The organism is Pseudomonas sp. (assembly GCF_050739775.1).
GTDB lineage: Bacteria > Pseudomonadota > Gammaproteobacteria > Pseudomonadales > Pseudomonadaceae > Aquipseudomonas.
The window spans coordinates 1-55,919 of record NZ_JBOICA010000006.1; the positions used below are offsets into that span (position 1 = coordinate 1).

At 61.4% G+C, this 55,919-nt stretch carries 59 protein-coding genes; 25 read left to right on the plus strand and 34 right to left on the minus strand.

The genetic code is table 11. The features are described from left to right. Positions 1-817: 817 nt before the first annotated feature. A complete protein-coding gene (gene uraH, locus ACRESH_RS04795; protein ID WP_431740882.1) occupies positions 818-1,171 on the minus strand; it encodes a hydroxyisourate hydrolase in 354 nt (117 codons plus the stop codon). Positions 1,172-1,555: 384 nt separating this feature from the next. Between uraH and puuE the strand changes: the two genes are divergently transcribed. The 7 genes from puuE to ACRESH_RS04830 all read left to right on the plus strand — a co-directional run bounded on the left by puuE (position 1,556) and on the right by ACRESH_RS04830 (position 8,470). Further along, positions 1,556-2,485 (plus strand): allantoinase PuuE, encoded by a 930-nt coding sequence (gene puuE, locus ACRESH_RS04800; protein ID WP_431740883.1) that lies wholly within the window; start codon positions 1,556-1,558, stop codon positions 2,483-2,485. Continuing rightward, positions 2,482-2,997 (plus strand): 2-oxo-4-hydroxy-4-carboxy-5-ureidoimidazoline decarboxylase, encoded by a 516-nt coding sequence (gene uraD, locus ACRESH_RS04805; RefSeq protein ID WP_431740884.1) that lies wholly within the window; start codon positions 2,482-2,484, stop codon positions 2,995-2,997. Before puuE ends, uraD begins: the two co-directional genes overlap by 4 nt. 49 nt (positions 2,998-3,046) lie before the next feature. Further along, the gene (locus tag ACRESH_RS04810) at positions 3,047-3,550 is read left to right on the plus strand and encodes an ureidoglycolate lyase (RefSeq protein ID WP_191832671.1); all 504 of its coding nucleotides are present in this window, start codon (positions 3,047-3,049) and stop codon (positions 3,548-3,550) included. Positions 3,551-3,600: 50 nt separating this feature from the next. Continuing rightward, on the plus strand, positions 3,601-4,926 hold the full coding sequence (locus tag ACRESH_RS04815) for a urate hydroxylase PuuD (RefSeq protein WP_431740885.1): 1,326 nt from the start codon (positions 3,601-3,603) through the stop codon (positions 4,924-4,926). Between the two features lie 120 nt (positions 4,927-5,046). Next, on the plus strand, positions 5,047-6,402 hold the full coding sequence (locus ACRESH_RS04820; protein WP_431740886.1) for a nucleobase:cation symporter-2 family protein: 1,356 nt from the start codon (positions 5,047-5,049) through the stop codon (positions 6,400-6,402). A 132-nt stretch (positions 6,403-6,534) separates the two neighbouring features. Beyond that, complete coding sequence (locus ACRESH_RS04825; RefSeq protein ID WP_431740887.1) at positions 6,535-7,320, plus strand: outer membrane protein OmpK; 786 nt, start codon at positions 6,535-6,537, stop codon at positions 7,318-7,320. Between the two features lie 361 nt (positions 7,321-7,681). Beyond that, positions 7,682-8,470, plus strand: coding sequence for an outer membrane protein OmpK (locus tag ACRESH_RS04830; RefSeq protein ID WP_431740888.1), 789 nt, complete (start codon positions 7,682-7,684; stop codon positions 8,468-8,470). Positions 8,471-8,536: 66 nt separating this feature from the next. Here ACRESH_RS04830 and ACRESH_RS04835 read toward each other — a convergent pair whose 3' ends face one another. Next, positions 8,537-9,445: a DUF808 domain-containing protein gene (locus ACRESH_RS04835; protein ID WP_431740889.1), complete on the minus strand. Its 909-nt coding sequence runs from the start codon at positions 9,443-9,445 to the stop codon at positions 8,537-8,539. Positions 9,446-9,591: 146 nt separating this feature from the next. Between ACRESH_RS04835 and ACRESH_RS04840 the strand changes: the two genes are divergently transcribed. After that, the gene (locus ACRESH_RS04840) at positions 9,592-10,200 is read left to right on the plus strand and encodes a TetR/AcrR family transcriptional regulator (protein WP_431740890.1); all 609 of its coding nucleotides are present in this window, start codon (positions 9,592-9,594) and stop codon (positions 10,198-10,200) included. Between the two features lie 84 nt (positions 10,201-10,284). Here the strand turns inward: ACRESH_RS04840 and ACRESH_RS04845 are convergent, their stop codons facing one another. After that, positions 10,285-10,725 carry a GlcG/HbpS family heme-binding protein gene (locus tag ACRESH_RS04845; RefSeq protein ID WP_431740891.1) on the minus strand — a complete coding sequence of 147 codons (441 nt, stop codon included), beginning with the start codon at positions 10,723-10,725 and terminating at the stop codon, positions 10,285-10,287. A gap of 256 nt (positions 10,726-10,981) precedes the next feature. Here ACRESH_RS04845 and gcl point away from each other — a divergent pair, with 256 nt between their 5' ends. The 12 genes from gcl to ACRESH_RS04905 all read left to right on the plus strand — a co-directional run bounded on the left by gcl (position 10,982) and on the right by ACRESH_RS04905 (position 26,743). Next, entirely contained in the window at positions 10,982-12,757 is a 1,776-nt protein-coding gene (gcl, locus tag ACRESH_RS04850) for a glyoxylate carboligase (RefSeq protein ID WP_431740892.1), read from the plus strand. A 57-nt stretch (positions 12,758-12,814) separates the two neighbouring features. After that, the gene (gene hyi, locus ACRESH_RS04855; protein WP_431740893.1) at positions 12,815-13,597 is read left to right on the plus strand and encodes a hydroxypyruvate isomerase; all 783 of its coding nucleotides are present in this window, start codon (positions 12,815-12,817) and stop codon (positions 13,595-13,597) included. 29 nt (positions 13,598-13,626) lie between these two features. Then, positions 13,627-14,520: a 2-hydroxy-3-oxopropionate reductase gene (locus ACRESH_RS04860; protein WP_431740894.1), complete on the plus strand. Its 894-nt coding sequence runs from the start codon at positions 13,627-13,629 to the stop codon at positions 14,518-14,520. 159 nt (positions 14,521-14,679) lie between these two features. Then, the gene (locus ACRESH_RS04865; protein WP_431740895.1) at positions 14,680-15,954 is read left to right on the plus strand and encodes a glycerate kinase type-2 family protein; all 1,275 of its coding nucleotides are present in this window, start codon (positions 14,680-14,682) and stop codon (positions 15,952-15,954) included. Further along, positions 15,951-17,366 carry a pyruvate kinase gene (gene pyk, locus ACRESH_RS04870; protein WP_431740896.1) on the plus strand — a complete coding sequence of 472 codons (1,416 nt, stop codon included), beginning with the start codon at positions 15,951-15,953 and terminating at the stop codon, positions 17,364-17,366. Before ACRESH_RS04865 ends, pyk begins: the two co-directional genes overlap by 4 nt. A gap of 143 nt (positions 17,367-17,509) precedes the next feature. After that, positions 17,510-18,397, plus strand: a complete 888-nt coding sequence (locus tag ACRESH_RS04875; RefSeq protein ID WP_431740897.1) for an urea transporter — start codon at positions 17,510-17,512, stop codon at positions 18,395-18,397. Positions 18,398-18,441: 44 nt separating this feature from the next. Further along, positions 18,442-19,266 (plus strand): ion transporter, encoded by an 825-nt coding sequence (locus ACRESH_RS04880; protein WP_431740898.1) that lies wholly within the window; start codon positions 18,442-18,444, stop codon positions 19,264-19,266. Between the two features lie 93 nt (positions 19,267-19,359). Continuing rightward, the gene (locus tag ACRESH_RS04885; RefSeq protein ID WP_431740899.1) at positions 19,360-20,361 is read left to right on the plus strand and encodes a sulfate ABC transporter substrate-binding protein; all 1,002 of its coding nucleotides are present in this window, start codon (positions 19,360-19,362) and stop codon (positions 20,359-20,361) included. A 177-nt stretch (positions 20,362-20,538) separates the two neighbouring features. Further along, entirely contained in the window at positions 20,539-22,575 is a 2,037-nt protein-coding gene (locus ACRESH_RS04890; RefSeq protein WP_431740900.1) for a mechanosensitive ion channel family protein, read from the plus strand. A gap of 43 nt (positions 22,576-22,618) precedes the next feature. Continuing rightward, a complete protein-coding gene (locus ACRESH_RS04895) occupies positions 22,619-23,005 on the plus strand; it encodes a DUF2946 domain-containing protein (RefSeq protein WP_431740901.1) in 387 nt (128 codons plus the stop codon). 95 nt (positions 23,006-23,100) lie between these two features. Beyond that, positions 23,101-25,269: a TonB-dependent receptor gene (locus tag ACRESH_RS04900; RefSeq protein ID WP_431740902.1), complete on the plus strand. Its 2,169-nt coding sequence runs from the start codon at positions 23,101-23,103 to the stop codon at positions 25,267-25,269. Between the two features lie 10 nt (positions 25,270-25,279). Next, positions 25,280-26,743, plus strand: a complete 1,464-nt coding sequence (locus ACRESH_RS04905) for a PepSY domain-containing protein (RefSeq protein WP_431740903.1) — start codon at positions 25,280-25,282, stop codon at positions 26,741-26,743. Between the two features lie 47 nt (positions 26,744-26,790). Here ACRESH_RS04905 and ACRESH_RS04910 read toward each other — a convergent pair whose 3' ends face one another. Beyond that, complete coding sequence (locus ACRESH_RS04910; RefSeq protein ID WP_431740904.1) at positions 26,791-27,711, minus strand: class I SAM-dependent methyltransferase; 921 nt, start codon at positions 27,709-27,711, stop codon at positions 26,791-26,793. A 133-nt stretch (positions 27,712-27,844) separates the two neighbouring features. On the opposite strand from ACRESH_RS04910, the gene ACRESH_RS04915 reads away from it, so the two are divergent. Continuing rightward, positions 27,845-28,537 (plus strand): alpha/beta hydrolase, encoded by a 693-nt coding sequence (locus ACRESH_RS04915; RefSeq protein WP_431740905.1) that lies wholly within the window; start codon positions 27,845-27,847, stop codon positions 28,535-28,537. Here the strand turns inward: ACRESH_RS04915 and ACRESH_RS04920 are convergent. After that, a complete protein-coding gene (locus ACRESH_RS04920; RefSeq protein WP_431740906.1) occupies positions 28,524-29,429 on the minus strand; it encodes a DMT family transporter in 906 nt (301 codons plus the stop codon). The genes ACRESH_RS04915 and ACRESH_RS04920 overlap by 14 nt on opposite strands. A gap of 130 nt (positions 29,430-29,559) precedes the next feature. Here ACRESH_RS04920 and ACRESH_RS04925 point away from each other — a divergent pair, with 130 nt between their 5' ends. Further along, positions 29,560-29,997 (plus strand): Lrp/AsnC family transcriptional regulator, encoded by a 438-nt coding sequence (locus ACRESH_RS04925; RefSeq protein WP_431740907.1) that lies wholly within the window; start codon positions 29,560-29,562, stop codon positions 29,995-29,997. Here ACRESH_RS04925 and ACRESH_RS04930 read toward each other — a convergent pair. The 5 genes from ACRESH_RS04930 to ACRESH_RS04950 form a co-directional block, all read right to left on the minus strand. Continuing rightward, on the minus strand, positions 29,980-31,206 hold the full coding sequence (locus ACRESH_RS04930) for a D-amino acid dehydrogenase (RefSeq protein ID WP_431740908.1): 1,227 nt from the start codon (positions 31,204-31,206) through the stop codon (positions 29,980-29,982). The two genes, ACRESH_RS04925 and ACRESH_RS04930, sit on opposite strands and share 18 nt — an antisense overlap. Positions 31,207-31,372: 166 nt before the next feature. Further along, positions 31,373-32,035 (minus strand): histidine phosphatase family protein, encoded by a 663-nt coding sequence (locus tag ACRESH_RS04935; protein WP_431740909.1) that lies wholly within the window; start codon positions 32,033-32,035, stop codon positions 31,373-31,375. A gap of 210 nt (positions 32,036-32,245) precedes the next feature. Beyond that, a complete protein-coding gene (locus tag ACRESH_RS04940; protein WP_431740910.1) occupies positions 32,246-32,584 on the minus strand; it encodes an FKBP-type peptidyl-prolyl cis-trans isomerase in 339 nt (112 codons plus the stop codon). A 46-nt stretch (positions 32,585-32,630) separates the two neighbouring features. Then, the gene (locus ACRESH_RS04945; protein WP_431740911.1) at positions 32,631-33,302 is read right to left on the minus strand and encodes an EamA family transporter; all 672 of its coding nucleotides are present in this window, start codon (positions 33,300-33,302) and stop codon (positions 32,631-32,633) included. Continuing rightward, complete coding sequence (locus ACRESH_RS04950) at positions 33,284-33,472, minus strand: hypothetical protein (protein ID WP_431740912.1); 189 nt, start codon at positions 33,470-33,472, stop codon at positions 33,284-33,286. Before ACRESH_RS04950 ends, ACRESH_RS04945 begins: the two co-directional genes overlap by 19 nt. A gap of 154 nt (positions 33,473-33,626) precedes the next feature. On the opposite strand from ACRESH_RS04950, the gene ACRESH_RS04955 reads away from it, so the two are divergent. After that, entirely contained in the window at positions 33,627-34,520 is an 894-nt protein-coding gene (locus tag ACRESH_RS04955; protein ID WP_431740913.1) for a LysR substrate-binding domain-containing protein, read from the plus strand. Here the strand turns inward: ACRESH_RS04955 and ACRESH_RS04960 are convergent. Genes ACRESH_RS04960 through ccmA form a run of 12 tightly spaced genes read right to left on the minus strand, consistent with a single transcriptional unit; the run spans position 34,513 to position 43,293 of the window. Further along, entirely contained in the window at positions 34,513-34,920 is a 408-nt protein-coding gene (locus ACRESH_RS04960; RefSeq protein ID WP_431740914.1) for a GFA family protein, read from the minus strand. The two genes, ACRESH_RS04955 and ACRESH_RS04960, sit on opposite strands and share 8 nt — an antisense overlap. Positions 34,921-34,951: 31 nt before the next feature. Further along, positions 34,952-35,890, minus strand: a complete 939-nt coding sequence (locus ACRESH_RS04965; RefSeq protein ID WP_431740915.1) for a 2-hydroxyacid dehydrogenase — start codon at positions 35,888-35,890, stop codon at positions 34,952-34,954. A gap of 47 nt (positions 35,891-35,937) precedes the next feature. After that, entirely contained in the window at positions 35,938-36,354 is a 417-nt protein-coding gene (locus ACRESH_RS04970) for a hypothetical protein (RefSeq protein ID WP_431740916.1), read from the minus strand. A gap of 10 nt (positions 36,355-36,364) precedes the next feature. Continuing rightward, entirely contained in the window at positions 36,365-37,567 is a 1,203-nt protein-coding gene (gene ccmI, locus ACRESH_RS04975) for a c-type cytochrome biogenesis protein CcmI (RefSeq protein WP_431740917.1), read from the minus strand. After that, a complete protein-coding gene (locus ACRESH_RS04980) occupies positions 37,560-38,036 on the minus strand; it encodes a cytochrome c-type biogenesis protein (protein WP_431740918.1) in 477 nt (158 codons plus the stop codon). Before ACRESH_RS04980 ends, ccmI begins: the two co-directional genes overlap by 8 nt. Next, positions 38,033-38,569, minus strand: coding sequence for a DsbE family thiol:disulfide interchange protein (locus tag ACRESH_RS04985; protein ID WP_431740919.1), 537 nt, complete (start codon positions 38,567-38,569; stop codon positions 38,033-38,035). The genes ACRESH_RS04980 and ACRESH_RS04985 overlap by 4 nt, the downstream gene beginning before the upstream one ends. Next, a complete protein-coding gene (locus tag ACRESH_RS04990; RefSeq protein ID WP_431741005.1) occupies positions 38,566-40,539 on the minus strand; it encodes a heme lyase CcmF/NrfE family subunit in 1,974 nt (657 codons plus the stop codon). Before ACRESH_RS04990 ends, ACRESH_RS04985 begins: the two co-directional genes overlap by 4 nt. A gap of 11 nt (positions 40,540-40,550) precedes the next feature. After that, complete coding sequence (ccmE, locus tag ACRESH_RS04995; protein WP_431740920.1) at positions 40,551-41,006, minus strand: cytochrome c maturation protein CcmE; 456 nt, start codon at positions 41,004-41,006, stop codon at positions 40,551-40,553. After that, on the minus strand, positions 41,003-41,179 hold the full coding sequence (gene ccmD / locus ACRESH_RS05000) for a heme exporter protein CcmD (protein ID WP_107025212.1): 177 nt from the start codon (positions 41,177-41,179) through the stop codon (positions 41,003-41,005). The genes ccmE and ccmD overlap by 4 nt, the downstream gene beginning before the upstream one ends. Beyond that, a complete protein-coding gene (locus tag ACRESH_RS05005) occupies positions 41,176-41,952 on the minus strand; it encodes a heme ABC transporter permease (protein WP_431740921.1) in 777 nt (258 codons plus the stop codon). The genes ccmD and ACRESH_RS05005 overlap by 4 nt, the downstream gene beginning before the upstream one ends. 43 nt (positions 41,953-41,995) lie before the next feature. Continuing rightward, the gene (gene ccmB / locus ACRESH_RS05010; protein WP_431740922.1) at positions 41,996-42,664 is read right to left on the minus strand and encodes a heme exporter protein CcmB; all 669 of its coding nucleotides are present in this window, start codon (positions 42,662-42,664) and stop codon (positions 41,996-41,998) included. After that, entirely contained in the window at positions 42,661-43,293 is a 633-nt protein-coding gene (gene ccmA, locus ACRESH_RS05015) for a cytochrome c biogenesis heme-transporting ATPase CcmA (RefSeq protein ID WP_431740923.1), read from the minus strand. Before ccmA ends, ccmB begins: the two co-directional genes overlap by 4 nt. A 163-nt stretch (positions 43,294-43,456) precedes the next feature. Between ccmA and ACRESH_RS05020 the strand changes: the two genes are divergently transcribed. Next, positions 43,457-45,025, plus strand: coding sequence for a flagellar hook-length control protein FliK (locus ACRESH_RS05020; RefSeq protein WP_431740924.1), 1,569 nt, complete (start codon positions 43,457-43,459; stop codon positions 45,023-45,025). Next, positions 45,022-45,357, plus strand: a complete 336-nt coding sequence (locus tag ACRESH_RS05025; protein WP_431740925.1) for an EscU/YscU/HrcU family type III secretion system export apparatus switch protein — start codon at positions 45,022-45,024, stop codon at positions 45,355-45,357. The genes ACRESH_RS05020 and ACRESH_RS05025 overlap by 4 nt, the downstream gene beginning before the upstream one ends. Before the next feature lie 53 nt (positions 45,358-45,410). Here ACRESH_RS05025 and ACRESH_RS05030 read toward each other — a convergent pair whose 3' ends face one another. The 12 genes from ACRESH_RS05030 to fleN all read right to left on the minus strand — a co-directional run bounded on the left by ACRESH_RS05030 (position 45,411) and on the right by fleN (position 55,904). Next, positions 45,411-45,803 carry a DUF2802 domain-containing protein gene (locus ACRESH_RS05030; protein ID WP_431740926.1) on the minus strand — a complete coding sequence of 131 codons (393 nt, stop codon included), beginning with the start codon at positions 45,801-45,803 and terminating at the stop codon, positions 45,411-45,413. A gap of 1 nt (position 45,804) precedes the next feature. Then, positions 45,805-46,284 (minus strand): chemotaxis protein CheW, encoded by a 480-nt coding sequence (locus ACRESH_RS05035; RefSeq protein WP_028945467.1) that lies wholly within the window; start codon positions 46,282-46,284, stop codon positions 45,805-45,807. A gap of 61 nt (positions 46,285-46,345) precedes the next feature. Continuing rightward, on the minus strand, positions 46,346-47,218 hold the full coding sequence (locus ACRESH_RS05040; RefSeq protein WP_431740927.1) for a CheW domain-containing protein: 873 nt from the start codon (positions 47,216-47,218) through the stop codon (positions 46,346-46,348). Next, positions 47,218-48,006, minus strand: coding sequence for a ParA family protein (locus ACRESH_RS05045; protein WP_431740928.1), 789 nt, complete (start codon positions 48,004-48,006; stop codon positions 47,218-47,220). Before ACRESH_RS05045 ends, ACRESH_RS05040 begins: the two co-directional genes overlap by 1 nt. Before the next feature lie 45 nt (positions 48,007-48,051). Continuing rightward, positions 48,052-48,939 carry a flagellar motor protein MotD gene (motD, locus tag ACRESH_RS05050; protein WP_431740929.1) on the minus strand — a complete coding sequence of 296 codons (888 nt, stop codon included), beginning with the start codon at positions 48,937-48,939 and terminating at the stop codon, positions 48,052-48,054. Positions 48,940-48,942: 3 nt separating this feature from the next. Then, positions 48,943-49,683 carry a flagellar motor protein gene (locus ACRESH_RS05055; RefSeq protein ID WP_431740930.1) on the minus strand — a complete coding sequence of 247 codons (741 nt, stop codon included), beginning with the start codon at positions 49,681-49,683 and terminating at the stop codon, positions 48,943-48,945. Further along, positions 49,683-50,789, minus strand: coding sequence for a protein-glutamate methylesterase/protein-glutamine glutaminase (locus tag ACRESH_RS05060; protein WP_431740931.1), 1,107 nt, complete (start codon positions 50,787-50,789; stop codon positions 49,683-49,685). Before ACRESH_RS05060 ends, ACRESH_RS05055 begins: the two co-directional genes overlap by 1 nt. A 45-nt stretch (positions 50,790-50,834) precedes the next feature. After that, positions 50,835-53,033: a chemotaxis protein CheA gene (locus ACRESH_RS05065; protein WP_431740932.1), complete on the minus strand. Its 2,199-nt coding sequence runs from the start codon at positions 53,031-53,033 to the stop codon at positions 50,835-50,837. Positions 53,034-53,045: 12 nt separating this feature from the next. Beyond that, positions 53,046-53,834 carry a protein phosphatase CheZ gene (locus tag ACRESH_RS05070; RefSeq protein WP_431740933.1) on the minus strand — a complete coding sequence of 263 codons (789 nt, stop codon included), beginning with the start codon at positions 53,832-53,834 and terminating at the stop codon, positions 53,046-53,048. Positions 53,835-53,854: 20 nt separating this feature from the next. Continuing rightward, positions 53,855-54,229 carry a chemotaxis response regulator CheY gene (locus ACRESH_RS05075; protein WP_036990294.1) on the minus strand — a complete coding sequence of 125 codons (375 nt, stop codon included), beginning with the start codon at positions 54,227-54,229 and terminating at the stop codon, positions 53,855-53,857. A gap of 104 nt (positions 54,230-54,333) precedes the next feature. Further along, a complete protein-coding gene (fliA, locus tag ACRESH_RS05080; RefSeq protein ID WP_431740934.1) occupies positions 54,334-55,074 on the minus strand; it encodes an RNA polymerase sigma factor FliA in 741 nt (246 codons plus the stop codon). Further along, complete coding sequence (fleN, locus tag ACRESH_RS05085) at positions 55,071-55,904, minus strand: flagellar synthesis regulator FleN (protein WP_038613333.1); 834 nt, start codon at positions 55,902-55,904, stop codon at positions 55,071-55,073. Before fleN ends, fliA begins: the two co-directional genes overlap by 4 nt. Positions 55,905-55,919 lie beyond the last annotated feature (15 nt).

Below are 55,919 nucleotides of genomic sequence, written 5' to 3' on the forward strand. Positions count from 1 at the left end.
CTGATCGGCCTGACGATGATCCTGGAAGAGAATTTGGCTCAACGAAGCCGCCTACTTTTTAAGGATCGTCAGGCGCGAACACTCATCGTGGCGCGGGATACGAGCCCAAAAGACGCCGGATAGATTTAAGCAAGCCACCCATTTCATCCGTTAATCAGTATTGCAAAAAAGGGGGTGACCATAGATTCTCTTGGGAAAAGTAGGCAAAACCGCTTGCTCCTGCATACGGCCCTACGCTGCGCTTCGGGTCCCCTCGCTACGGCGCCTTCCGGGGCCTCCTGAAGTCGCGATTTGCGGCGCCTGAACTTGCGTGCATGGAGATCAAGATCAAGAGCGAGTTGCTACTCACTTTGCAAGCGGGCTTGTCCCATGATGGTGTCAGCCTGCCGCCACCAAAATCTGATTTGAAGATACGCCAGCGCAGGCGCCGCCCGTAACTTCGCGACTTCAGGAGGCCGAGCGAAGGTGCCTGGAGGGGGCTGGTGCGCAGCACCCTTCGGCACAAGCCGAAGTCAGCCGTAGACTTGGCGCAGCAAGTCGTAGGCCGCGATACCCCTGGAAGACACCGAAGCGAGGGAACCCGAAGCGCAGCGTAGGGCTGTATGCAGGAGCGAGCGGTTTTGGTTCCTTTTGCCAAGACAAAAGGGACCCGCCGTAAGGGCGGAAGGGGCCAGCAGCATCACCACACCGAATGGATAAGCTCCCATCCGAAACTTAGCCAGGCCCAAGATCATAGTCCCCGGGATTCCGTGAAGAACCAAAAAAAAGCCCGCAGTGTGAGCGGGCAAGGACCTACGAAGATTCTTCTAGCGACCAACTAGCTTCCACGATAGGTCGAGTAACTGTACGGCGAGATCAACAGCGGTACGTGATAGTGATCCTGCTCGGCGCTGATGCCAAAACGCAGTACCACGACATCCAGGAATGCATGCTCAGGCAGCTGCACACCACGGGCGCGGTAGTAATCACCCGCATTGAACTGCAGCTGGTAGACACCGCTGCGGTAGTCGTCACCTTGCAGCAGCGGCGCGTCGCAACGGCCATCGCTGTTGGTCAGGGTGGTGTTCAGTAGCTCAAGCTGCTGGCCTTCGACCCGGTACAGCTCGACCTTGATCGAGCTGCCAGGGCAGCCATGAGCGGCATCCAGTACATGCGTGGTCAAACGTCCCATTGCTTGCTCGCCTCTGTTCTATCTGTGGGCAAAAAATCCCGTACGGCGCCGTCAGGAGACCCGGCAGCGTACGACTGTCGGATTATTAAGACATTTTTCTGTAAAATTGTACACAATAATTAGGTATTCTTTCCTGGCACGTCCACCACCTCCGACAAATGCGCCATCAGTCGCAAACCACGCTACTGGCCGACAGACGCGGAATTAACTGACCAATTGGGCAGGTTTCTTGCAAAGGGTTTCCGAGGGTGAAAACAGGAAGAAATAGGAAAAAACAGGCTTACAAACCGCAAACAAAGTTGTATACAATCACCTCATCGTCGTGGCCGATACCTTACCCGGGCGCCACGCCATCCGTTTACACGTATAAGAAGGAAGACTGCAGTGAGCGCTGATTATCCTCGCGACCTGATCGGTTACGGCAATACCCCACCCCATCCGCGCTGGCCGGGGAATGCCCGCATCGCTTTGTCTTTCGTGCTCAACTACGAAGAAGGCGGTGAACGCAACATTCTTCACGGAGACAAGGAGTCGGAAGCCTTCCTCTCGGAAATGGTTGCCGCCCAGCCCCTGCAGGGCGCACGCAACATGAGCATGGAGTCGCTCTACGAGTACGGCAGCCGTGCCGGTGTCTGGCGCCTGCTCAAGCTGTTCAAGGACACCGGCGTACCATTGACCATCTTCGCCGTCGCCATGGCCGCCCAGCGTCACCCCGACGTGATCCGCGCCATGGTCGAAGCCGGCCACGAAATCTGCAGCCACGGCTACCGCTGGATCGATTACCAGAACATGGACGAGGCCCAGGAGCGCGAGCATATGCTCGAAGCTATCCGCATCCTCACCGAGCTGACCGGCGAACGTCCGCTGGGCTGGTACACCGGCCGTACCGGGGCGAACACCCGCCGCCTGGTGATGGAGGAAGGCGGCTTCCTCTATGACAGCGATACCTACGACGACGACCTGCCCTACTGGGAAGCGAACAACCCGACTGGCAAGCCGCACCTGGTGATCCCCTATACCCTGGACACCAACGACATGCGCTTCACCCAGGTCCAGGGCTTCAACTGCGGCGAGCAGTTCTTCCAGTACCTCAAGGACGCCTTCGACGTCCTCTACGAAGAAGGCGCCGAAGCGCCGAAGATGCTCTCCATCGGCCTGCACTGCCGCCTGGTCGGCCGTCCGGCGCGCCTGGCTGCGCTCAAGCGCTTCATTGAATACGCCAAGAGCCACGATCAGGTCTGGTTCACCCGGCGCGTGGACATCGCCCGTCACTGGCATGCCACCCACCCTTACAAAGCCGAGAACGCCCAATGACCGCTTTCAAAACCCTTACGCCTTCGTCCCTGGAGCGCAGTGCATTCGTCGAAGCCTTTGCCGACATCTACGAGCACTCGCCGTGGGTCGCCGAGAAGGCCTACGACCTAGGCCAACGGCAGGAAATCGATCAGATCGAAGCCCTGCATCAGCGCATGAGCGACATCCTCCTCAGCGCCGATCACAGCGCTCAACTGGCACTGATCAATGCTCACCCGGATCTCGCTGGCAAAGCCGCAATCCAGGGTGAACTGACCGAGTCGAGCACCAACGAGCAGGCCGGCGCCGGTATCCACCAGTGCACCGCTGAAGAGTTCGAGCGCTTCACCGAACTCAACGATGCCTACAAAGAGAAGTTCGAGTTCCCGTTCATCATGGCGGTAAAAGGCAGCAATCGGCACCAGATCCTCGCCTCGTTCGAGAAGCGCATCCACAACTCGGCCGAGGCCGAGTTCAAGGAAGCGCTGGCGCAGATCAACCTGATTGCCCTGTTCCGCCTGCTGCAACTTTAAGGGTAAGCCCGGCCTTACCCTCCACAACACAGAATTAAAGAGAATCCGCATGCGCACTTTAGTGATTGAGCCCTTGACCAAAGAAGCCTTCGCCCCTTTCGGTGACGTGATCGAAACCGACGGCAGCGACCACTTCATGATCAACAACGGTTCGACCATGCGCTTCCACAAGCTGGCGACGGTACAAACCGCCCAGCCCGAGGACAACGCGATCATCAGCATCTTCCGCGCCGACGCGCAGGACATGCCGCTGACCGTCCGCATGCTGGAGCGCCATCCGCTGGGCAGCCAGGCGTTCATTCCGCTGCTCGGCAATCCCTTTCTGATCGTGGTCGCGCCACTTGGCGATGCACCTGTATCGGGCCTGGTCCGTGCCTTCCGTAGTAATGGAAGGCAGGGCATCAATTACCATCGCGGCGTCTGGCACCACCCGGTGCTGACGATCGAAAAGCGGGATGACTTCCTGGTGGTTGATCGCAGTGGCACTGGCAACAACTGCGATGAGCATTTTTTCAATGAGGATGAGCAATTGATCCTCGCCCCCCACCAATAAGAGAAGACCTGAGCGCCCGGCTACAGGGTGCCAGGGTAGAGGTAAAGACTGTGGAAGCACATCTGTTGGAATGGCTGAACCTGAGCGTGCGTTGGGTTCACATGATCACTGGCGTAGCCTGGATTGGCGCGTCGTTCTACTTTGTCTGGCTGGAAAACAACCTCAACCGGGCCAACCCGCGCGATGGTCTGTCCGGCGATCTCTGGGCGATTCACGGTGGCGGGATCTACCACCTGGAGAAATACAAGCTGGCTCCGCCGAAAATGCCGGAGAACCTGCACTGGTTCAAATGGGAAGCCTATTTCACCTGGATGTCGGGTATCGCCCTGATGTGCCTGGTGTTCTACTGGAACCCGACCCTGTACCTGCTGGCCCCTGGCAGCACCCTGAGCGGCGCTGAAGGTATCGCCATCGGTGTCGGCTCGCTGATTGCCGGCTGGTTCATCTATGACTTCCTGTGCGACTCGCCACTGGGCAAACGCCCTGGCCTGCTCGGCCTGGTGCTGTTCGTCCTGGTGATTGCCGCCTGCTTCGGTTTCAGCCAGGTGTTCAGCGGTCGTGGTGCTTACCTGCACACCGGTGCGATCATCGGCACCATCATGGTCGGTAACGTGTTCCGCATCATCATGCCGGCCCAGCGTCAGCTGGTCGCCGCCATCGAAGCCAACCAGACCCCGGATCCGCTCCTGCCGGCCAAGGGCCTGCTGCGCTCGCGGCACAACAACTACTTCACCCTGCCGGTGCTGTTCATCATGATCAGCAACCACTTCCCGAGCACCTACGGTAGCCAGTACAACTGGCTGATCCTGGCGGGTATCGCAGTGGCTGCCGTGTTGGTTCGTCACTACTTCAACACCCGTCACGACAGCAACAAGTACGCCTGGACCCTGCCGGTCGGTGCCCTGTCAATGATCTGCCTGGCCTACGTCACCGGTCCCGCACCGATGCCTACTGCGCCGGAGCAGGCCGCTGCCAAGGTCGAATACCAACCGCTGCCGGAAACCGCTCAGGGTGGCAAGACCGCTGCCGAAAAAGCTGCAGAGAAAGCTGCCGAACCTGCCCAGGCTGCCGCTCCTGCCGAAGCGCCAACCGCCAGCGTCGGCAAACTCGACGATGCCGGTTTCGACAAGATCCACAGCGTCATCCAGGAACGTTGCACCGTGTGCCATTCGGCCAAGCCGACCAGCCCGCTGTTCAGCGCTGCACCTGCGGGCGTGATGCTCGACACCCCGCAGCAGATCCAGCAACAGGCCGCGCGCATTCAAGCACAGGCTGTCGCCACGCAGATCATGCCACTGGGCAACATCACGCAGATGACCCAGCAGGAACGTGAACTGATTGGCGCCTGGATTGCCAAGGGGGCGCCAACGAAGTAAGCAACACGCTTCATGCGGCAAGCTACAAGCTGCAAGCCAAGCGCGATCTCCTGCTTCTCCTTGAAGCTTGGCGCTTGAAGCTTGCAGCTCTAAAGAATAAAAACAAAATCGAGGTGTTGCATGTCCGAGTCACGCAAGGCGTACATCCCCGTTGCGCCCCCACGACAGCCACTGCCAATGCTCCAACTGTTCCTGGTGGGTCTGCAGCATGTCTTGCTGATGTACGGAGGCGCGATCGCCGTGCCACTGATCATCGGCCAGGCCGCCGGCCTTTCTCGTGAAGAAGTCGCTTTCCTGATCAATGCCGACCTGCTGGTCGCGGGTGTCGCCACCATCGTCCAGTCGTTCGGCATTGGCGCAGTCGGCATCCGCATGCCGGTGATGATGGGTGCAAGCTTTGCTGCGGTCGGCAGTATGGTGGCCATGGCCGGAATGCCCGGCGTCGGCCTGCAAGGTATCTTCGGTGCGACCATCGCTGCCGGCTTCTTCGGCATGCTGATCGCCCCGTTCATGTCCAAGGTGGTGCGTTTCTTCCCACCGCTGGTGACCGGCACGGTCATCACCTCGATTGGTCTTTCGCTGTTTCCGGTTGCCGTCAACTGGGCCGGTGGCGGCGCCAACGCCGAAACCTTCGGCTCGCCCATCTACCTGATCGTCGCAGGCCTGGTGCTGGCCACCATTCTGCTGGTCAATCGCTTCATGCGTGGCTTCTGGGTCAATGTCTCGGTGCTGATCGGCATGGGCCTGGGTTACATCCTGGCCGGCTCCATCGGCATGGTCGACCTCTCCGGCCTCGACCAAGCCCCCTGGGTACAAGTAGTCACACCCCTGCACTTCGGCATGCCGACCTTCAGCCTGGCGCCGATCCTGTCCATGTGCCTGGTGGTGGTGATCATCTTTGTCGAGTCCACCGGCATGTTCCTGGCCCTGGGCAAGGTCACCGACCGTGAAGTCACCCCGGGCATGTTGCGTCGCGGGCTGATGTGCGACGCCGGTGCCTCCTTCGTTGCCGGTTTCTTCAACACCTTCACCCATTCCTCGTTCGCCCAGAACATCGGCCTGGTACAGATGACCGGCGTGCGTTGCCGCTACGTCACCGTGGTTGCCGGTGGCTTTCTGATCCTGCTCAGCTTGCTGCCCAAGGCGGCCTTCCTGATCGCCTCGATTCCCCCGGCAGTGCTGGGCGGCGCGTCCATCGCCATGTTCGGCATGGTCGCAGCCACCGGCATCAAGATCCTCCAGGAAGCCGATATCGCCGACCGCCGCAACCAGTTGCTGGTCGCCGTCAGCGTCGGCATGGGCCTGATCCCCGTGGTGCGTCCGGAGTTCTTCGCGCAGATGCCGCATTGGATGGAACCCATCACCCACAGCGGTATTGCCATGGCCACGGTCAGCGCGCTGATCCTCAACCTGTTGTTCAACATCCTCGGCGGCGCTGAGCGCGCTGCACACAACGAAGCCGCCCACCAGCACTGAGTTTTTGGGCGGCACTTGTCGCCCGGTATCACCCGAGCAATACGCAGGACCGTCGACCCGTGGGAGCGGGTCGGCCGGGGTGCTTCGCGCCGAAAACCCAAAACCAACAATAACAAAGCCGGGAATCACAACATGAAAGGCATCACCACTTCCCTCCTGTTGGGTAGCAGTCTGCTGGCCGCTTTGCCAGCCGCCGCAGGGGACATGCTGCTCTGGCACACCAACAGCCTCACCTATCTCTACGGCAAGGACTTCCAGGTCAACCCTGCAATCCAGCAGACGGTGACCTTCGAGCACGCCAACAAGTGGAAATACGGCGACACCTTCCTGTTCGTTGACAAGATCTTCTACAACGGTGGCACCGACCGCAATAAAGGCAACAACACCTACTACGGTGAGTTCAGCCCGCGTCTGTCGTTCGGCAAGATCTTCGATCGCAAATTCGAATTCGGTCCGATCAAAGACGTGTTGCTGGCCATGACCTACGAGTCGGGCGAAGGCGACAACGAGGCCTACCTGATCGGTCCTGGTTTCGACCTGGCAATTCCCGGTTTCAATTACTTCACCCTCAACATCCTGCAGCGCAACACCGAGGGCAGCCGCCCAGGTGATCGTGTCTGGCAGATTACTCCGACCTTCTCCTACACCATCCCTGTGGGCAAATCCGATGTCCTCATCGATGGCTACATGGACTGGGTGGTCGACAACGACCAGTCCCGGCGCGGCACCTACCACGCCAACCTGCAGTTCAACCCACAGGTCAAATACGACCTGGGCAAGGCCCTGAGCCTGGGCGCCAAGCAGTTGTACGTAGGTATCGAATACAGCTACTGGAAAGACAAATACGGTATCGAGAACAGTGGACGCCTGGACAGCAATCAGAGTGTGACCAGCGCCCTGGTTAAGGTTCACTTCTAAAACCTGACCAAACGCACAGTTTTAGCTACACCTGCTCCAGGAAGGAGCACTTGAGGACCCGCGCGCAAGCCAGTAATCTGCGCGCCCTCTCGATCAGGGCAGGATGGATCCTGTCTGCGTTTGCTGACCGCTCAGTCAATGAATTCGGGCGGTTGGCAAGCGTCACGCCAACCTGAAATACCCTTTTCATCTGTTCAGAAAGACGTCGAGCAGGATTGTTGTGCCGTACCGAAAAGTTGGCGCAGCGCTTGCCAAACAGTTGTGGCCAATCGAAAAAAACTGACTCAAAAGACAAGTATTTGAACCCAACGGTGCCACCCAGAGTACCGACAACAGATTCAATCAAGGGAGCAACACAGCGATGCGCATGACCAATAGCCTGATTCTCGCCGGCGGCCTGCTGGCGGCCAGCACTGCCGCCACCGCCGGTGATCTGCTGCAATGGCAGAACAACAGCCTGACCTACTTGTGGGGCAAGGACTTCACGGTCAACCCACAAATCCAGCAGACCGTGACCTTCGAGCACGCCGATGCCTGGAAATACGGCGACAACTTCATCTTCGTCGACAAAATCTTCTACAACGGTGACAAGGACTTCAACAACGGTCCGAACACCTACTACGGCGAGATTCAACCGCGTCTGTCGTTCGGCAAGATCTTCGACCAGAAGCTGGAGTTCGGTCCGATCAAGGACGTGCTGCTGGCGATGACCTACGAGTTTGGTGAGGGCGATACCGAGTCCTACCTGATCGGTCCTGGTTTCGACCTGGCAATCCCGGGCTTCGACTACTTCCAGCTGAACTTCTACCAGCGCAACACCGAAGGCAGCCGTGCCGGTGACAACGTCTGGCAGATCACCCCGGTGTGGTCGTACACCATTCCTGTGGGCAAGTCCGACATCCTCATCGATGGTTTCATGGACTGGGTAGTGGACAACGACGCCACCAGCCGCCGCGGCACCTATCACGCCAACCTGCACTTCAACCCGCAGGTCAAATACGACCTGGGCAAGGCGCTGAACTGGGGCGAGAAGCAGCTGTATGTCGGCTTCGAATACGACTACTGGAAGAACAAGTACGGGATCAAGGACAGCGATGCCTTTGATACCGATCAGAACACTGCCAGCTTCCTGGTCAAAGTGCATTTCTGATAGATGCAATCGCGGGCAAGCCCGCTCCTACAATCGGTAGGAGCGGGCTTGTCCGCGATAAGGCCATCAGCCTTTGCCAGACCGCCAGACCTTGCCAATAACGGCCACCATCGCCAGCACCGCAGCACCTGCAACAATACCCACCCCGCCATTGAGCAACGCCCCGGTCACCGCCCCACCCCACCCTTCACTGAAGGCTTCGATGGCATGATGCAGCGGCGCCACACCATGCACCAGAATCCCGCCACCGACCAGGAACATCGCTGCAGTACCAATCACCGACAGGCTCTTCATCATGTACGGCGCCGTACGCAGGATGCCGTTGCCCAGCGCCTGCACCGCACGCGACGCTTTCTGGGTCAGCCACAGGCCCAGGTCGTCGAGCTTGACGATACCGGCGACCAAGCCGTACACGCCGATGGTCATGACAATGGCAATGCCCGAGAGCACGACAATCTGCTGGCTCAGCGGTGCATCAGCGACCGTGCCCAAAGTGATAGCGATAATCTCTGCCGAGAGGATAAAGTCCGTGCGAATCGCGCCCTTGATCTTGGTCTGCTCGAAGGCCACCAGATCAACTGCGGGATCAGCCACTGCCTCGGTCCTGGCTTCGTGCTCGGCCTGGTCTTCAGCCTTGCTGTGAAGGAATTTGTGGGCGAGCTTTTCAAACCCTTCGAAGCACAGGAACGCGCCGCCGATCATCAACAGCGGCGTCACTGCCCAAGGGATGAAGGCGCTGATCAGCAGCGCTGCTGGCACCAGAATCAACTTGTTGACGAACGAGCCCTTGGCCACCGCCCAGACCACCGGGATTTCCCGCTCGGCACGCACCCCGGTGACCTGCTGGGCATTGAGCGCCAGGTCGTCGCCCAACACACCTGCGGTCTTTTTCGCCGCGACCTTGGTCATCACCGAGACATCGTCAAGTACCGTGGCGATGTCGTCGATCAATACCAGAAGACTGCTTCCTGCCATGTTTGCCTGATTCCAGCGGGTTGAGAGGGGCTCAGTCTAGCCCAAAGTCGCCACCTTGAGCCCTTTGCAAACGCGGTGCTACCATGCGCAACCGCCCTTTCAGGCCCGGTGCCGCCAGCGGCCCGACACGAGGAACAGCGTCAACCATGAGCAGCATTCGCGAGCGCAACAAAGAACTGATCCTGCGCGCGGCCAGCGAGGAGTTTGCCGACAAGGGCTTCGCCGCCACCAAGACCAGCGACATCGCGGCCAAGGCCGGGCTGCCCAAGCCGAACGTCTACTACTACTTCAAATCCAAGGAAAACCTCTACCGCGAGGTGCTGGAAAGCATCATCGAGCCGATCATGCAAGCGTCCACGCCGTTCAACGCTGACGGTGAGCCCAAGGAAGTGCTGAGCGCCTACATCCGCTCGAAAGTGCGTATTTCCCGCGACCTGCCGTTTGCCTCCAAGGTGTTCGCCAGCGAGATCATGCACGGCGCTCCGCACCTGAGCCCGAGCCAGGTCGAACAGCTCAACGAGCAGGCCCGGCACAACATCGAGTGCATCCAGGCCTGGATCGACCACGGCCAGATCGCCTCGGTAGACCCGCACCACCTGATGTTCAGCATCTGGGCGGCGACCCAGACCTACGCTGATTTCGACTGGCAGATTTCGGTGGTTACCGGCAAAGCCAAGCTGGAAGACAGCGATTACGAAGCGGCAACGCAGACCATCATTCGCCTGGTGCTCAAAGGGTGTGAGCCGGACGCCTGACAGACCGCGGTGCTCTCATCGCGGGACAAGCCCGCCCACAGCGTTGCAGTTCAATCTGTGTGCGGGCTTGCCCCGCGATAGGCTTTAGGCCGCTACCCCGGCATCCGCCGTCAACCCCGCCTCTTCGATCGCACTGATCGCGCACTGCTCATCGATATCCGAGGTATCGCCACTGATACCGATTGCCCCCAATACCACGCCCTGCTGATTACGAATCAGCACACCACCGGGTGCGGGCACCAGCGGGCTCTGCCCCAGGCCATTGAGCGCGGCAAAGAACGCCGGGCGCTGCTGTGCGTCCAGCGCCAGCAGGCGCGAGCCCTTGCCCAGGGCAATGGCCCCCCAGGCTTTGCCCATGGCCACTTGCGGACGCAGCAGGCTGGCGCCGTCTTCACGTTGCAGCGCCAGCAGGTGGCCGCCGCTGTCGAGCACCGCCACCGTCAAGGGCGCGGCGGAGATCTTGCGGCCCGCGACCAGCGCGGCGTTCACCAGGCTGACGGCGATTTTCAGGGTCAATACGTTCATGGAAAGGTCCTCTTGTTGTTAGAAGCCCGGAGGGCAGGTGTGAAAGCAATAGAACAAATAGAACACAATGGCCATATTTTTTGTATACAATAATTTAAGCGCGATAACCCAATTCTGACGAAACGCCTTTTTTATGGCCTTCCCGACGAAAGCACACATCGCCGATGAAAATGGATTGACCAGAGTCGCCTGGCGTGAATACACTCTGACGAAAAGCCATTTGTATACAATTACAAAATCAAAGAGGCACAAAACCATGAGCAAAATGAGAGCAATTGATGCAGCCGTTCTGGTGATGCGCCGCGAAGGTGTTGATACCGCGTTTGGTATTCCGGGTGCTGCAATCAACCCGCTGTACTCGGCCCTGAAGAAAGTCGGCGGTATCGATCACGTCCTCGCTCGTCACGTTGAAGGCGCCTCGCACATGGCCGAGGGCTACACCCGCACCAAAGCCGGCAACATCGGCGTGTGCATCGGCACCTCCGGCCCCGCCGGCACTGACATGGTCACCGGCCTGTACAGCGCCTCGGCCGACTCCATCCCGATCCTCTGCATCACCGGCCAAGCGCCGCGTGCCCGTATGCACAAGGAAGATTTCCAGGCCGTCGACATCACCAGCATCGTCAAGCCGGTGACCAAGTGGGCGACCACCGTTCTGGAGCCAGGCCAGGTGCCTTACGCGTTCCAGAAAGCCTTCTATGAAATGCGCTCCGGCCGTCCAGGCCCGGTGCTGATCGACCTGCCGTTCGACGTGCAGATGGCCGAGATCGAATTCGACATCGACGCCTACCAGCCGCTGCCGGTACAAAAGCCTGCCGCCAATCGCGTCCAGGTCGAGAAGGCCCTGGCCATGCTCGACACTGCCGAGCGCCCGCTGCTGGTTGCCGGTGGTGGCATCATCAACGCCGATGCCTGTGACAAACTGGTCGAGTTCGCCGAACTGACCGGCATCCCGGTGATCCCGACCCTGATGGGCTGGGGCATCATCCCTGACGATCACCCGCTGATGGTCGGCATGGTCGGTCTGCAGACCTCGCACCGCTACGGCAACGCCACCATGCTCAAGTCCGACGTGGTCCTGGGTATCGGTAACCGTTGGGCCAACCGCCACACCGGTTCCGTAGACGTCTACACCGAAGGCCGCCGTTTCATTCACGTCGATATCGAACCGACCCAGATCGGCCGGGTATTCACCCCTGACCTGGGTATCGTCTCCGACGCCGGTGCTGCGCTGGATGTGTTCCTGGAAGTGGCGCGCGAGTGGAAAGCCGCCGGCAAGCTCAAAGACCGCAGCGCCTGGCTGGAAGATTGCCAACAGCGCAAGTCGAGCCTGCAGCGCAAGACCCATTTCGACAACGTGCCGGTCAAGCCGCAGCGCGTGTACCAGGAAATGAACCAGGTGTTCGGCAAGGACACCTGCTACGTCAGCACCATCGGCCTGTCGCAGATCGCCGGCGCTCAGTTCCTCCACGTCTACAAGCCTCGCCACTGGATCAACTGTGGCCAGGCCGGCCCGCTGGGCTGGACCATCCCTGCCGCCCTGGGTGTGGTCAAGGCCGACCCGAGCCGCAAGGTCGTGGCGCTGTCGGGCGACTATGACTTCCAGTTCATGATCGAAGAACTGGCCGTGGGTGCGCAGTTCAACCTGCCGTACGTCCACGTGCTGGTGAACAACTCCTACCTGGGGCTGATCCGCCAGGCCCAGCGCGGCTTCGAGATGGATTACTGCGTGCAGTTGGCGTTCGAGAACGTCAACGCACCTGAGCTCAACGGTTATGGCGTCGATCACGTCGCCGTGGTCGAAGGCCTGGGTTGCAAGGCCCTGCGCGTTACCGAGCCTGGCGAGATTGCCCCGGCCCTGCTTAAAGCGCAAAAAATGGCTGAAGAGTTCAAGGTACCGGTGGTGGTCGAGGTTATCCTCGAGCGCGTGACCAACATTTCCATGGGCACCGAAATCAACGCGGTCAACGAATTCGAAGACCTGGCCCTGGTCGGCAACGACGCGCCAACCGCGATTTCCCTGCTCGACTGATCGCTAGAGCGGCCCTGCTGCGTTACGCACAGGGCCCACTTTTGCAAGGAGACAACCATGCCACGTTTCGCCGCCAACCTGTCCATGCTGTTCACCGAGCAGGACTTTCTCGCCCGTTTCAAGGCTGCAGCCGACGCCGGCTTCAGCGGTGTCGAATACCTGTTTCCGTACGATTTCAGCTCGGCTGAAATCAAGCAGCAGCTCGATGCCCACGGCCTGACCCAGGTGCTGTTCAACCTGCCGGCCGGTGACTGGGCCAAAGGTGATCGCGGTATCGCTTGCGATCCGGCCCGCGTCGAGCAGTTCCGCGCCGGTGTCGACCTGGCCATCGCCTACGCCCAGGTACTGGGCAACACCCAGGTCAACTGCCTGGCCGGTATCCGTCCTCAAGGGGCGGATTGCGCCAGCGTGCGCAAGACCTTCGTCGACAACCTCAAGTATGCCGCCGACAAACTGCAAGCCGCCGGGATCAAGCTGGTCATGGAAATGATCAACACCCGCGACATCCCTGGCTTCTACCTGAACAACACCAAGCAGGCCCTGGAAATCCAGGCTGAAGTCGGCAGCAGCAACCTGTTCCTGCAATACGACATCTACCACATGCAGATCATGGAGGGCGACCTGGCCCGCACCATGGAAAGCAACCTGGCCAAGATCAACCACATCCAGCTGGCCGACAACCCGGGCCGCAACGAGCCGGGCACTGGCGAGATCAACTACCGCTTCCTCTTCGCACACCTGGACCGCATCGGCTACCAGGGCTGGGTGGGCTGTGAATACAAGCCACTGACCACCACCGAAGCTGGCCTGGGCTGGTTGAAATCCCATAACGCGATCTGACCTGCAAACAATTACAAGAGGCATCTCTCATGGCTAAAATCGGATTTATCGGCACCGGCATCATGGGCCACCCAATGGCGCAGAACCTGCAAAAAGCCGGTCACAGCCTGTTCCTGACCACTCACCACGACCCAGCCCCGGCCGACCTGGTCGCCGCTGGCGCCGTGGCCCTGGCCAACCCGAAAGAAGTGGCCCAGGAAGCTGAATTCATCATCGTCATGGTCCCGGATACCCCACAGGTCGAAAGCGTCCTGTTCGGTGAAAACGGCGTGGCCCTGGGCGTTGGCCCGAACAAGGTGGTGATCGACATGAGCTCGATCTCCCCTACCGCCACCAAAGTCTTCGCCGAGAAGATCAAGGCCACCGGCGCCACCTACCTCGACGCTCCGGTGTCTGGCGGTGAAGTCGGCGCCAAGGCCGCGACCCTGAGCATCATGGTCGGTGGTTGCCCGAACGCCTTCGAACGCGCACTGCCGCTGTTCCAGAGCATGGGCAAGAACATCACCCGCGTCGGCGGTAGCGGCGACGGCCAGACCGCCAAGGTTGCCAACCAGATCATCGTTGCCCTGAACATCCAGGCCGTGGCCGAAGCGCTGCTGTTTGCGGCCAAGAACGGCGCAGACCCTGCCAAGGTCCGTGAAGCACTGATGGGCGGCTTCGCCTCCTCGAAGATCCTCGAAGTGCACGGCGAGCGCATGATCAAGGGCACCTTCGATCCAGGCTTCCGCATCAGCCTGCACCAGAAGGACCTGAACCTGGCCCTGCAAGGCGCCAAGGAACTGAACATCAACCTGCCCAACACCGCCAATGCCCAGCAAGTGTTCAGCACCTGCGCAGCCATCGGTGGCGCCAACTGGGACCACTCGGCATTGATCAAAGGCCTTGAGCACATGGCCAACTTCTCGATCCGAGGCGACGAGTAAACGGCAAGCTTCAAGCGGCAAGAAAAAGCAGGCCGCGCATCGATCTGCTTTTTCTTGAAGCTTGCAGCTCCAAGAGCAACAGCGCCCCTGGGTCAGCCTGCACGGAGGCCGGCCCAGGGGCGTTTTCGATTCTGCAGAACAATAAGATTGGAGCCTGCCATGTCGGTCGATCCACAACACTTACTGCGCGAGCTGTTCGCCACGGCCATCGATGCCGCGCACCCTCGCCAGGTCCTTGAAGCACACCTGCCCAGCGACCGCAGCGGTCGCGTCATCGTCATCGGCGCCGGCAAGGCCGCAGCGGCCATGGCCGAAGTGGTCGAACGCAACTGGAAGGGCCCGGTTTCCGGCCTGGTGGTGACCCGCTACGGACACGGCGCCAGCTGCTCGAAAATCGAAGTGGTCGAAGCCGCCCACCCGGTCCCCGATGCCGCAGGCCTGGCCGTGGCCAAACGCGTGCTGGAGATGGTCAGCAACCTCACGGCCGAGGACCGGGTGATCTTCCTGCTTTCCGGCGGTGGCTCTGCCCTGCTGGCCCTGCCCGCCGAAGGCCTGACCCTGGCCGACAAACAACAGATCAACAAAGCCCTGCTCAAGTCCGGCGCCAGCATCGGCGAGATGAACTGTGTGCGCAAGCACCTCTCAGCGATCAAGGGCGGCCGCCTGGCCAAGGCCTGCTGGCCGGCCACGGTATTCACCTACGCGATTTCCGATGTCCCGGGCGACCTGGCCACAGTCATCGCCTCCGGCCCCACCGTGGCCGACCCGAGCACCTCGGCCGAAGCCCTGGCCATCCTCAAGCGCTACAACATCGAAGCCCCTGCAGCGGTCACCGCCTGGCTGAACAACCCGGCCTCCGAAACCGTCAAGGCCGACGATCCGGCACTGGCACGCAGTCACTTCCAACTGATCGCACGCCCCCAGCAGTCGCTGGAAGCTGCGGCAGTCAAAGCCCGTCAGGCCGGTTTCAGTCCGCTGATTCTCGGCGACCTGGAAGGCGAATCGCGGGAAGTGGCCAAGGTCCATGCTGGCATCGCCCGGCAGATCGTCCTCCACGGCCAACCGCTGTCGCCACCCTGCGTGATCCTCTCCGGTGGCGAGACCACCGTGACCGTGCGCGGCAATGGCCGTGGCGGACGCAACGCCGAGTTTCTCCTGAGCCTGACCGAAAGCCTCAAGGGCCTGCCAGGGGTCTACGCCCTGGCCGGTGACACCGACGGCATCGATGGCTCGGAAGACAACGCCGGTGCCCTGATGACCCCGGACAGCTACGCGCGCGCCGCAGCCCTGGGCCTATCGGCCAGCGACGAACTGGACAACAACAATGGCTATGGCTACTTCGCCGCGCTCGATGCCTTGATCGTCACCGAGCCGACGCGGACCAACGTCAACGATTTTCGCGCCATTCTGATCCTTGAGAGTGCCAAACCATGACGCCTGATAAAAAAGTCAAAATCCTCGCTACCCTGGGGCCTGCCATCAAGGGTATCGACGACATCCGCCAGCTGGTCGAGTCCGGGGTGAACATCTTCCGCCTCAACTTCAGCCACGGCGAACACGAGGACCACGCCCTGCGCTACCAGTGGATCCGCGAGGTGGAAAGCCAGCTCAACTACCCGCTGGGCATCCTCATGGACCTGCAAGGCCCAAAACTGCGCGTCGGCCGCTTCGCTGACGGCAAGGTCCAGCTGCAACGCGGCCAGGCCCTGCGCCTGGACCTGGACAGCACCCCGGGCACCGCCTCGCGGGTCAACCTGCCGCACCCGGAAATCATCGCCGCCCTGGAGCCGGGCATGGACCTGCTGCTCGATGACGGCAAGCTGCGCCTGCGGGTGACCGCCAAGCACAGCGACGCCATCGACACCGAAGTGCTCAATGGCGGCGAGCTGTCCGACCGCAAAGGCGTCAACGTACCGCAAGCGGTCCTGGACCTGAGCCCGCTGACCGCCAAGGATCGCCGCGACCTGAGCTTCGGCCTGGAGCTTGGTGTGGACTGGGTGGCACTGTCGTTCGTGCAGCGTCCGGAAGACATTGTCGAAGCCCGCCAGCTGATTGGTGATCGTGCTTATCTGATGGCCAAGATCGAGAAACCGTCGGCGGTAACCCAACTGCGGGCGATTGCCGAACTCAGCGACGCGATCATGGTTGCCCGTGGTGACCTGGGCGTGGAAGTGCCGGCCGAAAGCGTGCCGCAGATCCAGAAGAGCATCATCAATACCTGCCGCGAGCTGGGCAAACCAGTGGTCGTCGCCACGCAGATGCTTGAATCGATGCGTTTCTCCCCGGCCCCGACCCGCGCCGAAGTCACCGACGTGGCCAACGCCGTGGCCGAAGGTGCCGATGCGGTGATGCTCTCGGCCGAGACCGCCTCCGGCGACTACCCGCTCGAAGCCGTGCAGATGATGAGCAAGATCATCCGCCAGGTCGAGAACGGCCCGGACTACCAGGCGCAACTGGACGTCGGCCGGCCCAAGGCGGAAGCGACGGTTTCCGATGCCATCAGCTGCGCGATCCGGCGTATCAGCGGCATCCTGCCGGTGGCGGTGCTGGTCAACTACAGCGAGTCGGGCGCCTCGACCCTGCGTGCTGCGCGCGAGCGGCCACGGGCACCGATCCTCAACCTGACCCCCAATTTGGCCACCGCCCGCCGCCTGAGCGTGGCCTGGGGTGTGCACTCGGTGGTCAATGATCGCCTGCGTCAGGTCGACGAAATCTGCTCCACCGCGTTGGAAATCGCCCAGGCACAAGGCATGGCCAGCCGTGGCGATACCCTGTTGATCACTGCCGGTGTGCCTTTTGGCAAGCCGGGATCGACTAACACGCTGCGGATTGAAACCTTGATCTGAGTGTGAAGCTTATCGCGGGGCAAGCTCCCACAGGCACCCATTAACCTGTGTGAGCTTGCCCCGCGATTAAGTCACCACAAACCACGTGGGAAAACCCAGCCCAATAGAGGCATCCCCACTCCACATCAACCCAGACTGCCCCCATGTACACCAAGAATTTCGTCAACCCGTGCCCCGACTGGGCCACGGCCTTGCTCAATGGCTTCAGCCAGGTCCTGCTGCAGCGCAACCCGCTGTGCGGCCTGTTCTGCCTGCTGGCCATCACCCTGACCGCTCCCGACCTGGTCGGAGGTGCCTTGCTCGGCGCCCTCGCCGGCCTGCTCACCGCCCAGCGCCGTGGTTACAACCGCACAGATCGCCAGGCCGGCCTGTACTGCTACAACGGTGTGCTGATCGGCCTGCTGCTCAGCTACGCCCTGCCCTGGTCGGCGATCCTACCGCCATTGATCATCGCCGCCGGCGGCTTGAGCAGCATGCTCGTGCACCAGTGGCTCAAACGCGCCAGTTCCAACCTGCTGCTCCCGGCTTACACCGCACCGTTCGTGCTGATCGGCTGGGCCGTGCTGGCCGTCAGTGAACCTGGCGCCAGCGCTTCCAACCCGATTGAGCCCAATGCGCTCTATGCGCTGATGCGCGGATTGGGTCAGGTGTTTCTGCTGGATAACCCGCTGGCCGGCCTGCTGATCGCCATCGGCTTGCTGATCGCCAACCGCTATGCCGCAGCCTGGGCATTGCTCGGCGCGGCGCTGGGCGGCAGCGTGGCGCTGCTCGGAGGCGAGGCCAATGCTGCGTATGCCGGCCTCTACGGATTCAACGCCGCCCTCGCCGCATTGGCCTTCAGCCAGACCCGCAAGCAACCCTGGCTGCCATTACTAGCGATGATCCTGGCAATCATCCTGCAGCCGCTGGTTGCTCAACTGCCGTTGCCTGGTCTGACGGCGCCGTTCATCTTCGCCTGCTGGCTGGTACTGATCGGCCAGCGCCTGATGCGTCAGCCTCTTGCCCGCCGTGCCGGTCGCTTGCATAGCTGAGTCGCTGCCCCTAGGCTCAGCTCCATCACGGAATGGAGCTGAGCATGGACACCCCTACGAGCTGGCGTGAACGGCTCTACATCATCGTTTTTCAAACCGACACCGTCGCTGGCCGACGCTTTGACAGCCTCCTGCTGCTGATCATCCTCGCCAGCCTGATCACCGTGGTCCTGGACAGCATCGATGACGTCCACCAGAACTACGCAGGATTGCTGGCCGGGATCGAGTGGGGGTTCACCGCAATCTTTCTGGTCGAGTACCTGGTGCGCCTGTATTGCTCACCCAAGCCGTTGCGTTATGCCTTCAGCTTCTACGGCCTGGTCGACCTGCTGGCGATCGTGCCGGGGATCATCGCCCTGTACTACAGCGACGCCCAGTACCTGCTGATCATTCGGGTCGTGCGCATGTTGCGGATCTTTCGCGTACTCAAGCTCAGCCCCTACCTCAAGCAAGCGCATTACCTGCTTGCGGCGCTGCGCGGCAGCAAGCAGAAAATCATCGTCTTTCTGCTCAGCGTCTCGACCCTGGTGACGGTGTTCGGCACCCTGATGTATGTGGTCGAAGGCCCCGAACATGGCTTTACCAGCATTCCCAAAGGGATTTACTGGGCGATCGTCACCCTGACCACCGTCGGCTTTGGCGATATCGTGCCCAAGACCCCGCTTGGCCAGGTGATTTCCTCGATGGTGATGATCACCGGTTACTCGATCATTGCCGTGCCCACCGGGATCTTCACCGCTGAACTGGCCAATGCCATGCGCGGCGAACAGCTCAGGCACGACTGCCCGGTGTGCCGCAAAGACAACCATGAGCACGGCGCGGCATTCTGCTCACGCTGTGGCAATGCACTGTTCAAGAGAACGGAATAAGCAAAGTACTTTTTAATCTTTTAGCGCCTAAGCACCAACCGCTATAGTCGCTGGCATAATGCCTTTAACGCTAACTCGAACAAGGAATGCGCAGTGAAAAAACTCTTCAGTGCCTCGCTTCTGGCCGCCGGCCTCGCCCTGGGCTCCCTGGCCCAAGCCGCGCCAGCTCCTTTGCTGAACGTCTCGTATGACGTGATGCGCGACTTCTACAAGGACTACAACACCGCCTTCCAGAAGCACTGGGAAGCTGAGCACAAAGAGAAAATCACTGTGCAGATGTCCTTCGGTGGTTCGAGCAAACAGGCGCGCTCGGTGATCGATGGTCTGCCGGCAGACGTCATCACCATGAACATGGCCACCGACATCAATGCCCTGGCCGACAATGGCAAGCTGGTGCCGGAAAACTGGGTCACCCGTCTGCCAAACAATAGTGCGCCATTCACCTCGGCCACTGTGTTCATCGTCCGCAAGGACAACCCCAAGGCCCTCAAAGACTGGCCGGACCTGCTCAAGGATGGCGTCCAGGTCATCGTCCCCAACCCGAAAACCTCCGGCAACGGCCGCTACACCTACCTCTCGGCCTGGGGCTATGTCCTGAAGAATGGCGGTGACGAGAACAAGGCCAAGGAATTTGTCGGCAAGCTGTTCAAGCAGGCGCCGGTGCTCGATACCGGTGGCCGTGCCGCCACCACCACCTTCATGACCAACCAGATTGGCGACGTGCTGGTGACCTTCGAGAACGAAGCCGAAATGATCGCCCGCGAGTTCGGTCGCGATCAGTTCGAAGTCATCTACCCAAGCGTCTCCGCCGAAGCCGAGCCACCGGTGACCGTGGTCGACAAGGTAGTGGACAAGAAAGGCAGCCGCGCCACTGCCGAGGCGTACCTGAAATACCTGTGGTCGCCAGAGGCCCAGGAAATTGCCGCTAACAACTACCTGCGCCCGCGTGATCCGGCGGTGCTGGCCAAGTACACCGACCACTTCCCTAAAGTCGACTTCCTCTCGGTGGAAAAAACCTTCGGTGACTGGCGCACCGTGCAGAAGACCCACTTCAACGATGGTGGTGTGTTCGACCAGATCTATACCGGGCAGTAAGCCAGCTTAACCCTGTGGGAGATTCATCCGCGAAGGGCCGCACAGCGGCCCTAAAAGACGGGACTACTGCGTAGTCCTTCGCGGATGAATCCGCTCCCACTACTTCAGCCAGTCGATTCCCCACCCCACGCGTTCATTGACTACCCTTTGGGTCATCCACGGTTCAAGGAGTACCCAGTGACCCGATCCCTGTCCGCCCTTCTGCTCGGTTGTCTGCTGAGCGTCCAGCTGGCGATTGGCGCACCCTTGCTGCCCACCTCAAAACCGGCAGAGCCCGCAGAGCCTGTGGTTCAAGGCGGCCTGCTTGGGGCCATTGCCGATGGCCTGGACGATGTCAGCCAGGAACTGAATGTCGACAACCACCTGATCGATAACTGGCGCCTGCGCGCCGATCGCGCGGCCGATGAAGTCGATCAACTGGTCACCCAACATTCAGGCCTCAGTCCGCGGGAGCTGTGGCGTGACTTCGTCCTGCTCACCGTCACCTGGCTGCTGGCCTTTGCCCTGCTCACCCACCTTGGCCGCCTGCTGACGCGCACCTGCAACCGCACTCGCCTGCTGCGCGACCTGCCACGCCCACGACAGGTCATCAAGTACCTGCTGACCTACACCCTGCCGGCGGTGATCAGCCTGATCGTAACCCTCTACGTCAGCCTTTTTCTTGTGCTCTCGGTAGGTCGCGCCCTGGGCATGAGCCTGGCCTATGCCACCAGCAGCGGTATTTTCTCGACCTCAATCATCCTCTGCCTGATCACCCTGTTCGACACTGGGCACAAACGCACGGCGGTGCGGATCATTCGCCAGGTAGCGCCACAGCCGTTGTTCCTGATCGGCTTTCTGGCCGCCTGGAGCGATGCCCTGACCAGCCCGCAGATCGCCCGGCACCTGGGTGGCAACATCACCAGCAGCGTTGCCGCCCTGACTGGCTTGCTGGCGATACTGGCCTTTGCCGTGCTGGTGCTCAAGCTACGCCGCCCGGTGGCGCACCTGATCCGCAACCGGGCCTTGCCCGACCGCCTGCAGCACCGTGCGGTACAAGAAACCCTGAGAATTTTCTCGGCACTGTGGTTCCTGCCGATCCTGATGATGATCCTGGTCTCGGCCATCCACTTGATCGGTGCTGGTGAAGAGAGCCAGCGCGCCCTGCAAAAGGCTTTGCTGACCTCGATCCTGCTGATCGGTACGGTGTTTCTCAGCACCGTGCTGCAGCACATGTTCAAACACCAAGAGCAAGCAGCTGCCAGGCAACGCCTGCGCCCCTACAAGGAACTGCTGCGTAATCTGGCCCACGCACTGCTGCGCATTGCCATGGCGGTGGCCTTCATCGAACTGCTCGGGCGCATCTGGGGTTTCTCGGTGCTCGACTTCGCCATGCGCAACAGCCTGGGTCGCGCCATCAGCGACTCGTTGAGCAGTATCGGTCTTATCCTGCTGGTCACCTGGCTGCTCTGGGTGGTGATCGACACTGCCATCCAGGAGGCGCTCAAACCCGCGGTCGGGCGCCGCGCCACACGCCAGCCCAGCACGCGGGTGCGGACCATCCTGCCAATGCTGCGCAACGCGATCAAGATCATCCTGGTGGTGATCTGCACTATCACCACCATGGCCAACCTGGGGATCAACGTCTCGCCGTTCCTGGCCGGCGCCGGGGTGGTCGGCCTGGCTATCGGCTTCGGCTCCCAGCAGCTGGTGCAGGACGTGATCACCGGCTTGTTCATCCTCATCGAAGACACCATCGCCATTGGCGACTGGGTGGTGCTCGACTCCGGCCACGCCGGCACGGTCGAAAGCCTGACCATTCGCACCTTGCGCCTGCGCGACAGCAAAGGCTTCGTGCATTCGGTGCCATTCGGCCAGATCAAGGCGGTTACCAACCAGTCCAGACAGTTCGCCTATGCCTTTTTCTCGGTGCAGTTCAGCTATGAAAGCGACGTCGACAGCGCCTTGAAATTGATCCGCGAAGTCGGCCATTCGATCAGTGAAGACCCGATGCTGCGCCACAGTTTGCAAGGGCCGCTGCAGGTGTTCGGGGTCGACAGCATGAACCTCAATGGCATCACCCTCACCGCCCAGTTCCGCACCACCTCGGGCGGGCAGTACGCAGTCAACCGCGCCTTCAATGAGCGTCTGAAAAAACGCGTGGACCAGACTGATGACGTCAGTTTCGCCCAGTACAATCCACCCCCCTCACGCATGAGTGACGGGCAGGCCTGATTCGGCTTTCTAGCGCCCTGGCATCGGTGATAAAGTCGCGGCCATGAACTCATCCCCCACCAACCGCCCGCTGATTGCCTGGACCCTGTACTTCTGTGTCCTGTTCAATCTGTTCGCCTGCGGAATCGGTCACGGGCAGATGATGGGCCTGCAACTCAACGGTGTCGGCGGTGCGTATTGCTCGGCCATGGGTAGCGCAGGGCCGACACTGAAAAGTGATTTCAGTGACCAGTCGGTTTCCGGCTGGGACAGCATGCAAACCTGTCCGGTATGCGCTGCAGCCGTGGTCTGCCTGGGCCTGGCGCTGGTCATCGGCTGGCTGCTGGCCGCTGCACGCACCCGGCGCTATCACCGCGAACTGCGCAGCAAGGCACCACCACGCTACTGCTGGCCCGCCGCCAACCCTCGCGCCTCCCCACTTCTGGCTTGATCTGATGGCAGCCTGCCCGGCTGCCTGTAACCGGTTTTGCTGCACCTGTCCGACAGGCGCCGCTGGCCGCTGGCTCAATTTCCAGAGTTCAATTCATGCCTTACTCCTATCGCTTTTCCGGTTGCGCGGCGCTGCTCTGCGCGTTGTCCTTGAATGCCTCGGCGGAAGCACCGTTGACCCTGCCGGACCTGCGCATCAACGGTCGCGCAGAAACCGAGGATGGCGTGCTGCTCGACACGCCCTCGCAAACCGGCTCCCGTCTGGGTCTGACGCCACGGGAAACACCCGCGTCGGTGAACATCGTCAACCGCAAGCAAATCGAACAACGCGGCGCCCAGACCACCCAGGACATGCTCACAGGCGTGCCGGGCATGACCGCCGCCTCGCCACCCGGCTCGGCAGGCTCAGTGGCCTACCGGGGCTTTTCGGGTGCGCAGATCACGCAACTGTTCAATGGCATCAGCGTGCAGTACGACTCCATCGCCGCACGTCCGGTGGACAGCTGGATCTACGACCGCGTCGAAGCCATCGGCGGGCCCTCAAGCTTTCTGTTCGGCGCGGGCGCCGTGGGTGGTTCGATCAACTACATCACCAAGTTGGCCAGTCGCGACGAAAACTTCAACGAAGGACGCATCAAGTACGGCTCCTACGACAGCAGCGAAACTTCGTTCGGCTTCAACCATGCCCTCAACGAGGGTGATGGCATCCGTAATTATGCACGCCTGGACTTCAGCCATACCCGCAGCAACGGCTACGTCGACCGCGAGGAGCGTGACGCCTGGAGTGTGGCCTTCTCGCTGCTGACCGACATCAACGACCAGCTGTCCCACACCCTGGCTCTGGAATACCAGAACGAGAGCGTCGACAGCCCCTATTGGGGCAGCCCGGTACTCAACCCATTGGGCGGTGAAATGAAGGTCGACGAGAGCCGGCGCTTCGAAAACTACAACGTCGAGGACGGTCGCTACGAACAACGGGTGCGCTGGCTGCGCTCGATCACCGAGTACCGCTTCAACGAAGACACTTCACTGCGCAATACCCTCTACCACTACAACACCGAGCGTAACTTCCGAAACCTCGAGACTTACGCCTACAACGCCGACAACAGCCGGGTAAGGCGCTCCAATGCGCTGTTGCAGCGTCATGACCAGGAGCTCAACGGCAACCGCATCGAACTGCTGCACCAGGGCCAGTTGTTCGGCATGAACAGCCAGTGGTCGACAGGCCTGGACTACAGCCATAACGTGCAGACAAACTATCCGCGCTCGGTTACCGGGGTGTTCGACAACGTCGATCCGGCGCACTTCGAACCCGGTAATTTCTATGACCTCAAAGGCATGGTCCCGGGTTATCAGAAGAACCGCCAGAACACCGTCGACACCTGGGCGGCCTTCCTCGAAAACCGCCTGCAACTGACCGATCGCCTGTCGCTGCTGACCGGCCTGCGTCACGACCATATCGACCTTCAGGTACACAACTACCGCACTGTCGATGCCAACAATCCGCGCGACTTCAAGCGTATCTACGAACCCACCACCGGGCGCGTTGGCCTGGTCTATGAACTGACGCCAGCGGCCAACGTCTACGTGCAATACAGCACCGCTGCCGACCCGCCCGCCGGCATCCTCACCACGGCAAGTTTCGCCCAGGTGCGCGACTTTGACCTGACCACCGGCAAGCAGATCGAAGTGGGCAGCAAGTTCAGCTTCCTCGAAGGCCGCGGCGCCGCCACCGTCGCCGCCTACCATATCGAGCGCAAGAACCTGGCCACCGCCGACCCGGCCAACCCCAGCCTCACCCAGCCGGTGGGCAAGCAATCGTCACGCGGCATCGAACTGGCAGCCTCCCTGCATGTCACCCCACAACTGCTGGCCGAGGGTAACTTCGCCTACGTCGATGCCCAGTACGACGAGTTCAACGAAAACGTCGGCGGCACCAGCGTATCGCGCAAGGGCAATACGCCGACCAACATCCCTGAGCGGGTGGCCAACCTGTGGCTGACCTACGACATCGACCCCAGCTGGCAGGTGGGTGCCGACAGCCGCTACGTGTCGTCGGTGTATGCCGATGCGGCCAACACTCGCTATGCACCGGCCTACACGATCTTCGGCGCCTTCGTTGGCTTCAAGGTTGATGACGACACGCGGATCACCGCCCGGGTACGCAACCTGACCGACGAGGTGTATGCCCGCTGGACCTCATCGAGCATGCTCTACCTCGGCGCGCCACGAACCCTGGAGTTGGCCGTGCAGACGCGCTTCTAGGACGCCGACGATGAAACGTTACCTGTACCTGTGGCATCGCTGGATGGGCATTGGGCTGTGCCTGTTCATGGCCCTGTGGTTTTTCTCGGGTGTGGTCATGCTCTACGTTGGCTATCCCAAGCTGACACCCCGAGAGCAGCTGGCTCATCTGCCCGTGCTCAGCCCGCAGGACTGCTGCGTCGACCTGGCCGTCGCTCTGGCCGCAGCCGATCCGCAGCGGCCCCCTGCAAGCATCCGCTTGAGCACGGTAGCGGGTGAACCGCGCTATCTGTTCAGCTATCCGGGGCGCAGCAATGTCGCGGTGGATGCTCGCACAGGACTGCGCGTGGGCTTCACCGACCGTGAACAAGCCCTGGCCGCTGCTCGCCAGTACGATCCGCTGGCAACACCGAGCTATCAGGGAGCGGTGCAGGAAGACCTCTGGAGTCACTCGCGCGCGCTGGACGCCGACCGTCCCTTGCAACGGGTGCAGCTTGCCGATGCCGACGGCACCCTGTTGTACATCTCGGGGCAAACGGGCGAAGTGGTCCGCGATGCCAGCGCGCTGGAACGTGGCTGGAACCTGGCCGGTGCCTGGCTGCACTGGCTGTACCCGCTACGCGGCATCGGCGTGGATGGGTGGTGGAGCAACCTGGTGATCTACCTGTCGCTGGCGGCCACTGTCATGGCCGTACTGGGGGCCGTGATCGGCGTGTTGCGCTGGCGCATCCGCACACCCTACCGCAGCGGCTCGCGCTCACCCTATCGAGGTTTTGCCCGCTGGCACCACATCGGCGGCTTGTTGTTCGGGGTGCTGGCGATCACCTGGATCTTCAGTGGCTTGATGTCGATGAATCCATGGCGAATCTTCAGTAGCTCGACGCCACTGGATACATCGAAGTACCAGGGTGGGCCGTTACAGGCCCAGGCCTTCCCGATTTCCGCAGCACAGGCGCTTTCGCGCTTTGCTGATGAAGGTCTGGTTGCCCGGAAGTTGGAGTGGCGCCTGATCGGTGGTGAAGGCTACCTGATCGGCCATGACGGCGGCGGTCGTACCCGTGTGCTATCGATGACCGACGCACAGGTGCGCAACCGCTTGCCGAAGGAAGTGCTGGAGCGTGCTGCCCAGGCGATTCTGCCGCAAGGAAGCATGCACGGCGAACAGCTGGAAACCTACGATTTCTACTACTACGCCCGTGCTGAACAGAGCATGCTCGGCCATCTGGAAAAGCGTTTACCCGTATTGCGTGTGCACTTTGATGACCGGCAACAGACCTGGCTGCACCTGGACCTCTACAGCGGTGAAATCCTGAGCGTACTGGATCAACCAAAACGGGCCTCGCGTTGGTTGTTTGCATTGCTGCACAGTTGGGACTGGTTGCCATTGTTGCAGCGGCGGCCGGTGTGGGACGTCTGGATGATCACATTCAGCGCTGGAGGACTGATACTCAGCGTCAGTGGTGTGGTGTTGGGATGGCGGCGGTTACGCAAATAACAGTTGCACCCCACATACCAAAAGCAAGAGCGCAGCGAATAAGGCAGCTACCGGAACACCAGCGCCTTGAGCCCCCCCGCCGGATCGTTATCGGGAAACTCCGGCGGATTGGCCAGGCGCTCGACAAACGCCAACCCCGGCGCCTCTTCGGCCATGCCCTCGATCAGAAATTCAGGCCCGATTGCCGGGTCATTGACACAAGCCAGCACCGTCCCCCCTTCATTCAACAACTCCGGCAAGCGCCGCAGAATCTTGCGGTAATCCTGGGTCAGCACAAAGCTGCCTTTCTGGAAGGTCGGCGGGTCGATGATGATCAGGTCATAGGGTCCTGACTTACGTACCTTGCCCCAAGACTTGAACAACTCATGCCCGAGAAAACTCACCCGCCCCAGGTCGTGGCTATTGAGCCGGTGGTTATCCCGCCCACGGCTCAGGGCCGAACGGGCCATGTCCAGATTGACCACCTGCTCGGCACCGCCGGCAATCGCCGCCACCGAGAACCCACAGGTATAGGCAAACAGATTGAGCACGCGCTTGCCCACCGCCTGCTCACGTACCCAACGCCGCCCGTAGCGCATATCGAGGAACAACCCGGTGTTCTGCTTCAAACCAAGATCAAGCTGATAACGCAGACCGTCTTCATCAATCAGCCAGTGCTCACTCGGCGAGCCCAGCAGCCACTGTCCGGGGCTGTCGGGCAGGTAGCGATGCTGGATCAGAATGGCCTGCCCACTCCAGCACGGCGCCTCAGCCAGCACCAACAGCATCTTCTCCAGCTCCGGCAGTTGACCGGCCGGTGGTTCACGAAACAGCGACACCAGCAGCACACCCTGCAACCAGTCCACAGTGATCTGCTCAAGCCCAGGCCAGCAGCGCCCGCGACCATGGAACAGCCGACGGGTTTCGGTCGGCGCCGGGTCAAGGGCCACAAGCAGGTGTTGCTGGAGGGTGTCGATCACAGAAGTCATGGGCAGATTCAATACAGGAAAGCCGCCTATTCTACCCTGACCGGGCTCACTCGGTAGCGCAACAGGTACTCCACCAGAAACCGCCAGGAGCATCTACACTGCCAATCCCACCCTCATATGCTGGACAACCATCATGAGCGAAAAACCTAGCATTGTTCTGGTCCATGGCTTCTGGGGCGGCGCCGCCCACTGGAGCAAAGTCATCCTTGAGTTGTCACGCCTGGGTTACCGCGACCTGCACGCCGTGGAAATGCCCCTGACGTCGCTGGCCGATGATGCCGAGCGCACGCGCAAGATGGTCGCCTCCATTCCTGGCAAGGTACTGTTGGTCGGTCACTCGTATGGCGGAGCGGTGATTACCCAGATGGGCAATCAGCCCAATGTCACCGGCCTGGTCTACATCGCCGCCTTCGCCCCTGACGATGGCGAAAGCCCGGGTGGCATTACCGCACAGAACGTGCCTGAGGCCGCCCCCAACTTGCAGCCTGACGCGGACGGTTACCTGTGGATCAAACCGGACAAACTCCATGAAAGTTTCTGCCAGGACCTGAGCAAGGACGAAGGGCTGGTCATGAGCGTGACCCAAAAGGCCCCGCTGGCCAGCACCTTCGGTGACACCATCAGCAATCCTGCCTGGAAATACAAACCCTCCTGGTACCAACTCTCCACCCATGACCGGATGATCGCGCCGGCCAATCAGGAAATGATGTCGAAGCGAATGAATCCAAGAGAAGTGCTGCGTCTGGACGCCAGCCATGCCTCGCTGGCCTCCCGGGCTGCCGAGGTGGCAGCCCTGATCCACCGTGCGGCGCTCAGTCTGGCTTGACCTCAGCGGCCTTGACCGCGGGCTTGAACCACCAGCCTTGCTGCATACCGGCGGCGGCCAGCAGGATCGCCGCCACACCCAGCCACTGCAGCGGCTCCAGGCGGTGGCCGAAGGCGAACCAGTCAACAAAGATCGCCGCGATCGGGTAAATGAACGACAAGGCCCCGGTCAACGCGGTCGGCAGTTTCTGGATCGCACCGTACAACAGCACATACATCACTCCGGTGTGAACGATCCCCAGGGTGACCAGCGAAGCCAGCGCACCAGCCTCACTGGGCAGGCCTGAGGTATTGGCCCAGGGCGCCAGCAACAGGATGCCGGTGCACACCTGGATCAACGCGATCAGGTGTGGTGGCGTCCCACTCAGACGTTTGATGATCAACGCCGCCACGGCATAGAGGAACGCCGCGCCCAGGGCCAGGCCGATCCCCACTAGATAGTCATTGCCGCTGCCGCCCTGGCTGCCGTGGGCGCTGACAATCGCCAGCATCCCGACAAACGACAGCGCCAGCCAGAACAGCTTCTGCAGCGTGATCTTCTCACCGAGAAACAGCGCCGCCAGCCCGACCAGCATGAACGGCTGGACGTTGTACACCGCCGTACCGATGGCAATCGAAGCCCGCGAATAGGAGGCGAACAGCAACACCCAGTTGCCGACGATCGCCACACCGCTGAGCACCGCCAGCGCGAAGGTCGTCAGGGTCAGAATCCCGGGTTTGAGAAAGCCCATGGCCAGGCAGATCAGCAGCAAGGTTGCAGCGCCGAACACGCAGCGCCAGAACACCACATCCAGCACCGGTTGCCCGGACACCAGCACGAACCAGCCGATGGTCCCCGATATCAGCATCGCAGCGACCATTTCCAGCGAACCACGGCGTATTGAACTGTCCATCACCCACCTCCTTGACGATGGCTAAATTATGCAAGCCCGGCGAAGGCCGCTCCAGTGGATTAAACAGGCTAAACTGCAGAGACACCTTTACTATCAAGGCAGATCTCACAATCTGCCTAACGAGGCCACAATGACCGACGATATCGACCAGTTGTTGATAAAGGCGCTGATGGCAGACTCACGCCGCTCGCTCAAGGCCCTGGCACAGCTCAGCGGCTTGTCCTCGCCCAGTGTCAGCGAACGCCTGCGCCGCCTTGAAGAGCGGGGTGTGCTCAAGGGCTACACGGTTGAAATTGATCCGCGCTGCTTTGGCTATCAATTGCAGGCGATCGTGCGAGTGCGGCCATTGCCGGGGCAATTGCAGGAAGTGGAACGGCAGATCATGGCGATCCCCGAGTTCACCGAGTGCGACAAGGTCACCGGTGACGACTGCTTTATCGCGCGCTTGCATGTGCGCTCGATGGAACAGCTCGACACCGTGCTGGACAAGCTCAACAGCCATGCCGAGACCAACACTGCAATCGTGAAAAAGACACCGGTCAAGCGCCGCTTACCGCCGATGGGCTAGGAACGACGGTGCACGGCCGGCGATCATTTCGGCCAGCAACGCGCCACTGCCACAGGCCAGGGTAAAACCAAGGGCGCCATGCCCGAGGTTGAGCCAGAGATTGCGGTAGTGCGTTGCCCCCAGCAAGGGCACGCCAGTGGGCGTTGCCGGGCGCATGCCGGCCCACTCCAAGGCGTGTGCGTAGTCGGCGGCATGGGGCAACGTCGCCGCCGCCAGTCGGCGCATGCTGGCCAGCCTCGGCGGGTCCAGCGCTTCGTCGAAGCCAACGATATCGACCATGGCTGCCACGCGAAGTTGATCTTCAAGACGGGCATAGACGATCTTGCGGTCGTAGTCGGGGATACTCACCTCGGGGGCGTGCTGACCGGCTCTGATCGGTGCGCTCAAGCTGTAGCCCTTGAGTGGATAGATCGGCACTCGCAAACCCGGCAGGCCGAGGCTGGCGCTACGGTGTCCGGCACACAGCACCAGACGCGCCACCGGAACAACCTGGTCGCCCAGCTCCAGGGCCTGGACGACTCCAGCAGCATGGCGGATACGGCTGACGCTCTGGCCGAGCAGCAGGCGACACTGCCCCGATGCCTGCAAGCGTTCAGCCAGGGTTAGACAGAAGCGATGGCAGTCAGCGACCTCTTCATCCGCGGTATACACCCCACCGATGAAGGGTGCTTCAGCCAGGGCTGGCTCAAGGGCAGCGATGCCTGCTGCATCGAGCACCTGCTGCCCCTGTGGATCGAGCAGATGGGTACGGGCATGGGCGAAACTGGCCGGACTGCGGAACGTCACCAGCTTGCCGTTACGCCGCCAGGCGAAACCGTCCAGCGAGTCTTCGTTGCGCCAATGCGCCAGGGTAGCCTGGCTATGCAGGGCCAGACGCAAAAGATGGGCCGCGTTGCGGCGATTGACCGAGGTCCGGCAGGCAGCCATGAACGCCACCAACCAACGCCACTGGGCCAGGTCAAGGCGTGGGCGCAGTTTCAGTGGTGAGTCGCTACGCAGCAACCAACCCAGGGCCTGCAGCGGCACCCCGGCATCGGCCAGCGGTGACACATAGCGATAGGACAACTGGCCGCCATTGGCAAAGCTGGTGCCGCCAGCAAGGCTGTCACGGGCCTCGATCAGGTCGACTGCGAAACCTTCGCGCACCAGCGCATAGGCCGTTGCCAGACCAATGACACCACCACCGATGATCGTTACCCGCTGTGCCATGTGCTTTCATCCACAAATCCGCAGGCCTTCAGACTAGGGCCGGTGATAGCTGCAGGACAATGAATAAAAATGGGTCGGCTACAAACTGTTGCAGCTGTTCCGCCAGCGGGCGCATGAGCAGATCGCCAAAGTCCCGGCACTGCACGCGCCTTGAGCGCGTCGTCAATCAGCTCGGACAGCTGCGCTCGCCGTTGTCCAGGCCCTGCTTGTAGTTGCGGCTGAGCAGACTGGCCTTGCCGTCGTGCCAGGTCAGGGTCAGGACATACAGTGAGTCAAAATCGCCACCATCCCAGTCCTCGGTGATCACCCGCTTCTCACCCAGGGCCTTGCCGGCCACGGTATTGATCAGCTCGGGCAGGTAACCATGAGACCAGGCGGTGTAGACGGTGGCATTGCGGTACTTGTCCTGCAGCAGTTCGTCGGCCAGCTCGCCGGTGTCGTTGGCGCCAAAGTCGATGTTCACTGGCAGGCCAAGCTTGATAGCGCTGGGACTGATGGTCATCAACGGGCGGATGTAGCTGTAGGCGTCGTCCTTGCTGCCTTCTTCAACCTGTCGAGACGGGTTGGCGGCGAAGACGTAGTCAGCCTTGCCGAACTTCTCCGGGAGCAAGGTGGCCAGGTCCAGGGCGCGATTCAGGCCTTGGCAGTTGAGCTGTCCCAGGCCTTCACCAGGTTTTTCGGCGTGGCGCAGGAACACCAGGGTCTGGGTACCGTCCACAGGCTCGGCGCGGCTTTCAACGGCTTCCACGGCCAGCAGCGTGACACCACCGAGCAGGGCCAGCGAACAGACGGCATGGCGGTGGCGCTTGAACAGGGTCGACAGCTTCATAGAGCGGGCTCTTCACGGCAAAAAGGGATGAGGCTGACCCGCCTGTGACACACCGCGGCCGAGGCCGCGGGTGATCCCTGTCTGTCGTTCCATCCGTGGAGCGGGCTAACTGAGAGTGCGTTAATTCCGTTTGGTTCGATCCCTGAGCGCTCAACCCTGAGCACGTGTGACTTTAGTGCCGTGATGTTGCCGATTTAAGACAGGCGCTTGTCACTCATCGCGGGTAAGGACTTCCAGCAGCTCGATTTCGAAGGTCAGGTTCGAATGCGGGGTTATCGCGCCCATGCTGCGCTCGCCATAGGCCAGGTGGGACGGTACGACCAGCTTGCGCTTGCCACCGACCTTCATGCCCATCAGGCCCTGGTCCCAGCCCTTGATGACCCGGCCGGTGCCAATCACGCACTGGAACGGTTTACCGCGATCGTAGGAGGAGTCGAATTGAGTGCCGTCATCCAGCCAGCCGGTGTACTGGGTGGTAATCAGCGCGCCCTTGACCGCCTCCTTGCCTTCACCCAGCTGGATATCGGTGATTTGCAGTTCGCTGCTCATGCTTGACCTCGTTGAAGCGGGAAAGGTGTTTCGAGGCAGCCTTTTCTCAAGAATGCAGGGGTTTGGCAAGCGTTGCCTGGGTTCCGTGCTGACGCATCGACCAGCAGACACCGCCGATTACCAGGATGATCGCCGCAGCCTCCAGCAGGGTCGGCCCGCTTTGCCGCCAGATGAAGGCATAGAGCAAGGCGAACAGCGTCTCGAAGACAATCAGTTGACCACTCAAGGTCAGCGGCATGCGCTTGGACGCGGCATTCCAAAGCAGCGCCGCCAGCCACGAACCGAAAACCGCGCAGCCCAGGCTGTAAAGCCAGAACAGCCACCAACGCTCGGGTGGCGCCTCCACTTGCAGCTGTGCTGGCTGCCAAAACGCGATAAATGCCACCAACGCCAGGCTGAATACGCCGGTCATCACGCCACACAGCACCGACCACTGATGGCTATCAAAATGCCCGCACTGCTTGAGGTAGCGGCTGTTGTTAACCGCATACCAGGTCCAGCAGGCCAGGGCTGCCAAGGCATAGAGCACGCCAGCGAATTTGTCGCCCAGCGCACCCGGTTCGACGGCAAAGGTCTGCAAGTTGATGCACAGCATGCCGGCGAGAATCAGCAGCAATGGCGCGAGCAGCTGCTTGAGTGCCACCCCGCCACTGTCATGACGGCCATAGAGGGTAATGGTCAGCGGCAAGACACCGACAATCAACGAAGCCGGCGCCACCCCAAGGCCCTGCGCATCGGCAGCGCCAGCACCAGGGTCACCACGCCGAACAGCACGAAACGGGCACAGCTGAGCAGCACCGGACTGAACTCTGGCAACAATTGCGGCACCATCAACACCAACCCCCACATCGCCCCGGCTACCCCGGCGTAGGCCACACCCTGTTTCAATTGCCTGCTCCTGTTCAAAGAAGCGCGCAGGCTACCCTTTGGCCAGGGTCTGGACAAAAGATCATTCGGCATGCAGCCATTCCCTTAAGGAATGGCTTTCACCATGAAAGTATCGATTCTATGATGCAGCCATTCCTAAAATCGGATCTTCAGCATGAGTCGCTTCAGCCGTCACCTGCCCCCGCTGGACACCCTGATTGCCTTTGAGGCGGTAGTGCGCACGGGCAGTTTCACCCGTGCCGCCAGCGACCTGTACCTGACCCAAAGCGCTGTGAGCAAGCAGATCAAGCTGCTTGAACAACACCTTGGCGCCGTGCTGTTCGAGCGCCGCGCCCGGGGCATCGCCCTGACGTCAGCCGGGGAAGGCTTCAACGCCATTGTCGAGCCTATGCTGGAAAGTCTGTTGGCCAATGTGCTGCGCCTGAAAGCGGGCCACAGCAGCCGCAATGTCAGCATCATCTGCACCCATGCAGTCGCCCAGTACTGGCTATTCCCGCGCCTGTTGCGCTTTAGCGAGCAACACCCTGAACTGACCGTGAATATTCACGCCAGTAACGAGATCAGTGAAAGCGATATCGCCAACTACGATTTTGGCATCCTCTATGGCCACGGCCATTGGAGTTCACTCAAGGCCGACAAGCTGTTCGACGAAACCATCTACCCCATTGCCAGCGCCAAACACACCCTGCCCGCGATCACCTCGCTGGACATGCTGCAAACCCTGCCACTGATTCAACTGGATGCCTCGGCCTGGAACTGCCTGGACTGGCAGGACTGGTTCAGCCACCAGGGCCTGCGTTACCAGGCGCCCGCCGATGCGCTGACCTTCAATCAGGTCAACCTGGTCTTCGAAGCGGTGCTGCAAGGGATGGGGGTGGGGCTTGGCTGGGAGTTCATGGCCCGCGAGAGAATTGAACAGGGTTCGATCCGCCAGGTGTCGGCGTTTGTCGTGCACACCGGACAAGCCGACTATCTGGTGCACGACAAGCAGGCCCCCTGCGCACCGGCGGCGCAGGTGTTCGCGGCCTGGTTGCTGGCGCTCAGTTGAACAGGGCTTCGACTTCGGCGCCCGTCATGGTTTTCGTCTCGTTGGCAAAGCAGTAGTACTTCGGCTTCTCGTCGATATACACCTGCAGGTCGAAGACCCAGTCGGTATCGCCTTCCAGCACACCCACCGATACCGAATCGAATTTGCCGTTTTTCAGGCGGTAAAGCAGATGCGTGCCGCAGGTGCCACAGAACCCGCGCTGGGCCCACTCGGAGGAGTCATAGAACACCGGTTGCCCGGCAGTGAATTTTACCGGTTCCGAGCAGTGCACCGAAAACAAAGGTGCACCGCCCCATTGGCGGCACATGCTGCAATGGCAGGCGTCAACGCTGGCGTTCTCCAGATTGACGCTGAGTTTGACGGCGCCACACAGGCAACTGCCGTGTTTTTTCAGGGACATGGTCAAGGCTCCTTGCGGGGAAGGTAGAGGATCAGTCTAGCACCGGAGTCAACACCGGCTCCCCGGCGAAGAATGCCTGCAGATTCTTCAGCACCAGTTGCACGGTATCGCGTGCCGCGTCTGGCGACTGTCCGGCCACATGAGGCGTCAGGACCACATTGCCCAAGGCCTTGAGGGCATCCGGCACCACCGGCTCATCATCGAACACATCCAGCGCCGCCCCGGCAATGACGCCGCTACGCAGCGCCTGCACCATGTCGACGGTGCTGACCACACTGGCGCGGGCGATGTTGACCAGAAAACCATCCGCACCCAGCGCTTCGAGCACCGGCGTGTCGATAAATTGACGGGTATTGGCACCACCGGGTGTGGCGACGATCAGAAAGTCCGACGCCTGTGCCAGTGCCAGCGGGCTGTCGCAATAACGGTAGGGCACATCTGGGCGCGGGTTGCGATTGTGATAGTTGACCTGCATGTCGAACCCCAGCGCCGCGCGTTTAGCGATAGCCAGGCCGACAGCCCCAAGGCCTAGGATGCCCAGGCGCTTGCCGCTGACCGACGGGCTGATGACCCGGTTCCATGCGCCACGACGGGTCGAGGCATCGGCGCGGGGAATGTCACGGACCACAGCCAGCAGCAGCGCCATGGCATGGTCAGCCACCGCATTGGCATTGGCACCGGCGCCATTGGTGACGGTGATGCCACGCGCCGCCGCAGCCGCCAGGTCGACCTGCTCGTAGCCGGCACCGATCACACAGATGATTTTCAAGGCCGGCAAAGTAGCGATTTCATCAGCTGCCAGGCCCAACGGACCACGGGTCAGCACCGCATCGATCTCGCCGCCATGGCAAGCAATGGCCTCGCTGCGCAAGGCGGGAGTCTGGGCGCGGATCAGGCGAAAGCCGTGGTTTTCCAACAGCGGCAGGTAGTCGTCGACCGTTTCTACCAGCACCAGTACCGTCTGTGTCATGCCATGCTCCCGGGCTATTCGCGAGGGCGCATTATGCGGGCTTCGAACTACTGGGCGAAAGCCCGGCCCAGACCGCCTGGCACACCGCTGCTGTCAGTTTCCTGCCAAGGCCCGTTGAGGTTGGTCGACCAGCTCCAGCCGTTGTTCCAACGGTAGTAGGTGCGTTGCCGGTAGAAGGTGTTGGTCTGGCCTTCGAGCACATACACGCCCATGCGCGGGTCCCAGTGGCTGGCGCCGCCGGGCGGTGGCGCGAAGCTGGCAGAGGTGCGTGGCATCGGCTTGGGCGCCGGGGTGCTTACCGCCGGCTTGCTCGGCACTGTGTTTGGGCGCGGAGCCGGTTTGGTACTTGGCCCCGGTGGCAAGGTTTCGATCGGTGGCGCCGTCGGTTCGGAGGGCTGATGAACAGTACACGCACTCAGGCCTACGGCCAGGGAAAGGAGGGTCAGGCGTGCGATGCTGTTCATAGTGATTCTCTTACCGGTCCGGGCTGTCGATGGTCAGGTGCTGTGCAGCGGTAGTGCTGCTGGCCAGCGGGATGCTTTGACCGATCCACTCACCCTGGGTCGGCTGGCCAGCGCGCGAGACGCGTGCAACCAGTTGGACTTCGGCAAAGCTCGACAGTTTCATGCTCGGCATCATTGCATCGCTGTCGCTGAGCTCTACTTCAATCGGCAACTGAGCCACCGTCACCCGCTTGGCCGCCAACGGCATCGGCGGCCCGGAACTGGCGCGAGCGAAGATGAACACCGTGTCGTCAGGCTTGACCTTGTCCTTGAGCGCTGCGGCAAGCTCGACCCGCACTTTGAGCCGTGCACCTGCAGCCACTGCCGGCGCAGAGGCGACCTTGCCTTCGCCAGCCTTGAGCTTGTCCTGGGCGCGTTCGATGCCACCCTGCAAGGCTGCCCGCGAAGCGTCGCCTTCAGGCAATTGCACCAACAGGCGATTCCAGTAGTCGATGGCTTGCTGGTAGCGCTCGCTCTCGAATGCCGCGATACCGAGCAAACCAAGGCTGGTGACCTCATTAGGGTCGGCCTTGAGCGCTTCGTCGGTGAGTGCCTGCAACTGCGCAGTCCACTGCTTGTCGTTGGCGAAGTACAGCGCCTGGGCCCATTGCCCGAGCAGCTCCGGCTGACGACCGGCCAGGGTGGCCGCACGCTCGAAGACCTTGGCGGCATCGGCTGCCCGCTCCTGGGCCATATAAGCGCGGCCAAGGAAGTACAGGCCTTCGGCCGAATCCGGTTGCGCCTCGACGGCACGCTCAAGTCGCGTGGTCATCTCTTCCATCGACTGCGGCGCCTTGGCGAACTGCTGGGTCAATTCGACCTGCTCACTGGCACCAAAATGCAGGTACAGCCCCAAGCCTATCAACGGCACCAGCACAGCGGCCAGCAACGGCAGCGGCTTGCCCAGACGCCCCAGGCGCTGGGGTTCGGCGTTTTCGGTGTCGGCCAACAGCTCGCGGGCGGCCTCATCCCGGCCCTTGGCCAGTTGCGCCTCGTCGAGCACGCCAGCGGCCTGCTGGGCGGTCAGCTCCGCGACCCGCTCCTGATACAGGGCGACGTTCAGTGCGGTGCGGTCTTCTTCCAGTTGCGCACGACGGCCGCGCAACACCGGGATCAGCAAAAAGCTCAGGGCCACCAGCAACAGCAGGCCTGCAGCAAGCCAGAAATCAGTCATGGTTCTGTTCTTTGTCCAGCAATTTGGCGAGGCGCTCGCGCTCCTCGGGGGAAAGGTCGACAGGGCCACCAGCGCTCTGCGCCCGACGCTTGCGCACGATCAGCGCCAGCAGGCCGAAACCGCCCACCAGCAACACACCCGGGCCGAACCAGAGCAACCAGGTGCGGGCCGACAGCTCAGGCTTGTAGCGCACGAAATCACCGTAGCGATCGACCATGAAGTCGATGATCTGCTGATTGCTCTTGCCCTCGCCGAGCATGCGGAAGATCTCCCGGCGCAGGTCGGCAGCAATCGGTGCGTTGGAGTCGGCAATGTCCTGGTTCTGGCACTTGGGGCAGCGCAGCTCCTTGGTCAGGTCGTGATAGCGCTCACGTTCGGCGTCATCGGCGAACTGATAGGTGTCGATGGCCGCCTGGGTCACCCCGGCCAGGCCCAGACCCAATACAGCAGCTGCCAGCCAGCGCTTCATGGTTTGCCCTCATCAACCAGGCCCTGGTACAGCGGCGCCAGTTGCTCACGCCAGACCGTAGCGTCGACCACACCGACGTGCTTGTAACGGATGATGCCCTTGGCATCGATCAGGAAGGTTTCCGGCGCACCGTATACACCCAGGTCCAGGCCGAGACTGCCCTGCTCGTCGCGGATATCCAGCTGGTAGGGGTTATGGAACTCGGCCAGCCACTTAAGCGCCGCAGTGTTGTCGTCCTTGTAATTGACCCCATGGATGACCACGCCCTGCTCGGCAAGCTTGTTGAGGTAAGGGTGTTCGACCTTGCACGATGGGCACCAGGTGGCCCAGACGTTGACCAGCGCAGGCTTGCCGATCAGGTCGGCCTGGGTCAGGGTCTTGCCGTCCTGCACCGATTTGAGCGAGAAGGCCGGGAACGGCTTGCCGATCATTGCCGACGGCAACTCGGTGGGGTCGAGGAACAGGCCCCGGTAAAGAAACACCGCCACCAGCAGAAACACCGCCAGCGGCAGCACCATGATCCAACGCTTCATGCAGTTGCTCCAGACATACCCAGTACTTCACGCACACGGGCTTTGACCTTGACTCGATAACGCCCATCCATGGCCGCCAGCAGGCCGCCCAGGCCAGTCAGCAGACCGCCCAGCCAGATCCAGCGCACGAAAGGTTTGACGTGTACGCGCACGGCCCAGGCGCCGTTGTCCAGCGGCTCACCGAGGGCGACGTAGAGGTCGCGGGTGAAACCGGCGTCGATACCGGCCTCGGTCATCATCGACTGCTGCACGGTATACAGGCGTTTTTCCGGATGCAGCACGCTGATTTCGCGGCCATCCTCGACCACCCGCACGGTGCCTTTGTCGGAGGTGAAGTTCGGCCCTTCGAAGTGCTTGGCGCCTTCGAAGATGAACTGATAACCGGCCAGCTCAACCGACTCGCCTGGCGCCAGACGCAGATCGCGCTCGGCACTGTTGTTGCTCGACAGCACCACGCCCAGGGCACAGACCGCCAGCCCCAAGTGTGCGAGGTGCATGCCCCAGTAGCTACGTTTGAGGCCACGCAAGCCCTTGAACAGCCCCTTGTGCCGGGTCTTGTCGACGATGTCGCGCACACCCGCCAGCACAATCCACGCGGCCAGGGCGAAGGTGGTAAGCACCTGCCAATCGAAGTCGTCGACCAGCAGGCCGCCGACTGGCGCCAGCACGGCACTAGCGATCAGCACCGGGGTCAGCATGCTCACCAGCCATTTGCTTGGCGTGTCTTTCCAGCGCACCAGCATACCGATGGCCATGACCGCCATCAGCAAGGCCATCAGCGGGATGAACAGTGCATCGAAGTACGGCGGACCGACCGACAGCTTGGCCCCGGTGAGGGCATCGAGGATCAGTGGGTACAGGGTGCCGAGCAGAATCATCGAGGCGGCGACCACCAGCACGATGTTGTTGGCCAGCAGCAGTGTTTCACGCGACCACAGGGCAAAGCCGACCTGGCTCTTGACCACGGGTGCACGCAGGGCAAACAGGGTCAGCGAGCCACCCACGACAAACAACAAGAAGATCAGAATGAACACACCACGCTCCGGATCGGAGGCGAAAGCGTGCACAGAGGTCAGCACCCCGGAACGGACCAGAAAGGTGCCGAGCAGGCTCAATGAGAACGCCGCAATGGCCAGCAGCACGGTCCAGCTCTTGAACACCCCGCGTTTTTCCGTGACCGCCAGCGAGTGGATCAGCGCAGTGCCCACCAGCCAAGGCATGAACGAGGCGTTTTCCACCGGGTCCCAGAACCACCAGCCGCCCCAGCCCAGTTCGTAGTAAGCCCACCAGGAGCCGAGGGTGATACCGATGCCCAGAAAGGCCCAGGCGACCAGGGTCCAGGGCCGCGACCAGCGTGCCCAGGCGGCGTCCAGACGACCGCCGAGCAAGGCGGCGATGGCGAAGGCAAAAGCCACCGAGAAGCCGACATAGCCCATGTACAACATCGGCGGGTGAACAATCAGGCCGATGTCCTGCAGCAGCGGGTTGAGGTCGCGACCGTCGGTCGGCACCTGCGGCAACAAACGCTGGAACGGGTTGGAGGTGACGATCAGAAACGACAGGAAGCCGACGCTGATCATGCCCATCACCGCCAGCACCCGGGCCAGCATCACCTGGGGCAACTGGCGGGAAAAGATCGACACGGCAAAGGTCCAGCCACCGAGAATCATCGCCCAGAGCAGCAACGAGCCTTCGTGGGCGCCCCACACAGCACTGAATTTGAAGTACCAGGGCAAGGCGCTGTTGGAGTTGCTGGCAACATACGCAACCGAAAAATTGTCGGTCATGAACGCGTGGGTCAGGCAGGCAAAGGCAAAGGCCAGGAAGGCGAACTGGCCCCAGGCCGCGGGCCGGGCCAGGCTCATCCACAAGCTGTCGCCGCGCCAGGCACCCAGCAACGGGATCGTGGCCTGCACGCAGGCGAAACAGATCGCCAGAATCATCGCCAGCTGGCCGAGTTCAGGAATAATCAGCGCCGCGTTCATGGCTTGACTCCCGCGTCAGTGGCAGCCTGGCCGCTTTCCTGGAGGGCCTTGGTCACCTCTGGCGGCATATACTTCTCGTCGTGCTTGGCCAGCACTTCATCGGCCACCACCACGCCCTCGGCATTGAGCTTGCCCAGGGCAACGATGCCCTGTCCTTCGCGGAACAGGTCAGGGAGGATGCCACGGTAGGTGATCGGTACCGACTTGTTGAAGTCGGTCACCACAAAACGCACGTCGAGCGAGTCGCCCGAACGCTGCAGCGAGCCCTTCTCAACCATGCCGCCTGCGCGAATACGGGTATCGAGCGGTGCTTCGCCGTTGGCGATCTGGGTCGGGGTATAGAACAGGTTGATGTTCTGCTGCAGGGCGCTCAAGGCCAGGCCCACGGCGATGCCAACCCCGGCCAGCAGGCCGAGGATGATGAACAGGCGCTTCTTGCGTTGCGGATTCACTGGTTGTTCTCCCGGCGCAGACGACGCGCCTCTTCTTGCAGGTAACGGCGCCGGGCCAGCACGGGCGAGGCAACGTTGACAGCCAGCACCAGCAGGCAGATGCCGTAGGCCGACCAGACGTACAGGCCGTGATGGCCCATGGCGAGAAAATCACTGAAAGAGGCAAAACTCATCGTGCCATCTCCCGACCCAGGCTGTTCAATACCTCCTCCCTGACCCAACTGGCGCGCGCCTCGCGCTTGAGCACTTCAAGGCGCATGCGCAACAACAGCACAGCGCCGAAGAAACAGTAGAAACCCAGCACCGTCAGCAGTAGCGGCAGCCACATCTCAACCGGCATTGCCGGTTTCTCGGTGAGGGTGAAGGTGGCGCCCTGGTGCAGGGTGTTCCACCACTCTACTGAGTATTTGATGATCGGGATGTTGATCACACCGACAATCGCCAGTACCGCGCAGGCCTTGGCCGCGCTCTCACGATTACTGATGGCCTGGCCCAGGGCAATGAGACCGAAGTACAGGAAAAGCAGGATAAGCATCGACGTCAGCCGTGCATCCCAGACCCACCAACTGCCCCAGGTCGGCTTGCCCCAGATGGCGCCGGTGACCAGCGCCACGGCGGTCATCCAGGCGCCGATGGGCGCGGCACACTGCAGGGCAACGTCGGCGATTTTCATTTTCCATACCAGCCCGACCACTCCGGCCACGGCCAGCATCACGTAGCAGGACTGCGCCAGCATGGCGGCCGGTACGTGGATATAGATGATGCGAAAACTGTTGCCCTGTTGATAATCCTGGGGCGCGAAGGCCAGCCCCCAGATCATGCCAATGCCGATCAACAGGATCGCGGCAACCGTCAGCCACGGCAGCATGCGCCCGCTGATGGCATAGAACCACTTGGGCGAACCCAGTTTATGAAACCACGTCCAGCTGATTACACTGCTTTTCATCACGGTACATCCAGGGTCTTTGCTGGGCAGGGCCCAGACCTCATTATTCGCCGACGCTGATCTTCAGGCCAGCCGCTATTGCAAAGGGTGCCAGAGTTACTGCCAGGGCGGTCAGGCTACCAAGCCAGAGCAGATAACCGGTCGCCGGCATAGCTTGCAATGCCGCCTGCAAGGCGCCACTGCCCAGGATCAATACCGGGATATATAACGGCAAAATCAGTAGCGCCAGCAGCAGGCCGCCACGTTTCAAACCGACTGTCAGGGCCGCACCCACAGCACCTAGCAGGCTCAGCACCGGCGTGCCGAGCAACAACGATGCCAGCAGCACTGGCAGGCAGGCCGATGGCAAACCTAGCATCAGTGCCAGCAAGGGTGCCAACAATACCAGTGCCAGGCCGGAAAAGGCCCAGTGTGCCAGTACTTTTGCCAGCACCAGAAGAGGCAGGGGGTGCGACGAAAGGACCCACTGTTCGAGTGAGCCATCCTCGAAATCACTGCGGAAAAGCCCGTCCAGCGAGAGCAAAACCGATAAAAGGGCTGCTACCCAGACCAGCCCTGGAGACAAGGTTTGCAACAATTGAGTCTCGGGACCGACCGCCAGCGGGAACAAGGCGATGACAATGGCAAAGAACACCAGCGGGTTGGCCAGCTCCGCCGGACGTCGGCACAACAGACGCGCTTCACGGTGCAACAACAGGACAAAGACACTCATGCGGCCCACTGCCCCAGGTTCAGTTCACGGTAACCGGACGGCTTGCGCTCCAGCGTGTGGTGGGTGGTCAGCACGACCATCCCGCCCTGCTCGCAATGGGCCGCCAGGTGCGCCTCAAGCTGAGCCACACCCTGCTTGTCGAGGGCGGTAAAGGGTTCATCGAGAATCCACAACGGCGGGCTGTCCAGGTACAGGCGGGCCAGGGCCACCCGGCGCTGCTGGCCAGCCGACAAGGTATGGCAGGGCACATCTTCGAAACCGCGCAGGCCGACCGCTTCAAGGGCCGTCCAGATCGCTTCAGGTTCGGCCGGTCGATGCAGGGCGCACAGCCAGGCGAGGTTCTCTTCAGGGCTGAGCAGGTCTTTGATACCGGCGGCATGACCGATCCAGAGCAGAATCTTCGCCAGCTCGTGGCGCTGTTCGGCCAGCGGTTTACCGTCGAGGCGAATCTGCCCGGCTGTCGGGCTCATGAGGCCGGCCAGCAGACGCAGCAAGCTGGTCTTGCCGCTGCCGTTGGGGCCACTGACCTGTAGCATGTCGCCAGCAGCCAGGTGCAATTCGAGGTTTTCGAACAGCATTCGCCAGTCGCGCTCGCAGGCCAGGCCCGAGGCTTGGAGATGAGGGGTCACAGTTTCGCCTTATGCTTGGGATGCCTGTCTCAAGTCGGTCCCGGCCCTGCCGTTATACTGGCAGTGGAGATACGGCCCGGCCGCGTTGATCGCGAAAGATCGGGCGGCATTATACATGTGATGTCCTACTGCAAAGAGGGCTATTTCAACAGGTTGCCAGCTGATGACAGGCGAAATTAACCACCTTGGCGCGCAGATTCCGGCCACCCCCCAGCTACGTTCGGCGATGACCGGCGAACTGCTGCGCCTGCTGCAACCGCAACAAGCCTTGCTGGCCCCGGGCGAAACCGCCAAAGCCGAGGTACTGGCGCTGCGCCAGGTCGGCCAGGACTTCCAGATGCTGCTCAAACTGACCCAGGACAACGGCAAGCAGACCAACGTCCAGGCCAGCAGCAACCAGCCGCTGGCCCAGGGTAGCCAACTGGCGGTCAGCCAGAGCAGTACTTCGAACCTGACCATCAGCGTGCAACAGGCCATCGCTAGCAATGTGGCCAGCCTGACCCGCATCGATACCCGGGAAATGCCCGTCGGTACCCTGCTGCAAGGCAAGGTCCTGACCAATCAGGCGTTGCCCCAAGCCACCGGCCAAGTCGCCCAGTACCGCTCGCTGGTAACCCTGCTCGGCGGTCCTCAGGCAGGCGCCACCCTGACCATCGACAGCCCTCGCCCACTGCCGGTGGGCAGCCTGCTCAGCGCCCGGGTGCAGGGCGATCAATCGCTGAGTTTCGTGCCGCTGAGCGGGCGCCAGGACCAATTGGCAATCGCCCAGCAGTTGAGCACCCAGCAGAGTCGCCAGGCGTCCCTGCAAGGCTTGCTCAGTGCCCTGCAACAACTGCGCGACGACAACAGCTCGTCCAGCGAACTGCGCGCCACGCTGGACAGGTTGCTGGCCAGCCTGCCGGACGTGCGCCAGCTCAGCGACCCCAAGGGCCTGGCCCAGGCCCTGAACAACAGCGGTGTGTTCCTGGAGGCCAAGCTGCTCGCCGGTTTGGCCGCCAATCTCGCGCCCGACCTCAAGGCCCAGGTGGTGCGCCTGGTAGCGCAATTGCTGCCGGGTTTGCCCGGTAACCTTCAGTTCAACCCGGGCGCCGCTGCCAGCACCCTGGCCCAGGTGATGCCGGGTATGGTCCGCAATGCCCTGGGCATGCTCGGCCAGGTCAGCCCGCGCCTGCACCCTGGCGGCTTTCCCCTGCCCTCGCGGCTGCTGCAGAGCCAGGACGGCGAAGGCGACCTGGAACACCTTCTGCGCCTGGCCGCCGCGGCAATCTCCCGCCTGCAAAGCCATCAGCTGGCCAGCCTGGAGCAAACTGGCACCACCGCCGACGGCAACCTGCAAACTACCTGGCAGCTGGAAATCCCCTTGCGCAGCGGCCAGGATTTCCTGCCCCTGCAAGTCAAACTGCAACGCGAAGAAACCCCGGAACAGCAAAGCGACCCGGAACGCGAACGTCGCGACCCGCTGGAAATGCTCTGGCGCATCGAACTGTCCTTCGACCTGCAGCCACTGGGGCCGCTGCAGGTTCAGGCACAGATCAGCCAGGGCAGCCTGTCCAGCCAGCTGTGGGCCGAACTGCCGAGCACCGCGCAGTTGATCGAAAGTCAGCTGGGCAACTTGCGCGAACGCTTGCTGGCGCGTGGCCTTAAGGTGACGGAACTGTACTGCCATCACGGTACACCGCCGCAAGGGCCGCGTACCCGTCTGGAGCAACGCTGGGTGGATGAAACTGCATGATCGAGAAGAACCCACGCCAGGCCATCGCCCTGAGCTATGACGGCCAACAGGCACCGACCCTGAGCGCCAAAGGCGATGACGAACTGGCCGAGGCGATCCTGGCCATCGCCCGCGAACACGAAGTACCGATCTACGAGAATGCCGAACTGGTACGCCTGCTGGCGCGCATGGAGCTGGGCGACCGGATTCCCGAGGCGCTGTACCTGACCATCGCCGAAATCATTGCCTTTGCCTGGCAGCTCAAGGGCAAGGTACCGGTGGGATTTGCCGATGAAGGGCCGCAGGAACGGGATATCAGTCCCTTAAATCTGCGCCTGTCCGGGGCAGACTGATCAGTCGCAAAGCAATGTCGGAGCGGATTTATCCGCTCCGACAAATAAGCAAGTCAGCTGCGATGCACCTTGCTCATGAGTTCCGCCTCGGCCTGGGTCAGGCCGCAGGACTGGGTCAACTCATCGACACTCGCGCCCATACCCACCAGCCGCGCCGCCTGGGCGAATGACAGGCTGTTGGGGTCACGCTGCTCCAATTGCAAGAGTTTGTCCGGCAACGGCGCCACCGTTGCACGCAATTCGTGCAGGGCTTCGCCCATGCGCACGGTGCCGTTCTGGTAGTCGTCCAGGCGCTTGGCCAGGTCTTTGATGCGCTGATCACGCAACGCATCGCCCTGGGCCTGCTGGGCGGCCAGCTCGCGCTGACGCTTGCTGTAGTTGAGGAAAAACCACAGGCTGAGCGCCCAGAGCAGCGCCAGAAATATGACTGCAACCTCAAGGATCAACTCAGATGTTCTCCAGCTCGGACCACTCTTCCTCGGTCATCATCTTGTCCAGTTCGACCAGGATCAGCAGTTCGTTGTTCTTGTTGCACACGCCCTGGATGAACTTGGCTGATTCTTCGTTACCGACATTCGGTGCGGTCTCGATTTCCGACTGGCGCAGGTAAACCACTTCGGCAACGCTGTCGACCAGAATGCCAACCACTTGCTTGTCGGCCTCGATGATGACGATACGGCTGTTGTCGGTGATTTCACTCGACATCAGGCCGAAGCGTTGGCGGGTGTCAATCACGGTAACCACGTTGCCACGCAGGTTGATGATGCCCAGCACATAGCTCGGGGCACCCGGGACCGGGGCGATCTCGGTGTAGCGCAGGACTTCCTGCACCTGCATCACATTGATGCCGTAGGACTCGTTGTCCAGTTTGAAGGTTACCCACTGCAGGATCGGATCTTCGGAACCTTGTGCAGACGACTTTTTCATTCCCCTATCCCTCAAAATCCGCCTTCGGCGGTGTGCTCAGTGCGGTCGCAAACGCGACCGATTAGTTATGCTTGGTGTGCAGTTGCTTGACCGCGCCGCTGGCGATCAACTCGGCCAGTTCGGCAACGTCGAGCAACGCGCACATGTGTTCGATGACCGTACCGGCCAACCACGGCCGCTGGCCGCGCTGGCTTCGCCATTTGATCTCGTTGGGGTCCAGGCGCAGCGAACGGCTGACCTGATGCACGGCCAGGCCCCATTCATAACCCTGGACCGAAATCACATACTGCAGGCCCTGGCGAAAGTCGTCGCGGTAGCGGTCGGGCATGACCCAGCGCGCCGTGTCCAGCACTTTCAGGTTGCCTCTCTGGCTCGGCAGAATGCCCAGAAACCAGTCTGGCTGGCCAAACAGCGGCGTCAGCTCGTGGCCGGCCAGTGAATAGATCGAACCCAGGCACACCAGCGGTACTGCCAGGGTCAACCCGGCGACATCGAACAAAAGGCATTCGAAAGGCTCAGCCGCCCAGGCTGGGCGCCCATCCAGGGTGACCGGCGGAACCGGCTGGTTGGGTGCCGGAGGAAGATGAACCTCCACCAGCGGCTCGATCGGCGCGGGTCGTTCGGCGACCACATCGACACTGACCGGCACCGGCACCGGCACCGGCACCGGGGTTATCACCGGCATCACTGCCGCAAGCACCACGGGCGCAGGTTCGGCAAAGGGTAAAGGCGCTAATTGGACCGCCACCGGTTTATGCACAAGGGCGACCTGCGCATCACGGGCCTGTTCTTCAAGCACCGCGGCCTGGAACTCGTCGATCGCGACCGTCGGCTCCGCCAGCTCAAGCACTTCAGTGGCTTCGTGCAGCAAACCATCAAGGTATGACTGCAGCGCCAGTTGCGGGCCAGTAGCAATCTTTTGCGGGCGATTCATCAGGCCACCTGCTGGGCGATGTTGTGCGTCAACAGGTGCTTGAGCAGTGCGCGGTAGGCCACCACTCCGCGGCTCTTGCCATCGAACTGCGACGGCGTCAGCCCGGCGCGGCTTGCATCGCGCAGACGCGTATCAACCGGGATGTAACCTTGCCAGATGTTCTCGGGATAAGCGTCGCGCAACACCCGCAGGGTGCCCATGGAGGCCTGGGTGCGGCGGTCGAACAGGGTCGGCACGATATGGTAGGGCAAGGCCTGTTTGCGCGAACGATTGACCATGGCCAGGGTACTGACCATGCGTTCCAGGCCCTTGACCGCCAGGTATTCGGTTTGTACCGGGATCACCAGTTGCTGGCTGGCCGCCAGCGCGTTGACCATCAGCACGCCAAGCAAGGGCGGGCTATCGATGATGGCGTAGTCGAAATCTTGCCACAACTGCGCCAGAGACTTGGCGATTACCAGGCCCAGGCCACTCTGCCCCGGCGACTGGCGCTCGAGCACGGCCAACGCGGTGCTGGACGGTAACAAGGAAATTTTTTCGTCACTGGTCGGTAGCAGCAGTTGCCCTGGCAAACCCTCGGGGACAGTGCCCTTGTGCAGGAACAGGTCGTAGCAACTGTGCTCCAGCGCATCCGGGTTGTGTCCGAAGTAGCTGGTCATGGACCCGTGGGGGTCGAGGTCGACCACGACCACGCGCTTGCCCGCCTCGGCCAGCAAGCCGGCCATAGCGATGGACGTGGTGGTCTTACCGACACCACCTTTTTGATTGGCTACTGCCCAGACTCTCATTACATTGCTTCCTCCCGGTACGGCAACCTGCCCTGCCGGGAACGGTTATAGGGTCGGTGACGGTGGATTGACGCGATTGCCCCCCACCGTCGGTGATACCGCTGGCGGTGCAGTTTGTGTGCCAGCCCGCTTCAATGCCGCATCCGGTGTGGCATTGGCGCTGCCGGTAGCCGTCAGGCTACGGCGCACTTCAAGGTTGCGCGAAATCACCAGCACCACCCGGCGGTTGCGCGCGCGGCCCTCGGCGGTGTCATTGGCAGCAATCGGCTGGAACTCGCCATAGCCGACCGAGGCCATGCGCGCCGGGTTGACTCCTTCCATCGCCAGCAGGCGAACAATACTGGCAGCGCGTGCCGAGGACAGCTCCCAGTTGGTCGGGTATTGCGCGGTGCGGATCGGCAAAACATCGGTGAAACCTTCGACATGCACCGGGTTGGCGAAGGGCTTGAGGATCTTCGCCACCTTTTCGATGATGTTGAACGCAACATCGCTGGGCATGGCATCGCCACTGCCAAACAGCAACGAGGAGTTAAGCTCGATCTCGACCCACAGCTCGTTACCGCGCACGGTCATCTGGTCGGACTTGATCAAATCGCCAAAGGCGTTACGCACGTCATCAGTGATGGTTTTCAGCGGATCGCTGCTGGTTTGCGCAAGGCCGGCATCCACCTGCTCGCTGTCCTTGATCAGCGGTTCGGCCGGCTTGACTGTCAGCGGACGCTCATCGCCGATGGGAATCGGCCGCATGCTCTTCTCGGGGTCGTTAAACACCCCGATCAGGGCCTGGGAGAGGATCTTGTACTTACCCTCGTTAATCGAGGAAATCGAATACATGACCACGAAGAAGGCGAACAGCAAGGTGATAAAGTCCGCGTAGGACACCAGCCAGCGCTCGTGGTTTTCATGTTCCTCAGGTTGTCGACGGCGCGCCATGTGTTACTCCATGAAGCCCTGAAGCTTCAGCTCGATCGAGCGCGGATTCTCGCCCTCGGCAATCGACAGCAGCCCTTCCAGGAGCATTTCCCGGTAGCGCGACTGACGCATGGCCACTGCCTTGAGCTTGTTGGCAATCGGTAGCAGGATCAGGTTGGCGCTCGCCACACCGTAGATGGTGGCGACGAAGGCCACGGCAATACCGTTGCCCAACTGAGAAGGGTCGGCCAGGTTGCCCATCACATGAATCAGGCCCATGACCGCGCCGATGATACCGATGGTCGGGGCATAGCCGCCCATGCACTCGAACACCTTGGCGGCCTGGATATCGCGGCTTTCCTGGGTGTAGAAGTCCACTTCAAGGACGCTGCGAATCGCTTCAGGCTCGGCACCGTCTACCAGCAGCTGCAGCCCCTTGCGCGCGTATGGGTCGGGCTCGGCATCGGCCACGCCTTCCAGGCCCAGCAGGCCTTCCTTGCGCGCCGTCAGGCTCCAGTTGACCACCCGGTCGATACCTGCGGCCAGGTCGATCCGTGGCGGAAAGAGGATCCAGCGCACGATCTGCAACGCCCGCTTGAAGGCACTCATGGGTGACTGCAGCAGCGCCGCGGCCAGGGTACCGCCGAGCACGATCAGCGCCGCCGGGCCGTTGAGCAACGCCGACAGGTGCCCGCCTTCCAGGTAGTTGCCGCCGACAATGGCGACAAAGGCCAGGATGATCCCGATTAGGCTCAAGACATCCATCAGACGCACGCCTCGACCAGGTGCTTGCCGATCTCGTCCAGGCTATAGACCGCATCGGCCAGGTTGGCCTTGACGATGGCCATGGGCATGCCATAAATCACGCAACTGGCTTCATCCTGGGCCCAGACTGTGCTGCCGCCCTGCTTGAGCAGGCGCGCGCCTTCCCGGCCATCGGCACCCATGCCGGTGAGCACCACCGACAGGACCTTATCGCCGTAGGACTTGGCCGCCGAACCGAAGGTGATGTCCACGCACGGCTTGTAGTTCAGGCGCTCGTCGCCCGGCAGGATCTTCACCGCACCGCGACCGTCGACCATCATCTGCTTGCCCCCCGGTGCCAGCAAGGCCAGGCCGGGGCGCAGCATGTCGCCGTCTTCGGCTTCCTTGACGCTGATCTTGCACAGCTTGTCCAGGCGCTCGGCAAACGCCTTGGTGAAGGCCGCTGGCATGTGCTGGATCAGCACGATCGGCGCCGGGAAATTGGCTGGCAGTTGGGTCAGGACCCGCTGCAGCGCCACTGGACCGCCGGTGGAGGTACCAATGGCCACCAGCTTGTAAGGCTTGCGCTTGGGCGCAGGCGAGGCAACAGACGCCGCACGCACCGCAGCGGCTGCCCGCGGTGCCGGGCTGCTGGCCAGGCTACTGACGCTTGGCTGAGCCTGGCTGGCCGGGTGCGGCGTCGGCGCGGCATAACTGCTCAAGCGCCGGTTACTGCGGGAAATGCTATGGACCTTTTCACACAGCAGTTGCTTGACCTTCTCCGGGTTGCGCGAGATGTCTTCGAAGTTCTTCGGCAGGTAATCGACTGCCCCGGCATCCAGGGCATCGAGGGTCACTCGCGCGCCTTCATGGGTCAGCGAGGAGAACATCAACACCGGGGTCGGGCAGCGCTGCATGATGTGACGCACGGCGGTGATGCCATCCATCATGGGCATTTCGTAGTCCATGGTGATGACATCGGGCTTGAGCGACAGTGCCTGGTCGATCGCTTCCTTGCCGTTGGTCGCGGTACCCACGACCTGGATAGTCGGGTCCGCTGAAAGAATTTCCGAGACTCGGCGGCGGAAGAAACCGGAATCATCCACCACCAGGACCTTGACTGCCATAAACACTCCATTAGGGGGCGCGGCGTGCGGGCCGCGCCACCAGAATCAAATACGCCGGGCGGCGTAACGCTTGAGCATGCTCGGAACGTCTAGGATCAGCGCGATGCGCCCGTCACCGGTAATGGTGGCGCCCGACATGCCCGGCGTGCCCTGGAGCATCTTGCCCAGCGGTTTGATGACCACTTCTTCCTGACCCACCAGTTGATCGACGACGAAGCCGATCCGCTGGGTGCCCACCGAAAGGATCACCACGTGCCCTTCGCGTTGCTCTTCATGAGCGGCGGAACTGACCAGCCAGCGCTTGAGGTAGAACAGCGGCAAGGCCTTGTCGCGTACGATCACCACCTCTTGACCGTCGACCACGTTGGTGCGCGACAGGTCCAGGTGGAAGATCTCGTTGACGTTGACCAGCGGGAAGGCGAACGCCTGATTGCCGAGCATGACCATCAGCGTCGGCATGATCGCCAGCGTCAGCGGCACCTTGATGACGATCTTCGAGCCCAGGCCCTTGGTCGAGTAGATATTGATCGAACCGTTGAGCTGGGAAATCTTGGTTTTCACCACGTCCATGCCCACGCCCCGACCGGAGACGTCGGAGATCTCAGTCTTGGTCGAGAAGCCAGGGGCGAAGATCAGGTTGTAGCATTCGGTGTCGCTCAAGCGGTCGGCGGCATCCTTGTCCATCACCCCGCGCTTGACCGCGATGGCGCGCAGGACGTTGGCGTCCATACCCTTACCATCATCGGAGATCGACAGCAGGATGTGATCGCCTTCCTGCTCGGCCGCCAGTACCACTTTACCGCCACGGGACTTGCCCGCCGCTTCGCGTTCTTCCGGGGTTTCGACGCCGTGATCGACAGCGTTGCGCACCAAGTGCACCAACGGGTCGGCCAGGGCCTCGACGAGGTTCTTGTCGAGGTCGGTTTCTTCACCGACCAGCTCCAGGTTGATCTCTTTCTTCAACTGCCGGGCCAGGTCGCGAACCAGGCGCGGGAAACGCCCGAAGACCTTCTTGATCGGCTGCATGCGGGTCTTCATGACCGCGGTCTGCAGGTCGGCAGTGACCACGTCCAGGTTCGACACCGCCTTGGACATGGCTTCATCGCCGCTATTGAGGCCCAGGCGTACCAGGCGGTTACGCACCAGCACCAGTTCGCCGACCATGTTCATGATCTCGTCCAGGCGCGCGGTATCGACCCGCACGGTGGTTTCCGCTTCGCTGGCTGCCTTGTCGCCTGCCTGCGCGGCTTGCCGCGCAGGGGCTGGCGCTGCAGCCTTGGCCGGTACGGCAGCAGCAGGTGCGGCCGCTGGTGTCGGCGCTACGGCTGGCTTGGCGGCAACGGCAGCAGCTGGCGCAGCGACAGTTGCAACGCTGTCCGCGGCGAACTTGCCCTTGCCGTGCAGCTCATCAAGCAAGGCTTCGAATTCATGCTCCGAGATGTGCTCGCCTGGCGCAGCAGCTGCCGACTCAGGAGCGGGCGCCGCAGCACCCGGCAAAGCATCGACGGCAAAACTGCCCTTGCCATGCAACTGGTCAAGCAACGCTTCGAACTCATCATCGGTGATTTCGTCACTGGCGCTTTGGGCGGGTTGCACCACCGGCGCAGGTGCACTGACGCTATCGGGGGCGAACTGGCCCTTGCCGTGCAACTGATCGAGCAACGACTCGAATTCGGCGTCGGTGATTTCGTCACTGGCTGCAGCCGGCGCTTGCACCTGGGCTTCAGCTTCAGCCTTGACCGCATTGAGCGAGTCAAGCAACTGTTCGAACTCGGTATCGGTAATGTCGGCTTCGGCCGGAGCTTCAGACGCCTGCTCCAGCACCGGCTCAGGCGCTGATGCCTGTTCGGCACCCGCAGGCTCGGCCAGGCGCGACAAGGCCGCCAGCAGCTCAGGCGTGGCCGCAGTGATATCGGTGCGTTCACGCACCTGACCGAACATGCTGTTGACCGTATCCAGGGCTTCCAGGACCACGTCCATCAGTTCGGCATCGACGCGTCGCTCACCCTTGCGCAGGATGTCGAAGACGTTTTCGGCGATGTGGCAGCACTCCACCAGCTCGTTGAGCTGGAGGAAGCCGGCGCCCCCTTTTACAGTGTGAAAACCGCGAAAGATCGCATTGAGCAGATCGGCATCATCCGGACGGCTTTCCAGCTCGACCAGTTGCTCGGACAGTTGCTCAAGAATCTCGCCGGCTTCTACCAGAAAATCCTGAAGGATTTCTTCATCGGCGCCGAAGCTCATTAAACGTGCTCCCTAAAAACCCAGGCTGGACAGCAGATCGTCGACATCGTCCTGACCGGACACAACGTCTTCACGTTTATCGGCATGAATCTGCGGACCTTCACCCCGAGTCGGATGTTTTTCTTGATCTTTTTCAGCGCGCAGCTGCTCGTGGTCATGTTCGATACCGGCAAAACGGTCGACCTGACTGGCCATCAGCACGAGTTTGAGCAGGTTGCTTTCTACTTCGGTAACCAGTGCAGTGACACGCTTGATCACCTGACCGGTCAGGTCCTGATAGTCCTGAGCGAGCAAAATGTCATTGAGGTGGCCGGCGACCTTGCGGTTGCCCTCCTCGCTACGCGTCAGGAAACTGTCGACGCGCTTGGCCAGCTCGCGAAACTCCGGCGCGGCCACTTCGCGGCGCATGAAGCGCTGCCAGTCGACGCTCAGGCACTTCGCTTCGGCGCTCAGTTCATTGAGCACCGGGGTGCTTTCCTCGACCAGGTCCATGGTCCGGTTGGCAGCCCCTTCGGTCAGCTTGACCACATAGGACAGGCGTTCGGTCGCATCGGTGATCTGTGAGACTTCCTCGGCCTGAGGCATTTGTGGGTCGATCTGGAAACTGACGATCGCACTATGCAACTCACGCGTGAGTTTGCCCACTTCCTGGTACAGGCCACGGTCACGGGTCTGGTTCAGCTGATGGATCAGTTGCACCGCGTCGCCAAACTTGCCGCGTTCGAGACTGTCGACCAGTTCGTGGGCATGCTTCTTGAGTGTCGACTCGAAGCCGTCCAACGATGATTGTGTTTGCTCCATTAGCGCCCCCGTGGCGTGTCTCAGCTATTGACGCGCTCGAAGATCTTCTCGATCTTTTCTTTCAGCACCTGGGCTGTAAACGGCTTGACCACATAGCCGTTGACGCCGGCCTGGGCCGCTTCGATGATCTGCTCGCGCTTGGCTTCGGCAGTCACCATCAACACCGGCAAGTGCTTGAGACGCTCGTCAGCACGCACTTTGCGCAGCAGGTCGATGCCGGACATGCCAGGCATGTTCCAGTCGGTCACGAGGAAATCGAAATGACCGCTTTCGAGCATCGGCAACGCCGTGTTGCCGTCGTCGGCTTCCTGGGTATTGGTGAAGCCCAGGTCACGCAACAGGTTCTTGATGATCCGCCGCATCGTCGAAAAATCGTCGACGATGAGGATTTTCATGTCTTTGTTCAATTAGACCTCCAAGCAGTCTTTAACGCGCTCAGCGCTGAACGCGCATTCAATCAATTCGGGCACTACATTTCGCGACTGCATTGAACCTGCGTTCAACGCGCCCGCCATTCCCCCAGGCGACCACGCAAACGCGCCGCGCACTGGCTGTGCAGCTGGCTGACGCGCGACTCGCTGACACCCAATACCTCACCGATTTCCTTGAGGTTCAGCTCTTCGTCGTAGTACAGCGCCAATACCAGACGCTCGCGTTCAGGCAGGTTGGCGATGGCATCGGCCAAGGCTGCCTGAAAGCGCTCGTCTTCCAGATCGCGCGAAGGCTCGATCTGGGCACTGGCGCCATCCTCGTGCAGGCCTTCATGTTCGCCGTCCTGCAACAGGTCGTCGAAACTGAACAGACGGCTGCCCAGGGTGTCATTCAAAATCCCGTAGTAATCATCGAGACTCAATTGAAGTTCGGCAGCAACCTCGTGATCTTTAGCGTCACGGCCGGTTTTTGCTTCAATTGCACGAATCGCGTCACTGACCATGCGGGTATTGCGGTGAACCGAGCGTGGTGCCCAGTCGCCCTTGCGTACTTCGTCAAGCATTGCTCCGCGGATCCGGATACCGGCATAGGTCTCAAAACTGGCACCCTTGCTCGCGTCGTACTTGCTGGCGACTTCGAGCAGGCCGATCATGCCGGCCTGGATCAGATCCTCCACCTGCACACTGGCCGGCAAACGGGCCAGCAAGTGATAGGCAATGCGCTTGACCAGTGGCGCATAGCGCTCGATCAACTCGCATTGACTATCACGTGAAGCCTTGCTGTACATCCGATAGCCGCTGGCGTTCATAGCACCGGTCCCGCGCTCGTCGGCTGCACCAGGCGCTCGACAAAAAACTCCAGGTGACCACGCGGGTTGGCAGGCAGCGGCCAGGTATCGACCTTCTGGGCAATGGCCTTGAACGCCAGCGCGCACTTGGAACGCGGAAAGGCTTCATAGACCGCTCGCTGCTTTTGCACCGCCTTGCGCACACATTCGTCGTAAGGCACCGCGCCGACATATTGTAGGGCTACGTCAAGGAAGCGATCTGTGACCTTGGTCAACTTGGCGAACAGGTTGCGCCCTTCCTGAGGACTCTGCGCCATGTTGGCCAGGACGCGGAAACGGTTCATGCCGTAATCGCGGTTGAGCAGCTTGATCAGGGCGTAGGCGTCGGTGATCGAGGTGGGCTCGTCGCACACCACCAACAGCACCTCTTGGGCTGCGCGGACAAAACTGACTACCGAGTCACCAATACCCGCAGCGGTATCGATCACCAGCACATCGAGGTTGTCGCCGATCTCGCTGAATGCCTGGATCAGGCCTGCGTGCTGGGCAGGCGCCAGGTGCACCATGCTCTGCGTGCCGGACGCGGCAGGCACAATGCGCACGCCACCCGGCCCCTGCAGCAGCACATCGCGCAGCTCGCAACGGCCTTCGATCACGTCGGCCAGGGTGCGCTTGGGCGTCAGGCCGAGCAATACGTCGACGTTGGCCAGACCCAGGTCGGCATCAAGCAACATGACTCGACGGCCAAGCTCAGCCAGCGCCAATGACAGGTTCACCGACACATTGGTCTTGCCGACACCACCTTTGCCGCCAGTCACGGCGATCACCTGTACGGGATGCATGCTACCCATATTTGTTCATTACCT

Bases quoted from the DNA above. Each gene is read 5' to 3' on its own strand.
- ACRESH_RS05025 (WP_431740925.1), top strand. From the start codon at position 45,022: ATGATCGAGAAGAACCCACGCCAGGCCATCGCCCTGAGCTATGACGGC.
- ACRESH_RS04915 (WP_431740905.1), top strand. From the start codon at position 27,845: ATGAGCGAAAAACCTAGCATTGTTCTGGTCCATGGCTTCTGGGGCGGC.
- hyi (WP_431740893.1), top strand. From the start codon at position 12,815: ATGCCACGTTTCGCCGCCAACCTGTCCATGCTGTTCACCGAGCAGGAC.
- ACRESH_RS04955 (WP_431740913.1), top strand. From the start codon at position 33,627: ATGAGTCGCTTCAGCCGTCACCTGCCCCCGCTGGACACCCTGATTGCC.
- ACRESH_RS05040 (WP_431740927.1), bottom strand. From the start codon at position 47,218: ATGAATCGCCCGCAAAAGATTGCTACTGGCCCGCAACTGGCGCTGCAG.
- ccmI (WP_431740917.1), bottom strand. From the start codon at position 37,567: ATGACTGATTTCTGGCTTGCTGCAGGCCTGCTGTTGCTGGTGGCCCTG.
- ACRESH_RS05055 (WP_431740930.1), bottom strand. From the start codon at position 49,683: ATGGATGTCTTGAGCCTAATCGGGATCATCCTGGCCTTTGTCGCCATT.
- ACRESH_RS04810 (WP_191832671.1), top strand. From the start codon at position 3,047: ATGCGCACTTTAGTGATTGAGCCCTTGACCAAAGAAGCCTTCGCCCCT.
- ACRESH_RS05070 (WP_431740933.1), bottom strand. From the start codon at position 53,834: ATGGAGCAAACACAATCATCGTTGGACGGCTTCGAGTCGACACTCAAG.
- uraD (WP_431740884.1), top strand. From the start codon at position 2,482: ATGACCGCTTTCAAAACCCTTACGCCTTCGTCCCTGGAGCGCAGTGCA.
- ACRESH_RS05035 (WP_028945467.1), bottom strand. From the start codon at position 46,284: ATGAAAAAGTCGTCTGCACAAGGTTCCGAAGATCCGATCCTGCAGTGG.
- gcl (WP_431740892.1), top strand. From the start codon at position 10,982: ATGAGCAAAATGAGAGCAATTGATGCAGCCGTTCTGGTGATGCGCCGC.
- ACRESH_RS04965 (WP_431740915.1), bottom strand. From the start codon at position 35,890: ATGACACAGACGGTACTGGTGCTGGTAGAAACGGTCGACGACTACCTG.
- motD (WP_431740929.1), bottom strand. From the start codon at position 48,939: ATGGCGCGCCGTCGACAACCTGAGGAACATGAAAACCACGAGCGCTGG.
- ACRESH_RS04830 (WP_431740888.1), top strand. From the start codon at position 7,682: ATGCGCATGACCAATAGCCTGATTCTCGCCGGCGGCCTGCTGGCGGCC.
- ACRESH_RS04960 (WP_431740914.1), bottom strand. From the start codon at position 34,920: ATGTCCCTGAAAAAACACGGCAGTTGCCTGTGTGGCGCCGTCAAACTC.
- fleN (WP_038613333.1), bottom strand. From the start codon at position 55,904: ATGGGTAGCATGCATCCCGTACAGGTGATCGCCGTGACTGGCGGCAAA.
- ACRESH_RS04940 (WP_431740910.1), bottom strand. From the start codon at position 32,584: ATGAGCAGCGAACTGCAAATCACCGATATCCAGCTGGGTGAAGGCAAG.
- ACRESH_RS04860 (WP_431740894.1), top strand. From the start codon at position 13,627: ATGGCTAAAATCGGATTTATCGGCACCGGCATCATGGGCCACCCAATG.
- ACRESH_RS04935 (WP_431740909.1), bottom strand. From the start codon at position 32,035: ATGAAGCTGTCGACCCTGTTCAAGCGCCACCGCCATGCCGTCTGTTCG.
- ACRESH_RS04840 (WP_431740890.1), top strand. From the start codon at position 9,592: ATGAGCAGCATTCGCGAGCGCAACAAAGAACTGATCCTGCGCGCGGCC.
- ACRESH_RS04920 (WP_431740906.1), bottom strand. From the start codon at position 29,429: ATGGACAGTTCAATACGCCGTGGTTCGCTGGAAATGGTCGCTGCGATG.
- ccmB (WP_431740922.1), bottom strand. From the start codon at position 42,664: ATGAGTGTCTTTGTCCTGTTGTTGCACCGTGAAGCGCGTCTGTTGTGC.
- ccmD (WP_107025212.1), bottom strand. From the start codon at position 41,179: ATGAGTTTTGCCTCTTTCAGTGATTTTCTCGCCATGGGCCATCACGGC.
- ACRESH_RS04985 (WP_431740919.1), bottom strand. From the start codon at position 38,569: ATGAAGCGTTGGATCATGGTGCTGCCGCTGGCGGTGTTTCTGCTGGTG.
- pyk (WP_431740896.1), top strand. From the start codon at position 15,951: ATGACGCCTGATAAAAAAGTCAAAATCCTCGCTACCCTGGGGCCTGCC.
- ACRESH_RS04925 (WP_431740907.1), top strand. From the start codon at position 29,560: ATGACCGACGATATCGACCAGTTGTTGATAAAGGCGCTGATGGCAGAC.
- ACRESH_RS04895 (WP_431740901.1), top strand. From the start codon at position 22,619: ATGAACTCATCCCCCACCAACCGCCCGCTGATTGCCTGGACCCTGTAC.
- ACRESH_RS04910 (WP_431740904.1), bottom strand. From the start codon at position 27,711: ATGACTTCTGTGATCGACACCCTCCAGCAACACCTGCTTGTGGCCCTT.
- ACRESH_RS04980 (WP_431740918.1), bottom strand. From the start codon at position 38,036: ATGAAGCGCTGGCTGGCAGCTGCTGTATTGGGTCTGGGCCTGGCCGGG.
- ACRESH_RS04930 (WP_431740908.1), bottom strand. From the start codon at position 31,206: ATGGCACAGCGGGTAACGATCATCGGTGGTGGTGTCATTGGTCTGGCA.
- ACRESH_RS04880 (WP_431740898.1), top strand. From the start codon at position 18,442: ATGGACACCCCTACGAGCTGGCGTGAACGGCTCTACATCATCGTTTTT.
- ACRESH_RS04875 (WP_431740897.1), top strand. From the start codon at position 17,510: ATGTACACCAAGAATTTCGTCAACCCGTGCCCCGACTGGGCCACGGCC.
- uraH (WP_431740882.1), bottom strand. From the start codon at position 1,171: ATGGGACGTTTGACCACGCATGTACTGGATGCCGCTCATGGCTGCCCT.
- fliA (WP_431740934.1), bottom strand. From the start codon at position 55,074: ATGAACGCCAGCGGCTATCGGATGTACAGCAAGGCTTCACGTGATAGT.
- ACRESH_RS04900 (WP_431740902.1), top strand. From the start codon at position 23,101: ATGCCTTACTCCTATCGCTTTTCCGGTTGCGCGGCGCTGCTCTGCGCG.
- ACRESH_RS05020 (WP_431740924.1), top strand. From the start codon at position 43,457: ATGACAGGCGAAATTAACCACCTTGGCGCGCAGATTCCGGCCACCCCC.
- ACRESH_RS05065 (WP_431740932.1), bottom strand. From the start codon at position 53,033: ATGAGCTTCGGCGCCGATGAAGAAATCCTTCAGGATTTTCTGGTAGAA.
- ACRESH_RS04835 (WP_431740889.1), bottom strand. From the start codon at position 9,445: ATGGCAGGAAGCAGTCTTCTGGTATTGATCGACGACATCGCCACGGTA.
- ACRESH_RS05075 (WP_036990294.1), bottom strand. From the start codon at position 54,229: ATGAAAATCCTCATCGTCGACGATTTTTCGACGATGCGGCGGATCATC.
- ACRESH_RS05005 (WP_431740921.1), bottom strand. From the start codon at position 41,952: ATGAAAAGCAGTGTAATCAGCTGGACGTGGTTTCATAAACTGGGTTCG.
- ACRESH_RS04905 (WP_431740903.1), top strand. From the start codon at position 25,280: ATGAAACGTTACCTGTACCTGTGGCATCGCTGGATGGGCATTGGGCTG.
- ACRESH_RS04970 (WP_431740916.1), bottom strand. From the start codon at position 36,354: ATGAACAGCATCGCACGCCTGACCCTCCTTTCCCTGGCCGTAGGCCTG.
- ACRESH_RS04820 (WP_431740886.1), top strand. From the start codon at position 5,047: ATGTCCGAGTCACGCAAGGCGTACATCCCCGTTGCGCCCCCACGACAG.
- ACRESH_RS04845 (WP_431740891.1), bottom strand. From the start codon at position 10,725: ATGAACGTATTGACCCTGAAAATCGCCGTCAGCCTGGTGAACGCCGCG.
- ACRESH_RS04865 (WP_431740895.1), top strand. From the start codon at position 14,680: ATGTCGGTCGATCCACAACACTTACTGCGCGAGCTGTTCGCCACGGCC.
- ACRESH_RS05045 (WP_431740928.1), bottom strand. From the start codon at position 48,006: ATGAGAGTCTGGGCAGTAGCCAATCAAAAAGGTGGTGTCGGTAAGACC.
- ACRESH_RS05060 (WP_431740931.1), bottom strand. From the start codon at position 50,789: ATGGCAGTCAAGGTCCTGGTGGTGGATGATTCCGGTTTCTTCCGCCGC.
- ACRESH_RS04825 (WP_431740887.1), top strand. From the start codon at position 6,535: ATGAAAGGCATCACCACTTCCCTCCTGTTGGGTAGCAGTCTGCTGGCC.